The organism is Asticcacaulis sp. P2_B1, from assembly GCF_056404915.1.
Window position 1 is genome coordinate 740,121 of sequence record NZ_JBFUDD010000002.1, and the last position, 56,954, is coordinate 797,074.

Below are 56,954 nucleotides of genomic sequence, written 5' to 3' on the forward strand. Positions count from 1 at the left end.
CGCCATGGTCATGCCGTCGGCATAACGCAGACGCTGGAAACGATAAACCAGGGTCCCCGGCGACAGGCCCAGGGAAAGGGATTCTTCCGGCGTCACGCCGCCGCCAGAGCGCGCCAGCCATTCCGAGTGCGGCACGCGTCCGCGCGATACCATGTCTTCGGAAAAGGACGACAGCTTGGAGAAGCTTTTTTCGACGCGGTTGGCGACAAAGGTGCCGGCGCCGCGGCGCCGCGTAATCAGGCCCTCACTGACGAGACCGTCGACGGCCTTGCGCACGGTCAGACGCGACACGCCGAACTCCTCAGCCAAGTCGCGTTCTGGCGGAATGGCGGCTTCGGGATTGATGACGCGGCTGACGATAGCGTCGCGCAACACCTTCTGCAATTGCATGTACAGAGGCGCGGGGTCGTCGCTGACAAGGCGACCGACGGTTTCAATAAATGACATAGGCGGTACCCCGGCTGTTGTGACCCTGGCCTTCAACGGATCGCGCCGGTATTCCGGTCGCGATCCAGACACTGTGCGGACCGGCACGCCGCGACGAATCTAGTCGTCACGGTCCTTCGAGTCATATTCCATTGGTATGGTTGCGTCAATGAACTTACGACTGGGCCGACCCCGCCAGACGCGCAAAAGTGCCGGCTTCTTAGGCGGGTATTGTCGGGATGACGTAAATTTATAACTTAAGAATCAGCCAATTAAGTTTCATTTGCAATTGCATCGCAAGACAAGATCTATGACATGGCCGCCAAGATATCCTATAGAGTTGTATAATTGGTATTGTCCAAATGCCAAAAAAGCCGACAAACCTCCAATTTGACGTCAAAATCCGCCCTCCTGGCCTAATCGGCCAGGCCTGCCTGCACCGCCTTGATCAGGGCACCGTCGGCGGCGTCCTGCGAAATTTCCCACACCATGACGCCTCCGGCCTTCTTTTTGGCCATTTGGGCCTTTTGCGTCAGGATCGCCGGACCGTTATAGGTGACATAACTGCATGTCGCGCAGATCTGGCCCATGGTGTCGCCGGCCGCCGCCGCTTCGGCGCCGAACTGCGCCACCAGGTCGCGATAGGTATAGGACGCCTGATAGCTGCCGTAACCATAGCCGTAAAACGGCACACCGAGGATGAGCTTGTCCTTCGCCACCCCGCGGCCCAACCAGAAATCGACCTCGGCGCGCGCCTTGGCATAGCTGCTGTGTGCGTTGCCGGGGGTGGTGTCATCATAGGACATGACGCCAACATAGTCGAAATAGGGCAGCGCCTTCAACGGCACCGTGCCGCCGACATAGGAAGCCGTGGCGACGGTCAGCAAACGCCCCTTGGCCTTCATCGCCTTGGACAGGGCCGCCACCAGCGGGACATAAGCGTTATCGTTCAACAGTTGGGTCAGGGTCGCACTTTCGATATCGACGTCGACACCGTCGAAACCGTAGGCATCGACCACCGCCGCCAGGGATTTGACCAGGGCGTCGCGCTTGCCCGCGGCGGCCAGTTCGGACCAATTTCCGGCGCACGACGGCAGGATGCCACCGGCGATCGACAACAGGACCTTTTGACCGCCGGCATGGGCCTTGGTCATGGCGGTATGCAGGCTGACGGCCGTGACATTGGCGCCGACCGTGTCGGGCATGCAGGCCAGATGATCGCCAACCTGCCAGGCGCCCGAGGCGTCGGGATTGGCGAAGGCGATCATCAGGTGGCTATAGGGACTGAGGTCGACACGGTTCAGGGTCGTCTCCAGCCCCTTCTCGCTCGGGACATAACCGATAACCACGGGCGCCGCGGCCAGCGGCAGGGCCGCACCCAGGCCGAGGGCGGCTGTCACCGTCAGGATTTTCAAGCTTGTCATCGTCCGTCCCCTGTGCGGAAATTGGTATTGCATCGGCATGGATCAATAGCGGCGCTATTGCCACATATCTTGCTCTATGCGTTTGACTTACTGCATTGCAGCAGCAGCGTCCATTTTATAATTGGTCTCACATTGGTGTCAAAAATTGCGAAATAGACCCTTCGGACGCATTGACAGATCGCCTGGCTTGCGACACCTTGCGGTCAAGGCTCATATCAAGCGAGGAAACCATGTCGAAACGCCTGCGTCACCACCTGCTGGGCGCCGCTGCCTGCCTGTTTCTCGCCACCCCGGCTTTGGCGCAAGCGCCCGCGCAGGCCGCGCTCGACAGCTTCGCCCATCACCTCGGCTACAGTTTCGCCATCCTCGATAACAAATCACCCGGCGGCATGGTGGCCGAGATCGACCTCACCATGCCCCAAACCGTCCCGGCCGCCGGCTGGTCCGTCTATTTCGGTAGCGTGATGCCCATCAAGAGCATTGACAGCGACAGCTTTGACATCACTCATATCAATGGCGACCTTTATCGCCTGACGCCCAAGCCCGGCGTCGCGATCGCGCCGGACAGGACCTATCCGATCACCGTCCACGGCGAAGGCGCCTTTTTCAGTGAATTCCACATTTCACCCAATGCCTATGTCGCGGCGGAAGGTCTCACAGCGCGTACGATAGACGCCACCCGGCCGGCCATCGATCCGGTCAGCGGCCAGGAATACCTGCCCTTCCACAAGCCCATGACCGACGAAGCCAAGCTGGGCAGCAACGACCAGAATGCCTGGCTGACGCCGGAACGCCTGTTCGCGCAAAACGCTCAAAGGCTGGCGACGGCCGATGCCTCCGACATCATCATCCTGCCGACGCCGCAAATGGCCAAGCGCCTGGACGGGGCAGCCCTGAACCTGCGCGGCGGCATCAAGGTCAGCGTCACCGGCGCCACCATGGTCGACATCCAGTCGGCTTTGGACGAACTGAAGCCGACCGTCGGCCGTTTCGACCGCGGCGTGCCCGTGACCATAGAGGTCAGCGGCCAGGGCGCCGCCGAGTCCTATCATGTGACCGCTCAGGACGGCGCCATCCATATCACCGCCGCCGACAGCGCCGGCGCGTCCTATGCCCTGGCCTCCCTGGCCCAGCAGGCGGCGTTCGAGCACGGCCGGCTCAAGCCGATCGAGATCAGCGATGCGCCGCGCTTTACGTTCCGCGGCCTCCATCTCGACCTGGCGCGCAATTTCGAAAGCAAGGCCCATATCCTGGCCGTTATCGACAATATGGAAGCCTATAAGCTCAACCGTCTGCACCTGCATCTCGGTGACGACGAAGGCTGGCGCCTGGCCATCGACGGCCTGCCGGAGCTGACCGATATCGGCTCCAAGCGCTGCCACGACCTCGCCGAAGACCGCTGCCTGCTACCGCAACTGGGCGCCGGCCCCGACGGCAATACCGCTCATCCCGGCAGCGAAGGCGGCGTCAACGGCTTCCTGACGCGGGCCGACTATATCGACATTCTAAGGGCCGCCAAGGCGCACCATGTCGAGGTCATCCCCTCCTTCGACATGCCGGGTCACAGCCGCGCCGCCGTCCGTTCGATGGAAGCACGCGCCCGCCGCCTGATCGCCGAAGGCAAGCCCGAGGCAGCCGCCGAGTACCGCCTGCAGGATCCGGCCGACACCACGGTTTACGACAGCATCCAACACTATAACGACAATACGCTCAATATCTGCCTGCCCTCGACCTATCACTTCATCGACAAGGTCATCGACAGCATCAAGGCGATGCACGACGAGGCCGGTCTGCCGTTGAAAATCTACCATATCGGCACGGACGAAACGGCCGGCGCCTGGACCGGCTCGCCGGCCTGCCAGAAACTGATGGCCGACCAGCACATGACCATCGAGCAGCTCGGCACCAGCTTCATCACCCAGGTGGCGCAGATGCTCGACAAGAAGGGTATCGAGCCCGCCGGCTGGAGCGACGGCATGGGCTCGGCCGACCCGGCGCAGATGCCGAAAGTCGTGCAGTCGAACAGCTGGGGCGGCCTGTTTACCGGCGGCATAGCGGCGGCCTATACCCAGGCCAATTACGGCTGGGGCATCGTCATGTCGACACCGGAGACGCTCTATTTCGATATGCCCTATGCCGCCGACCCAAAGGAACGCGGCTATGACTGGGCGTCGCGCAACACCGATTTGTTCAAGGTATTCAGCTTCATGCCGGAAAATTTGCCGGCCAACGCCTCCATCATGAAAAATCATGACGGCGAAGGCGCGACCATAACCGATTCCGTGCCGCTGACCGGCAAGGGCCATATCACCGGCATGCAGGGCCAATTGTGGAGCGAAGGCGTGCGTAGCGACCGTATCGCCGACTATATGCTCTATCCGCGGGTTTTGGCCTTGGCCGAACGCGCCTGGCATACCGCCGACTGGGAGCCGGCCTATAAACCCGGCCAGTCCTATAGTTTCGGCGACGGCCAGGTTGATTCCGCCAAGCTGCTGGCCGACTGGCAGACCTTCAATACCCACCTGACGCCGCAACTGGCGGAGCTCGATCGCGAAGGCCTGACCTATCGCTTGCCGGTGCCGGGCGCCCGCATCACCGGCGGCGTGCTGGAAGCCAACGTGTCCTACGCCAATCTGACGATTCAGTACCGCACCCAGGGCGGCCATTGGACACGTTACACGGCGCCGGTCGACGTCAAGGGCAGGGTCGACCTGCGCACCGTCTCGCCGAACGGCAAGCGCTTCGGCCGTACGGTTTCGGTCTCAGCAACGGACAAGCCTTAACCACCAAAAGGTGTGATGCGCTTATATTCAATGTGTAATGCGCCATAGCATCCTTACACATGGAAGCGTCATAATACCGCTCACCTGAGGAATGGCATTATGACAACCCTTTACGGTATAGAGGCGCGCGCCAAGGTTTGGGCGTTGATACGAGAGACGAAGGTCGCCCTGATGACGACCTTCGACGCCCAATCGCGTATGTTTCACGCCCGGCCGATGATGGCGCAACAGGCGGAGAGTAACGGCACTCTGTGGTTCTTCGCCCAGGCCAATTCGCGCAAGATTTCCGAAATCCGCGCCAATTCGCACACCCTGCTGACCTATGCCGATCCCAAGGCCCATACCTGGGTGTCGATTTCGGGCCTGGCGACCGTGGAAAACAATCGCACCAAGATGGACGAGCTGTGGACCGACATCGTCCAGGCGTGGTTCCCCGTCGGCAAGGACGATCCGAACCTGGTATTGATCCGTTTCGAAGCCGAGGACGCCGAGTTCTGGGATGCGCCCGGCTTCCACATCGCCAAAAGCTTCAGCTATATCAAAGCCTTCATGACCGGCGAACGCGCTCGTTCGAGTGACCCGGGGCGTGTCCACATGGTCAGTTGAGCCACGACAACCTCCCTTGCAGGCGCAAAAAAAAGGCGGCCCGGGCAAATCCGGACCGCCAGTCAGGGACACACACTCAGGAAGTGTCTTAGAAACGGTAGGCCACGCCCAGGGACACCACGGATGGATCGAGCTTGACGTGCGATTTGAGTGCACCGTTATTGATTCTGGCATCGGTGTTGTAGAACACCTTCTTGTAATCGAGATTGAGCGCCCAATGACCTTTCAGGGCGATATCGACGCCGCCTTGAACGGCGGTACCCAGGCCGTCCTTCAGCCGGACCTTGAAGCCGTTTTTATCCTTGCCACCATACCAGGCCATGTAGTTCACCCCGGCACCAATATAGGGACTGACCCGGCCGGTGGGGTTGAAGTGATATTGCAGGGTGACAACCGGCGGCAGGACCCAGGTGTCATGAACCTGGACATTGGTTGTGCCACCGACGGCGGAAATAGTGTGTTTTGAGGTGCCGAGAATGGCTTCGACCGCGACATGGTCGGTGAAGAAATAGCTGAAACCAAGCGTCGGTACGGTGTCGTTATTGACGCTGACATGCAGGCCTGAAGCGGCGCCGGCGGCAGTGACGATATCGCCCCTTTCGGAGGGCGCGACGGTCGTGACGCGCGCGACGACGGTGAACTGGCCAGCATGTTTGGCGACGAAATCCGTTGGAGCTGCATCCTGGGCATGGACGGYGCCCGCCAAGGTCAAGGCCGTCAAAGCCCCCATATTTACTAAGGTTTTATAGGTGTGGGTCATGATCACGCTTTCCTTTGCCGTGTCGTTACAAAAATCTGTTGGTAGGGTTTTACGTGAAATCACGCAGCCTGTGACCTGCGCATCCTGCCGCGCGTCAGGCTGTCGCACAGCAGTCGGTCCATCCTAAGCGTTTGATCCGGATCAAAGCTTCCGGCGCGGAAAGCTGTCCATCATGGCCGTCATGGAATTCTGTCGGACGGGCGGAACACCCACATCCACCACATCACATAAGGAGAGTCTTTGTGACAAAGACGATGAAAGCCGCCGTGGTCCGCAAATTCGGCACGGCCCTGACCATAGAAGACATGGCCATTCCCGTTCCCGGCTTTGGCGAGGTGCTCGTCAAGGTCATGGCCTGCGGTGTCTGCCATACCGACCTGCACGCCGCCCATGGCGATTGGCCGGTCAAGCCGCAACCACCCTTCGTCCCCGGTCATGAAGTCGCCGGCGTGATCGCCGGCATGGGGCCAGGCGTAACCGGCCTGAAGGAAGGGGATGCCGTCGGTGTCGCCTGGCTGCACGACGCCTGCGGACATTGCGAATACTGCGAAACCGGCTGGGAAACCCTGTGCGAGCAACAGCACAATACCGGTTACAGCTGCAATGGTGGGTTCGCCGAATATGTCATCGCCGCCGCACCTTTCGTGGCGCGCCTGCCGTCCAATGTCGGCTTTGCCGAAATCGCCCCGATCCTGTGCGCCGGTGTCACCACCTATAAGGGCCTGAAGGAGACAGAGGCCCGCCCCGGCGAATGGGTCGCTATTTCAGGCGTTGGCGGATTAGGCCATGTCGCTATTCAATACGCCAAGGCCATGGGCCTCTATGTCGCCGCCATCGATATCGCTCCTGACAAGCTCGACCTGGCGCGCGCCGTCGGCGCCGACCTGGCTGTGGACGGCAGGTCACCGGATGCCGTCGCGGAGATCATGAAGGCCACCGGCGGCGGCGCCCATGGCGTCCTGGTCACGGCGGTCTCGCCGCCCGCCTTTTCCCAGGCCTTGAGCGTGGTGCGCCGCAAGGGCACTGTCAGCCTGATCGGCCTGCCGCCCGGTGATTTCCCGACACCGATCTTCGATGTCGTGCTGAAGCGCATCACTGTGCGCGGCTCGATCGTCGGAACCCGGCGCGATCTCGATGAAGCGATAGCCTTCGCCGCCGCCGGCAAGGTCAAGGCCGATATTAAAAAGGCGCCGCTGGAAGACATCAACACCATCTTCTCCGACCTGGCGGCCGGCAAGATCGAAGGCCGGATGGTGCTCGATTTTTCCTGAGGACAATCCGAACGACCTGCTTCCTACCCAGCGCGATGACTCATCGCGCTGGGTAATGGCATCAATAGCTTGTATCGACCCAGCGAGGCCCATCACATCCTGCCGCCAGGGCTTCAGAAAGCCGAGAGCCGATCTCATGGTCATCGTCCTTCAAGAAAAGCACATCATCTACGACAGGGCGATCGCCTTCGTGAACCACTACCGCCACGACATACCAAATGAGCGGCTCTTCCAGTGCGCTCCTCCATGTCAATTTCACATGTACGCGCGTGGAGCCATCGCTCTCCAATTCGGTTTTCTCAATAGAAAAAGCCTTAGGCGTCGCCTCCTCGCTACTGCCTGAAAAAAGCCCATCCTCAATCCAGATTGATGGTGGTTTCAGATCTGGGTCTGGGTTCTGCCTGGTCCAATCCGCGAAGCAGGCGCGTGTTTGATCGAACCGATGATGCAATGTCTTGCTGATATATGGCGCGACGACCGTCATGTCTTCGCCGTAAGGTATCCCGAACGGATGACGTGCCACAACCTGACTGTAAAGAGCGTGCACCAGAGCGTCAGGCTGGTTCGGCAAGGCAGAAGGTGCATCTTGCGCGGCACAGTGACTCGACGCCAAAACTGTCACCAACGGCAGGAGACATATACGATAAAAGCTCTTCATATCTTACCTCTGGGGCCGATAATTGCCGCGCTGACCCGATCTGAGAATGTTTCCATTCGTTCCTTGCCCATGTGGGTTCCCGGGTATTGATCTCCGTCTGTAGGATAGTGCCTGCTCGGGTCAAAAGTTGCAATCGTCGGGCCGATTGAAATGAGCCGTTATGAGGTGTCGAAAGTCGCAAAGAAAGAATGTGAATAGCGGTAGAAAGGTAAGTGACCGGCGCCGGCGGTATTAAGCCACTTTCGAGTAGCGGTTGCCGCCTTCGACATCGCGGGCATAGACGTCGAAGACACAGGCCACCGAACGCACCAGCATCTTAAGCGGCGACACAAAGGTGATGCGGCGTCCGTCGATCTCCACCAGGCCGGCTTCGACAAACTCTGCCAATCCGGCCATATCGGCATCGAAATAGTCTTCGCCCAGGCCATGGCTGCGCGCTATGGCACCGGCGTCGGCCGTAAAATAACACATCAGTTCGCTGATCAGGACCTTGCGCACCAGGTCGTCGCCGCGATAGGCCCACCCGCGCTTTGTCGGCAACTCACCGCGGGCAAGCGTGGCCTGATAGGTTGTGCTCTGCGGGATATTCTGCGCCAGGCCCTGGTCCAGCTCGCTGATCGATGAGGCGCCAAACGCGATCAGACGGTCGTTCGGCTGGTCGGTATAGCCCATGAAGTTACGGCGCAAGGTATGGCCGGCCAGGGCGCGCGCCAAACCGTCATCCGGTTTGGCGAAGTGATCGATGCCGATGGCGACATAGCCCTGGGCCTGGAGCACGGCATTGATCAACAGATATTGCGCGGCCTTGTCGGCGACCGATGGCAAGGCGGCCGTATCGATCAGGGTCTGGTGTTTCTTGACCCAGGGCACGTGGGCATAGGAAAAGGCGCTGATACGGTCGGCACCCAGTCGGCGCACATCGTCCAGCGTCGCCTGGATGCTGTCGCAGGTCTGGAACGGCAGGCCATAGATCAGGTCGATGCCGATGGCGTCGAGACCCTGACGGCGCAGCAGGGCGACGCGGTCGGCGATCATGGCGATGGGCTGGATGCGGTTGATCGCCTGCTGAACCTGGGGCTGGGTGTCCTGGACACCCAGACTGACACGATTGAAGCCATGCACCGCATAGGCCTCGGCCTTTTCCACGGTTATGCGGCGCGGATCCAGCTCGATGGAAATCTCGGCGCCGGGCTGGATGGCAAATTGCGTGTGCACCGCGGCCATTAAACGCTCGAGCGTCTGCGGCGTCATGATGCCCGGAGAGCCACCACCGAAATGGATACCGTGAACCTTCGGGCGGAAGCCCAGATGGGTGCCGATCAGGGCAATCTCGGCAATCAGTTGGTCGACATAGGATTCAACGGGATCGTAACGCCGGGTAATGTGGGTATTGCAACCGCAGAACCAGCACATCTCTTCGCAAAACGGCACGTGGAGATAGAGGCCGACACTGTCCTGCGGCCGCAGTGTCGCCAGCCAGCCGGCATAGGTGTCGGCCGGGAGATCGCCGAAATGGTGCGCCGAAGGATAGCTAGTATAACGCGGCGCCTCCTTGCCGAGCCAGTGCAGGCTATCGTGCATCTGCCACGATCCCTGTTGCGGCATCATTCCCATTTGTGTCTCCATAGTGTGACCGTGACGATTTTATACCATGTCTTCCGTCGGCTGCGCCGGCGTGCCGTGTGGCCGATCGTCGCGCGCCGGGGACGAACCTCGGGGAAAACACTCCGAAGCATGCTCACTGGGGATCCCTTCAGCATTGATCAAAGTCAAACGGCGCCACCATGGATTTCAATCCTGGGTTTGACCCGCTTTAAGGCGTCCCGTGCGCAGATGTCGTAGTGTCATTGTCGCAAAGGAGGCCGCATGACACATCAGGCAAGGCAATATTCGGATGAGCCCGGCTGGCCCGGGCAAGACGCCGGCCGTTTGATGTCGGGTCTGGCGACCGAGGCCTTGATCGGTCATCTGGTCGCGCGTTACCACAACGCCTTGCGCCTCCTGTTTCCGAGAGTCATCGCGACAGCCCGCACCATCGAGCGTCTGCACAGCGATCATCCGGATTGCCCGCACGGCCTCGCCAATTTCCTCAAGATCTTGTCGGACGAACTCTCCGACCATTTCGACAAGGAGCAGGACGATCTGTTCCCCTCCATGCTGCACAGTCCGCAGCACAATCTGCGCTTTCCGATCGACCGCCGCCGGGCGGAACACGAAGATTTCTCGGATCAGCTTGATACGCTGCGCCGGCTGACCAACGCTTTCACGGCGCCCGATCATGGCGGCAGTGAATGGCGCTTGCTCTACGACACCTGCCGCCAGTTGGATAACAACCTGCGCCTCCACATTCACTTCGAGAACGATGTACTGTTTCCGCGCTTTGAGACGGCCGCGCGATGAGCAACCTCATGCATTCGCTCAGCGCCCTGGGTACCACTGTGGCGGGGACCCCGCGCAGGCTCAACATAGCCGTGCTCAGCGTCACGGACGCCGCCGCTGTCGATTATGACAAGCCTGGTAGCGAGTTGGCGGACCTGATTTTGGCTAGCGGTCATGAATTGGCCGATCACGCCTGCGTCCACGATAACGACGCGGCGATCTGCCACCAGGTCCAGGCCTGGATCGATGGTGGCAAGATCGACGTCATTCTTACGGCGGACATCTCGACCTTTTCCGCCGGTAAGGGCCCGCCAGACGTCATTCTCGTCTCCGAAGGGGACGGAATCGAACGGTCGAGCGACGCCTTGTATCACCCGGTTATCGGCTGCATCGGCGTCATTAATCTGCTCACGCCCTTGCACCTTACACCCTTGCGTCAGGCGGGTTGATCTCTTCAGGTTCTCCGGGATTCCCGTCCGCGCGCGCCGCCCTGTGTCATAGCAGGGCGGCGTTTTACTTTTCCGACTTCAATCTCAGGCCGTTGAGCACCACGATCAGCGACGATCCCGACATGGCCAGGGCGGCGACCAGCGGCGTCACCAGGCCGAGGACGGCGGCCGGAATTGCGATGGCGTTATAGGCCAGGGACAGGGCGAAATTTTGCCGCACCAGCCTTCGTGTCCGCACAGAGATATTGTAGGCTGTCAGGACCGGCATCAGGCCCTCGCCGCGATAGACCAGGCCGGCGGCGTTTTGGGTGATGTCGATCGCGCTGGCCGGCGACATCGATACCCAGGCGGCGCTCAGGGCCGCGGCGTCGTTCAGGCCGTCACCGACCATCAGCACCTTCCGGCCTTCGGCACGCATGGCTTCAAGCACCTCGACCTTTTCGACCGGCCCCAAACCGGAACGAACGAAGGCGATATCGAGTTGTCCCGCCTGGCGTTCGGCCACCGCGGGCCGGTCGCCGGACAACATACAGACGCGCAGGCCGCGTTGGTGCAGGGCCGCCACGACTTCGGCCCCATCGCCACGAACCGCGTCTTCGAAAACCAGCCGGATAGCCGGGCCTTCGCCGCGCCGGAACCACAGGTCCATCTCATCGCCGCCGCTGTCCGGAATGCCGACCCAGGCGGCCTTCCCCAGACGCACGGTCTCGCCGTCACATAGGGTCGACAGCCCATGACCCGGATGGTCCTCGACCGACAAGGCCGGCAGGGCCCCGGCATGGCCTTCACGGGCCACGGCCTGGGACAGGGGGTGGCGGCTATGCATGGCCATGGCGACGGCCAGGATGCGGTTGTCGCCGGTCAGAACATGGCTGTTACACCAGCGCGGACGGCCTTCGGTGAGGGTGCCCGTCTTGTCGAACACGACGGTATCGATTCCGGCTAAGGCTTCGAGCGCACCGCCCGATTTCAGAAGGATACCGCGGGCAAACAATCGCGCCGAGGCAACGACATGAACGACCGGCACCGCCAGCCCCAGGGCGCACGGACAGGTGATGATCAGCACGGCCATGGCTTTCAGCAAGGCGTCTTCCCAAACGATGCCGCCATGAAAATGACCATAGACCAGCCAGCCGATGAAGGTCGACAGGGCCAGGGTGTGAACTACCGGCGCATAGAGCCGCGCCACGCGATCGGCGAAACGGACATAGGCACTCTGCGACTGTCCGGCCCTTTCCATCAGGCTGACAATCTCGGACAACAGGCTGTTGTCCGCCGTCGCCGTGATCGCCACCTGGATTGGCGCTGTCTGGTTGATCATGCCGGCATAGACGCGATCGCCCGGTGCGACGATGCGCGGCAGGGTTTCGCCGGTGACCAGTTGCGTATCGATCTCGGACGTACCGGCGGTCACCACCCCGTCGGCGGCGATCTTTTCTCCCGCCGCCGCGATCAGGATCTGGCCGGGCGCCAGGTCGCGAATGCGGACCGATGTCGTCACTCCGTCCCGCAGGACCTGAGCCGTGCCGTCCAGCATGGCCAGCAGGCCTTCGGCCGCCTCGCGCGCCTTGCCGCGCGCCTTCAGATCGAGAAAACGGCCGATCAGCAGGAAGAACAGCAGCATGACCGAAGCGTCGAAATAGACATAGTGACCGTGGCGCACGGTCTCGAACAGCGAAAGCCCGTTGGCCAGGACGACCGCGAGCGAGATCGGCACGTCCATATTGGTGCGGCCGTGGCGCAGCGCATTCCAGGCCGAGTAAAAAAAGGGCCGGCCGCAATAGATGGTCGCCGGCAGCGCGATCAGCGCCATGACCCAGTGCATCAGGTCACGCGTCGCGCCTTCCAATGAGCCCGCCGGCGAAAACCACAGGGCCTGGGAAAACAACATGATATTGCCGGTGGCGAAACCGGCGACGGCCAGGCACGACAATAAGGATCGTTCGGCGGCCTTTGCCGCACGCAGCCGGCTGTCGTGATCGAACGGCGCGACATGAAAGCCCAGCGCTTCGACCTCCTGGGCGAAATCGTTGGCCGCCTCTTTCGGCAGGGTGCGCGGCCAGCTGATACGCAGTCTCTGGGTCGAGAAATTGACGCGCGCCTCGACCCCGTCGTGGGCCTGCAGGCTTTGCTCAATGGAGAAGGCGCAGGCGGCGCAGGTCATGCCGTCGACCTGCATATAGAGCGACAGGCGATCCTTTTCCTCACGGGCAAAACAGCTGAAATCGACGGCCGCGCTCATAGCTCGACCTTTCCGGGCTTCACCTCGGCCGCGTCGTCTTCGTCGGGCTGGAGAATCCGGCTGGCATGGCCTTCCAGATCCTCGAACTGGCCGGCATTGAGTGCCCACATGAAGCCGGCCAGGCTGGCCAGGCCGAGGACAAAGGCCAGAGGAATAAGGAAAAGAAGGATTTCCATAGCGGTCTACTCGACCGTGACGGTGCTGAGGGATTGGTACTCGTCCGTGCCAAACGCCGCGGTGACGTGAACCGTCCATTGTCCGGTGTCGGGCAGGGCCGCGGCCGCCGAATAGACGCCCTTGCCATCGGCTTGCAGATCGAAACTGCGATCCAGTGCGTGGTTGTCGGGATGGACGAACCATGCCCTGGCCCGGGCCTGGGTGATGGGTTTGTGTTGGCGATCCTGCAAGGCAAGGGTCACCCGGCCGTGGCTGTAAGCGATCGTCGATGTCCAGCCAAGCGCCTGCTGGGCCGCCGACTTGGCCAGGGTGTCATTATAGGCCAGGCCCTTTTCGTAGGCTTCCGACGTCACTTCCGACGGCGGGTGCGCGTAGGCGATGAAGACGAAGCCGATCAGCGCCGACATGAAGGTCAGGTAAAAGGCCGCAATGATCCACGGCACGAAACGGCCGCGGTGACGATCGATGGCGGCCTGATCGGCGTCAAGGTTTGAGGAAGTAACTGACATGGTGAGCTGTCTTTTGTGCAGCAGGATCCTGGCTTGTCGCAGAATCCTGGAGTTGGAAGGTGACGGGCAGGCGCGCAGGACCGCCGGCGGCGGCGGTCATTTGGACACGGAATTCGCCGACGCTGTTGGCCGGAACGCTGAGGGTGCGGACCGGTGCGTCGCCGGCCGCCAGCAAGGCGACATTTTTGGGCTGAAGGCCGGAAACGGTGAAAACATAGCTGCGGTCGAAGTGCGTCTTGTTGAGCACTTTCAGCTGATAATTGTTGCGGATGTCGCCGTTCGACAGCCGGACATAGAGCGGGGAGCGGCTGTGGATGACACTGAGTTCGGTCTCCGTGCGCAACAGGACAGCACCCAGCATCAGCGACCCGACAAAGGACAGGATCATGGCGTAGGCGACGGTCCGGGGACGAATCCACTTCATCTTGCCGCGCGTGCCGGGTACGCCCGAAGCGATCTGGGCCATGCGGGCCTGCTGGTTGTTTTCGGTATCGTAATGGATCAGCCCGCGCGGCAACATGATCTTTTCCATGACATCGTTGCAGGCATCGATGCACAGGCCGCAAGAAATACAGTCGGATTGCAGGCCGTCGCGGATGTCGATGCCCATCGGACAGACGACGACGCAGGCGCTGCAATCGATACAGTGACCGCGGCCTTCCCAACTGGTGCCCTGCTTGTGTTTGCCGCGCGGCTCGCCGCGTTCGGCGGCATAGGAGATGATCAGGGTATCCTTGTCGAACATGGCTGATTGAAAGCGGGCATAGGGACAAACATAGGCGCAGATGTTTTCGCGCGCGAAGCCTGCCATGAAATAGGTCGACAGGGTCAGGGCGATAATCCACACCACGACGAGGGTGCCGGCCGTGCCGTGAATGAGGTCGTCGAGCAGCGATGGCGCATCATTGAAATAGAAGACCCAGGCGCCGCCGGTGACCAGACCGATGACCAGCCAGACAGCATGGGTCAGGCCCTTCTTCCACACCTTCTCGAGGTTCCACGGCGCCTCGTCGAGCCGCTTTCGGGCGTTGCGATCGCCCTGAGTGAAACGCTCGACCCAGATGAACAGGTCGGTCCAGACAGTTTGCGGACAGGCATAGCCACACCACACGCGGCCCAGCAAAGAGGTGGCGAAGAACAGGCCGATGGCGGCCAGGATCAGAACGCCGACCAGCAAATAGACTTCCTGCGGCCAGATTTCGATGCCGAAGAAATAGCCGCGCTGACCGACCAGGTCGATGAAGATGGCCTGATCCGTCACGTGGGGGCCACGGTCGTAACGCAACCACGGCGCCCCGTAATAGATACCCAGCAGGACGATCATGGCCAGCCATTTCAGGTTGCGGAAAAGGCCCGCAACCCGGCGTGGATAGATCTTCTCCGCCTTTTCGAACAACTGGGGCACGCGGCTACTGTCCCCCACCGAGGCTGTGGACATAGACGGCGACCATGCGCTGGTTATCCTCGCTGAGACGATATTTCCAGGTCGGCATAACGCCGGCGCGGGCATGGGTAATGGTATCGATGACCGTCGCCTTGTCACCGCCGTAGAGCCAGATGGCGTCGTTCAGTTTCGGCGCGCCGAGATCCGTACTGCCTTCGCCCGCCGCACCGTGACAGGAGGCGCAGTTGGTGGCGAACAGGGCCGCGCCCCGCGTCCAGGCGGCGCTCGGATTGGCTGGCTCGCCGTGCGACATCTGCAGGACATAGGTCGCGACATCGTCGATTTCGTCCGACTTCAACAGGCCATTGCCGAAGGCGGGCATCAAGGTGGCGTGGGTGTCCGCGTCGGTCGAACGCGAACCGACCTGGATGGTGTGATAGATGGTGTCGAGCGAACCGCCGAACAGCCAATCGTCGTCGTTCAGGTTGGGATAGCCGCCGCCCGATTTGGTGTAGAGCCGACCCTCGCCACCGCCGCCGTGACAGGCGGCGCAGTTCTCCTTGAACACCACGGCACCGCCGGCGCGGGCGAATTCATACTCCGCCGGGTCGGTCTTGAGTTGATCGAAGCTCATGGTGTGGAACTTGGCGAGATAGGCGCCCTGACGGGCGTCGATTTCCTTCTGTTCGGCTTTCAGCTTGGTATATTGCGTCCAGCCGAACGCACCCTTGGTGTGACCGCCAAGCGTCGGCCAGGCGGGATAGACGACCCAGTAACCGACGGCGAAGACGATGGTGACCAGCCAGACGATCAGCCACCAGCGGGGCGCCGGGTTGTCGAGTTCCTTCAGGCCGTCCCATTCGTGACCGGTGGTTTCGATGCCACTGACGGCGTCGACGTCGCCAGAGCCCTTGCCAGCGCCTTTAGTGTCTTTTTTCTTAGTCATTGTCCTTGTCCTCTTCGAGGGGGATTTGCCCGTAGGCGATCATGCGGCTGCGGTTGGATGGCCACAGCGCCCAGACACAGATGGCGAGGAAGCTGACCGTGAAGGCGACCAGCACGATCAAGCCGACTTCGGTTTGGCCGATATTCATTTCGCACCCGCCCCGGCCTTGGCCGCCGTTTCGCGATGGAGCTCATAATCGGGGTCGTAGGTGGCGAAGTCGACCTGGGTGCCCAATTGCTGGAGATAGGCGACCAGGGCGTCCATCTCGCTGGGCGTTCCCGGTTCGCCGCCGAAGGCTTGGGGGATCACCTTGGGGCCATAGCGCTTTTGCAGCCCGCTGGCATCTTCATCGGGCAGGGTCTGGATCTGGACGTCGATCGTGGCATTGGCGATATCGTCGTCGCTATAGGGCACGCCCAGGGTTTTCAGGGCTGAGAGTTTTTGCGCCAGGTCGGTCGTATTGAGTGCCTTGCGCGCCAGGAAGTCGTAGCGCGGCATGATCGATTCCGGCACGACGTTGCGCGGATCGCTGAGGTGCTCGACATGCCAGGCGTTGGAATATTTGCCGCCGACACGCGCCAGGTCGGGGCCGGTACGCTCCGACCCCCAGACGAAGGGGTGGTCGTACATGCTTTCGGCCGCCAGCGAATAATGGCCGTAGCGCTGGACTTCATCACGCAACGGACGGATCTGTTGCGAGTGACAGACATTGCAGCCTTCGCGGATATAGATGTCCTGGCCCGACAGTTCGAGCGGCGTCAACGGGCGCACGCCCTTGACCGGCTCGATCGTGGTCTGCATGCGGAACAAAGGCACGATCTCGACAATACCGCCGACCGACACGGCGATCACCGCGAAGACCAGCAGCAGGATGGAGTTGCGCTCAAGTTTCTTGTGACTTTCCAACATTTCGCTCTCCTATTCCGCCGCGGCCAGGACCGGCATCTCAGCGGGTTTCGGCGCCGCGTCCGGCAGTTTGATGGTGCGCCAGATGTTGTAGACCATGATCAGCGCACCGATCAGGAACAGGGCGCCGCCGACGGCGCGGAAGATGTAGTAGGGGTGCATAGCCTGGACGACTTCGACAAAGGAGTAGGTCAGGAAACCCATCTTGTCGTAGGCGCGCCACATCAGGCCCTGCATGATGCCGGCGACCCACATCGAGGTGATGTAGACGACGATGCCGACGGTAGAGACCCACAGATGCAGGCTGATCAGCTTGGTCGAGAACATGCCGGCCTTCTTCCACAGGTGCGGCACCAGGTAATAGATGGCGCCGAACGAGATGTAGGCGACCCAGCCGAGCGCCCCGGCGTGAACGTGGCCGACGGTCCAGTTGGTGTAGTGCGACAGGGAGTTGACCGTCTTGATCGACATCAACGGCCCTTCGAAGGTCGACATGCCGTAAAAACTCAAGGCGATGATCATGAACTGCAGGATCGGATCGTCGCGCAATTTGTGCCAGGCGCCCGACAGGGTCATCATGCCGTTGATCATCCCGCCCCATGACGGCATCCACAACATGATCGAGAAGGTCATGCCGAGAGTCTGCGCCCAGTCGGGCAGCGAGGTGTAGAGGAGGTGATGGGGACCCGCCCAGATATAGATGAAGATCAGCGACCAGAAGTGGATGATCGACAGGCGGTACGAATAGACCGGGCGCCCGGCCTGCTTGGGGATGTAATAGTACATCATGCCGAGGAAACCGGCGGTCAGGAAGAAGCCGACGGCATTATGGCCGTACCACCACTGGATCAGGGCCGACTGGACGCCGCCCCACACCGAATAACTTTTGACGTCGACCAGGGACACCGGCAGGGACACGCCGTTGACCAGGTGCAGGATGGCGATGGTGACGATGAAGCTGAGGAAAAACCAGTTGGCGACATAGATGTGCTTTTCCTTGCGCATCGTCAGGGTCATCAGGAAGTTGATGAGGTAGACGACCCAGACAATGGTCAGCCACAGGTCGGCATACCACTCCGGCTCGGCATATTCCTTGCCCTGGGTGACACCGAACAGATAGCCCAACCCCGCCATCAGGATAAAGGCCTGATAGCCCCAGAAGTGGAACCACGCCATCTTCACGCTGAACAGCTTGGTATGACAGGTGCGCTGGACGACATGGTAGGACGTGGCGAACAGGATATTGCCGCCGAACGCGAAAATGACCGCCGAGGTATGCAGCGGGCGCAACCGGCCGAAGTTGAGATAGGGCTCGAGATTCAGCGCCGGAAACGCCAGTTGTAAAGCCAGCAACAGACCGACGGCAAAGCCGGCGATCGCCCAGAACATCGACGCGATGGTGAAATACTTGATCACCTCTTCGTCGTAGCGCGGGGCGGCCGCCGTAACGGGCCGCGGTATGTCTGCCGCGACGGCGGACAGGGTCGTATCCATTCTTATACCTCCGAAAATCTTGTCATCCGAGCGCCAGGCCCAGTAGCAGCACGCCATTGACGCCCAGAGCCGCCACGGTCAGCCAGTCCTGGAGACGTGGCAGGCCGCGCAGCAGCCGGTCGCTTAAAAGTCCGAAACCCATCAGGCCGGGCGCCGTGCCCAGGCCGAACAGCGCCATGCCAAGGCCGCCGATCAGGGGCGAACCGGTCGTCGCCACGGCCATCAGACCGGCCATCACCATGCCGCACGGCAGGAGCCCGAGCGACAGACCGAGGCCGTAGCGCTGCCAGGCGTTGCGGGCCTTGCCCAGGCGCGCCGGCAAGCCGCAGGTCACTTTCGGAGCCAGGGCGAACGGTAGGCTCAGGCCGAAGCGCGCCATCAGACGTCCGGCGAGGGTGGTCAGAAAAATCATGGCGACCAGGGCCAGCATCAGCTTGCGAATGACGGTAAAGCCCGGCCAGTCGGTGAGAAAATGAAAGCCGAAACCCGCCACGACGCCCAACGCCACATAGGTGGTTATACGGCCGAGGTGGTAGGGCAGCAGCAGGCGCCGCAGGATGCCCGGCCCGGTCACGCTGCCCTGTTGTCCCAGTACGAAAACCCCGCACATGGTCACGCAATGGGTGACGCCGCCCGTCAATCCGGCAAGAAAAAGCACCAGCAACAACGGTAAAGAACCGATAGCTATCGTGCCGCATTGCTCTAACCAACTGCTGCCAACCATGTATACGACGTAATCTATCCATAAAGCCGCTTTACAATTCCATTTTAGAAAATGGAGTGTGCAATACTGTCGCACGCCGAAAGCATGGGCCTTCTAGCGTGTGGAAAGAACATCAATGGTCAAAGTTGTACTTGATTTAGATCAATTTCGGGCCCGAAGAATGTTGGCAACGGGCCGATTGGGCGATTTTGGCGACACTTTGCCGCATGAATACAGGCCGTTATCTGGTACTTTATTTGTGCCTGAAAGCATGTTTTGGAGGGCTTAAGTCCTTAACTTTCTTGTGGTTTTAGGCGTTTCGACCGGGCATTTACGTTATGACCGACATGGACCCATCGCTTCCTTACCGGACCCGAGACCATAGTCTCCGCTCACGAAAGGAGACTATTCCATGGAAACTCTGCACGGCGAAGACGCCCGCAACAAAATCTGGTCGCTGATCAAGGACACACGGGTCGCCATGATGGCGACGTGGGATCAGGACACGCACGAAGCCCATTCACGGCCGATGATGGCTTTGCAAACCGACGAATTCGACGGTACGCTATGGTTCTTCACCGGTAAGGATTCGCGCAAAGCCGATGAGGTCAGTGAGAGCCATGAGGCCTTGCTGTCGTACTCGGACCCGAAGTCGATGAATTTCGTCTCGGTATCGGGCAAGGCGACCCTGACCGACGACCGCGCCAAGATCGACGAGCTGTGGAACGACATGGCCAAGGTCTGGTTCCCCGAAGGCAAGGACGATCCGAACCTGACCCTGCTGCGCTTCGATGCCGAACGCGCCGAGTTCTGGGAGGCGCCCAATGCCCTAGTCCGCGGCGTCAGCTACATCAAGGCGCTGGTCACCGGCAGCACACCCGATATCGGCAAGTCCGGTACCGCGCAAATGCAACACTGATCCCTGCCTTACTTCACGCCGGAATTCTGGCGAGGAATTTTTGTCATCCGGGCAGGCGGCGAGCGACACGTGTATGCTTATACACGTTAGCGAAGCCAACGCACCCGGGGGCAAAAAGACCCGTCAGAATCAGTGGCGGAAGACGCGCACGCTGGTAAACACCATCGCCAGGCCGGCGGCGTCGGCGGCGTCGATGACCGCCTTGTCGCCGATGGAACCGCCCGGCTGGATCACAGCCGTGGCGCCCGCGGCCGCCGCTTCCAGCAGACCGTCGGGGAACGGGAAAAACGCTTCCGAGGCGCAGGCCGAACCCTTGGCCAGCGACTCCGTCAGGCCCAGGCCCTCGGCGGCTTCCTTGGCGCGCAGCGCCGCGATGCGCGCCGAATCGCGGCGGTTCATCTGGCCGGCGCCGATACCGGCGGTGCGGCCGTCCTTGGCGTAGACGATGGCGTTCGACTTGACGTGCTTGGCGACCGTGAAGGCGAACAGCATGTCTTCGATTTCCGTCGGGGTCGGCTGGCGCTTCGTGACCACCTTGAGGTCGGCAGCGGTGATACGTGACGTATCGCGCGACTGCACCAACATGCCGCCGGCCACCGAGCGGAAGACCTGACCGCCGGAGAGCGGGTCGGGCAGCGAACCGGTCACCAGCAGGCGCAGGTTTTTCTTGGCGGCGAAGACCTCGGCGACGTCATCGTCGACCGAAGGCGCGACCACGACTTCGGTGAAGATCTCGACGATCTTTTCCGCCGTGGTGCGGTCGAGGCGGCGGTTAAGGGCGACGATGCCACCGAAGGCCGACACCGGATCGCATTCCAAAGCGCGGCGATAGGCTTCGATCAGGTCACCACCGACGGCAACGCCACACGGATTGGCGTGCTTGACGATAACGCAGGCCGGGGCGTCGAATTCGCTGACCAGCTCGATCGCCGCATCGGTATCGGCGACATTGTTATAGCTCAGTTCTTTGCCTTGCAGCTGCTTGGCGGTGGCGACGCCGGGACGGTCCTCGCCGGTCTTGTAGAAGGCCGCCGACTGGTGCGGGTTTTCGCCGTAGCGCATGGTCTGCAAGCGGGTGGCGCCGATGGTCTTGCGCGCCGGATAGGCGTCGCCCAGTTGCCCGGCGAACCAGGTCGAGACGGCGGCGTCGTAAGAGGCGGTGCGGGCAAAGGCCTTGGCTGCCAGGGATTTGCGCAGGGCCATCGAGGTGGCGCCGGCCTCGGCAATGGCCGCCAGGACCTCGTCCATGCCGGCCTTGTCGACGCAGATGCTGACATAGGGGTGGTTCTTGGCCGAGGAGCGGATCATGGCCGGCCCGCCAATGTCGATATTTTCGATGGCCGCTTCGAAGGCGCCACCGGCGGCGACCGTCGATTCGAACGGATAGAGATCGATCCACACGATATCGATCGGCGTGATATCGTGGTCCTTCAGCGCCTGGGCGTGTTCGGGAGCGTCGCGATAGGCCAGCAGGGCGCCGTGGACCTTGGGGTGCAGGGTCTTGACCCGGCCGTCCATCATTTCGGGGAAGCCGGTGATGTCGGCGACGTCCTTGACCGGGATGCCGGCCTTTTCGATGGCGGCGCGCGTCCCGCCGGTCGACAGCAGCTCGACCCCGGCCTGGTGCAACGCCGTGGCGGCTTCGATCAGGCCCGCCTTATCGGACAGCGAGATCAGGGCGCGTTTCGGGATGACGAGATCGGCGGCGGGCGGAAAATCGGGCGCGGCGGGCATAAAGCTATCCATGTGTTGGGAGGAGTCGGCTGCGTTTACACCACGGGTCGCCATAAGAAAACCCCGCCGCAGGGTTTGCGGCGGGGTTATTTTGAGTGGCGCGTCACGACTTAGTAACGACGGCCATATTGGTTGCTATTGCTGTAGGCATAACCATTGCCATAGCGGCTGTCGGAATAGCGATGGGTCGTGCGGCCCGAACGATAGTCGTAATGACCATATTGCTCTTGCGCGGCGGCTTCGATCTTGTTGCAGGTCGCCTTGCCGTGGTTGTGGCCGATCTTGTTGCCGAAGAAGCCACCCAGGACAGCGCCGGCAACCGTGCCCAGGCCCTTGTTGTGGGTGTTGGCGACCGAACCGCCGATGGCGCCGCCGGCGATAGCGCCCAGGATCATGCCGGTCTTGGCGTCGTTCGACTTTTCAGTCTCACAGACATAGGACGATTGCGCCGAAGCGGTGGTCGGGACGATGGTGGCACCCAGCAACATGCCGGTGGTGGCGACAGCAGCGATGGTGGTTTTGATAACGTTTTTCATAACTTCAATCCTTCATGTTTTGCCGGCTTTAAGGAACATCCCGTTGCCGATCATGAGGACAGTTATAACCCCCTGAACCTGAACGGGATTTGAGCACCGCGTTCATGCTCGTTCAGACTGCACTTTTTTTCGCGGGACCGTTTTCGCATAAAAAAAGCCCTGTAAAAACAGGGCTTCTCTCAAATATTGTGGGCGAGAATTTACTCACGAACGTACTTGTAAACGACCTTTTCATAGCGGCCGTTCGACATTTTGCGGTAGTGGGTTTCTTCACGATAGGCGATGGCCTTCATGCATTCCTTCTTGCCGTGGTTCTTGCCGACCTTGGAGCCGACGACACCGCCGACAACAGCGCCCACGACCGTACCCAGGCCCTTGTTGTGGGTATTGGCCAGCGAACCGCCGATGGCGCCGCCGGCGACCGCGCCGATGACCGTACCGGTCTTGCTGTCGCGCTTCTGGATATATTTGCATTCCACCGAATAGGCTCCGGCAACCGACGGTACGACAACCGAAGTAGCGATCAGGCCCAAACCGGCGAGGGCGAGGGCGGTATTACGAGCTATATGCGACATGACTAAATTCCTTATTTTGTACTTCGTGTGCTGGCGCGCACTCTATTGCACGGGAAATAAGGATACAGTTTGGCTTTGTTGCGGCAGAATAAATTACCGGAACGCAATTTTATGATTCCGCCGGGGACAATTTCCACCGCACCCGCGTCGGCGCATCCAGCCGGCATACTCCGCGCAGGGCAATCACCGTCGCCTTGCGCGCCACACCCTTTTCGAACACCGCCCCGGCTTCCAAGGCGACCTCCTTGGCGTCGTGACGTAACCACCATCCCCGCCCGCCGGGCCCGCGCAGCAGGACACTCTTCTTGTCGCGCGCCATCGAGGCCTGGACCTCGGGATGCAACAGGAAGCGCACGGTGAACGGCGCCGCCACCGGCAGGGCCTGAGCCTGGGCGCCCTGACGCGCCTCCATCGGCGTCAGCCGTTCCTCGCCGCGCAGTTCGTCACGCAGGGCGTCGACATAGAGCCGGCGTTCATGCTTGAGACCGAACTTCGGCCGCCAGCCTTCGTGCTCCATCTCGAGCAGGGTGCCGGATTCCTCGGCATCGACGCGGCGGTTGCGCACGCGATAACGCAGGCCTTCCAGGGTAAAGTTGAGCAATTCGCCAAAACGGCCGGTAACGGGGCTCAAGATCGCCGTCTCGCCGATAGTCAGGCTGTTGGCGGCGCCGACGATGCGGAATTCCTGGCGATCCGATTGCGCCGGCGACCAGCCAGGCAGCACGATCAGCTTGTCGCGGCCGCCCGAGACTTCGAACGCCATGGGATGATCGCAGGCCGCCGAGCCGAAGGCGCCGGCCTTGGCCTCGCCGGTATCGACAAAGACGCTCAAAGAACGGCCGAGCAGGCGCTGGAAACGGCCCTGTTCCAACACATTGGGCAGGCTGACCGGCGTGGCGCGGTTGTCGTCATGGACCAGGGCCGGCTCGATATGCTCGGCGGCGATCGATTCCGCGCCCTGAAAGGCGCACAGGCTGCCGTCCGGATGCGACAGGGTGCGCACGAAGCGCGTCAGGCGGTCGATATGCTGCTGGATATAGTCGGGTACCGGCAGACTGCGCTGCGCCAGGCCATCCTCGATCAGCAAGAGATCGTACAGCAGGTCCAGGCCCTGTTCGACACTGCGCGAGGCGTGCGAACCGTCGGCCAGGACGGCGCGCTTCAGCGCCTTGGGCAACAGTTTCAAACCCGTGCGGCGGAAACCGTCGCCGACGCGGCCGGACAGGACGCAGCCGAGCGTCATCAGGGCCACGGCCTTATTGGCCTGCCAGGCCATGTTCTGGTTCAGCCGCAGCAGATGTCGCCCCTGTTCGGCCAGGGATTGCGACAGAACGATGACCTCATCCGGCGTCGCCACGGCCGACAGACGACGGGCAAACAGCGACAGATTGATCAGCCGGCGCGGCAGGACCTCTTCRCCCCAGGTAAACGGCGTCCAGCTGCGGAAGGTCTTGTGCCATAGCAAAAACAGCCGCATCGCCTCGCGTGCACCGTCATCGCCCTGGGTCATCAGCGAGCCCAGCCAGGCAAAGCGGTGCAGTTCGACAGCGAAGGCCCGCGTCGGCGACGGCCGATTCCATGGATCGCCGCTGCCCTGGACGCTGATGCGGCCGCCGGCCATCGAGAAACGCCCGGCCAGGATGGCCTTACCCATCAATGGAAAGGCCGGCCGGCTTTCGTGGGGCGCCGCTAGGAAACCGTCGGGTGTGCGGCCTTTCAGGGTAAAGCGATAACCCGGCATGCCGAAGACCTCGGCGCCGATCTGTTTGCGCAGCCATACGCCCACCACCTTGGCCCACGGCGTCTTGACCGTCGACAATTCGGCAATAGGACTGGACGACTCGTAAGCCAGCATCAGCTTTATGCGCCCTCGCCCTTCAGGGCCTTGATATTGGCGGCATAGGCAGAGGGCCCACCCTTGAATACCGCGGTGCCGGCGACGAGGGCCGTGGCGCCGGCGGCGACGCAAGCCGCGGCATTCTGCGCGTTGACACCACCGTCGACCTGCAAAATGGCCGGATGGCCCGCGGCGTCGAGGCGCTTGCGCACGGCTTCGATCTTGCGCAATTGACTGTCGATAAAGCTTTGCCCGCCGAAGCCTGGATTGACGCTCATGATCAGGATCAGGTCGACATCGTCCATGACCCAGTCGAGGATCTCCAGCGGCGTCGCCGGGTTGAAGACGACACCGGCCTTGGCGCCCAGCTGGCGAATATATTTGAGCGTGCGGTGTAGGTGAGCGCCGGCTTCCGGATGGACGCTGATCAGGTCGGCGCCGGCATTGCGGAAGGCTTCGAGGAAGGAATCGACCGGCGAGATCATCAGGTGGCAGTCGAACGGCAGGTGGGTGTGCGGGCGCAACGCCTTCACCACGTCCGGCCCGATGGTGATATTGGGCACGAAATGGCCGTCCATGACGTCGATATGCACCCAGTCGGCGCCGGCCTCGGTGATCGCCTTGACCTCGGCGCCCAGGGACGCAAAGTCGGAGGCCAGGATGGACGGACAGATGAGCGGAGCGTTTTGAGTCATGTAGATTCGCCGGGAGAGGGAGTTATGTGCTTAAGGCGGTTGGAAAATCAGGTCAATCAGCTTGCCGGGTCAGATGCGCGACAAAAAAGCCGTCCTGACCGCCCGGCCGTTGATGCGGCAAGAGGCGCAGCCAACCTTCCGGGCGCAGGGTCTCGGGCACCAGGCCGAGCGCTGTGATGGCGTCCGATTCCGGCTTTTTGACGACGAAATCCTTATGCCGGCGCAGGAAGGCGATGATCTGGCTCTCACCCTCTTCACGTTCCAGAGAGCAGACGCAATAGACCAGGTCGCCACCCGGTTTGACGCGATCGGCAGCGGAATCGAGCAGGCGGTGCTGGACGTCGGCCAGCTTGGCGATATCCGCAGGCTTGGTCGCCCACAGCACATCAGGCTGACGGCGGAAGGTGCCGGTCGAGGTGCAAGGCGCATCCAACAGGACAACGTCGAACTGGCGGGTGTCTTCGAAGCTTTCGGCCTCGCCCATGGCCAGTTCGGCTTCATAATGCGTGCGTTGCAGGTTTTCCTCGACGCGTTTCAGGCGATTCTTGGAACGATCTAGCGCCACCACGCTCGCGCCCTTGCCAAGCAATTGCAAAGTCTTGCCGCCCGGCGCGGCGCACAGATCGATGGCGGTCTTTCCGGTCAGGTCGCCCAAGAGATTGACGGCGATCGAGGCCGAGGCATCCTGCACCCACCACACGCCGTCGTCATAGCCGGCCCATTCGGTCAGGTTGCCGCGCAGGCCCGAGCGCATGGACAGGCCACCAAGCGGCGTGCCTTGCAGGGCTTCCTGATGTTTCGCCATGTCGTCGGCGGTCTTGAAACTGAGATCGGTCGCCGGTTCTTCGGTCAGCATCATGGCGATGCCCTCGGCGTTATTCTGACCATAGGCCTGCACCCAGCGCTGGAACAGCCAGTCGGGCGCCAGGCGCGAAGCCACCGGCGGCTTCAGGCCACCTTCACGAATGACACCGCGCAGGATGGCATTGATCAGGCCCTTGAATGGACGGGTATTGGAAGCGCGCTCGGCCAGCTTGACCGTGGTCGAGACGGCCGCAAAGTCCGGCACCTGCATGAAGCCGATCTGGACCAGGCCGATGCGCAACAGGTCGCACACTGCGGCCGACGGCGCCTTTTGCGTCTTCTTTTCGATGATATAGTCGAGCTGCCCCAGCCGCCGCAGGACCAGTAGGGCCATGGCGCGGGCGAAACTGCGTTCGCCTTCGGACAGCGCCAGAAACTCACCGCGCGTCACCGCCTCGTCGAAACCGGTACGCTTGGTCAAAGCGGCGTCGATCAGGGCCATGGCGGCGATGCGGGCATTCATGCCGATATCGCCGTCGTCGTCGGTATTCACCGTCGGCGGGTCGTGCCTGACGATATTCTGCGCCGGCTTCGGCTTCAGGGCATATTTGCCAGTCGGGCGCTTGACCAGCTTACGCTGGAAGGACGGTTTTTTCGGCGGGGCGGACGGGGCCATGGGGCAGGCCTTTCATAAGATGCTGGGTAAGGGGCACCTCATAGGCGTAAAGGGCCTGCGCGTAAACGCTTTTTCCGTTAACGTACCGTGGGCAGTCCTGTGGCCGTCGTGCCGGCGCCCGAGTCACGGCGCTTCATCTCCATGGCCAGAGCGATCAAGGCGTTGACGCGGTTCTCCGTCGCCGGGTGGGTCGAGAACAGATTGTCCATGCCCCGGCCGCTCAACGGGTTGATGATGAACATGTGAGCGGTCGCCGGATTGCGTTCGGCGCCGTAATTGATGCGGCCCTGGCTATAGGCTTCGATCTTTTTCAAAGCGCCGGCCAGGGCTTCCGGATCGCCCGATATCTCGCTGCCCATCCGGTCGGCTTCGTATTCGCGGGCGCGCGAAATAGCCATCTGCACGATCATGGCGGCGAACGGCGCCAAAATCGCCATCAGAATGACAACCAGGAAGTTGTTTCCGCCCTCTTCGTCGTCGCGCGACCCGCCGCCGAACCACATCGCCATATTGGCCAGGCTGGAAATGGCGCCGGCCAGGGTGGCCGTGATGGTCATGGTCAGGGTGTCGTGGTTCTTGACGTGGCCCAGCTCGTGCGCCATGACGCTGCGGATCTCCTCGCGGCTCAGCATCTGCAACAGTCCGGTCGTCGCGGCCACGGCCGCGTGCTGCGGATTGCGGCCGGTGGCGAAGGCATTGGGCTGGTCGCTGTCGATGACATAGACCGCCGGCATGGGCAGGCCGGCGCGGCGGCTCAGCATCTCGATATCGCTGTAATAGTTGCGCAGCAAGGCATTGCCGGAGTCTGGCCCAACTTCCTGCGCCTGATACATACGCAAGACCGCCTTGTCGGAATTATAATAGGCGAAAACATTCATCGCGACGGCGATGCCCAGTGCGATCAGCATGCCCGTCGGCCCGCCCAGCATCATGCCGATCACGCCGAACAGAGCGGTCAGGCCGGCCAGCAGCAACCAGGTCTTCAACGGGTTCATCTTACTTAAGCTCCTTGAGGAAACATCAAACAGAGCCTAGATATGGAAACCCCGTCCTTTGCCCGCAAGGCGATTACACAAATGTCATCTTCCAGTGATCTCAGCAGCCTGGAACCGAAAAAGGTTCTGACCCCCGCCGCCCAGCGCGCCCTGGCCGAAGCCGCCGAACGCCGTAATCTGGCGGAAGCCGAAGCCGCCAAAACCATCGAGGAAGGCGGCCCGCCGGGCCCGGAGCCGACACGCTACGGCGATTGGGAACGCAAGGGCATCGCCGTCGACTTTTAGCCACCAGGGTGCAAGCACCCTGGACCCGATACTGACGCTCTCGGACGCCGGTTCACGCTAACAAACGCATGTTACGCGTTGTGCAGGGCGGCCAAAATGCTTTGCGTCGCGGCGACGGGATCGGCGGCGCGGGTGATCGGCCGGCCGACCACAACATGAGAAGCGCCGTTCAGAATAGCGTCCTGAGGCGTGGCAATGCGTTGCTGGTCGTTGATGTCGGCGCCGACCGGCCGCACGCCCGGCGTCACGATCAGGAATTCCGCCGGCACGCGCGCCCGGATCATCTCGGCTTCCAGCGGGCTGGCCACCACCCCGTCCATGCCGCATTCGACCGCCTGATCGACCCGGCGCAGGATCAGGTCGCTGAGCTGCATTCCATAGCCCATGGCATCGAGATCGTCCTGGGTCAGGCTGGTCATCACTGTCACGCCAATAATCTTGCAGTTCTCGCGCACACGGCCGGCGATCGCCGCCTTCATTACCTGCGGCTCGGCATGCACGGTCAGCAAGTCGCAGGCGCCGTTCGACACCGCTTTCGCTGCGCCTTCCACCTGGGCGCCGATATCGTGCAGCTTCCAGTCCTGGAAGACCGACTTGCCGGCCGCCGATAGCTCTTCGCAGAGAGCCAACCCGCCCTGGGCCAAAAGCGTCAGGCCGATCTTGTAGAAGGACACGCTGTCACCGAGTGTCGCGATCAACCGCCGCGCCGAATCGACATCGGGCTCATCCAGGGCGACGATCACACGCGGGTCGGCAGGCAGCAGATGGCTCATGGTCGGTCGTCGCTTTCTTCTGTTATGGGCAGGCGTGATTTGCTATGAGGGCGCGCGGCCCCCTGAAATCCCTGATTTGAATGCTGAGACCGTCTCATGAGCCTGGTTGAGTTCTACGTCAACTTCTTCATCACGCTTTTTGCCTTGATCGACCCGATCGGCAATGTGCCGATCTTCGCGGCAGCGACCCAAAGCCAATCGCCGACGGCCCGGCGCTTGCTCAGCATCTATATCGCCATCTTCACCGCCATCATCCTGACGCTGTTCTTCTTCGCTGGCCTCAATATCCTGAAATTCTTCGGTATTTCGATGGATGCCTTCCGTATCGCCGGCGGCCTCTTGCTGTTCCTGATGGGCCTCGACATGGCGCGCGGCGATTTCCTCGAGACCTTCAGCCACGCCGAAGAGGTCAAGTCGGGCGGCGATCCCGCCACCGGCGTGCAACCGCTCGGTCACCGCGAAAGCGCCAAGAAGTCGTTCGAAAAGCTGGTCGTGCCGTTCGCCTTTCCGCTGATGGTCGGGCCGGGCACCATCTCGACCGTCATCATCCAGGCAGACATAGCGCAGAAACTGGGCCTGTCCGGCCTGGCGCTCGGCGTCGCCGCCATCTTCACCACCGCCGCCGCGGTTCTGGTGACGCTTCTCTTGTCCAACACGATTTCGCGCGTCTTCGGCCGGGTCGGCATGGTTGTGGTGGTCCGGGTCCTGGGCCTGATCCTGTGCGCGCTCAGTGTCCAAATCATTATTTCCTCGGTCAGCGAGATCACCCACAATCTCATCCTGCCCAGCGCCGCGCATCCCTATACCACAACGACGCACCATCGCTGAACGGATCCGGAGCGCGGCGCGACCACTGCGGAATTCTGCTTTAAGAAATATTAATGATATATTAACACCAACCTCTTAGGGTTGTGGTGCTAACTATGCCAAACGCTTGCCCCTTTCGAAGCTGGCGAGCGAAACTAAAAATACGCCCGTCACCTATAGGCCTGCCGGCCAAGACCTTTGTGATGACCACGGCAGGGGAAGAAAAATAAGGGAGGTGTGGATGGGAAATTTCGCTACGTCCGAACCGCGGCTGAACGACGCCGGTTGCAACGCCATACCGGCCAATTGTTACGCGCTACGACCCGCACGCGTTCTGTTGGTGGACGATTCGCGTAGCGACATCCTGCTGGCGCAGCACTATCTTCTCGGCCAGGTCGGTGTCGGCTGCGAACTCAGCGTCGCGCGGTCAAGCCGTGAGGGCCTGAAGATTCTTATCGAGGCGGACGAAGCCCATCGGAAAATCGACCTCATCCTGCTCGATATCAACATGCCCGGCGACGGCGGCTTCGTCCTGCTGGAGGACATCCGCAACCATCCGCGCCTGCGGGCGACCCCCGTTGTCATGTGCACCGGCTCCGCCTATGAGGCCGACCGCGTTCAATCAAGGCTTCTCGGGGCCGTCGGATATATCCTGAAGCCGCCCTCGCTCGATCGCCTGCGCAAGGTTCTGGACCTGCTGCCGACCCTCGATCTTTACGACGAAACGGACACCACACGGCTCATGGCGATAGAAGGTTCGCATTAAGGCCAAAGCCGTCAGCGGTTAATTTGGCTGACAAATTGAACGCAGGATGCGCTTTAATTCGCGACATTCGAGGGTTTGGCAAGCGTCGTGTAAAACGTGCTGCCCTCCCCCTCCTTTGAGGTCACGGTGATGTCGCCGCTGTGGTTTTCGGCAATCTTCTTGCAAATCGACAGGCCCAGTCCGGTGCCGGTGATGTTTTCCCAAACATGCAGGCGGCGGAAGGGTTGGAAAATCTGCGCCCTATATTTCTCGTCAATGCCCAGCCCATTGTCCTTGACCGTCAGGCACCACCTGTCCGGCTGGTCGATGACGCCGATATGCACGCGGGGGATATTGCCCGGGGGCTGGTACTTGATGGCATTGGTGATCAGGTTCTGCAGAAGACGGATCAATTGTACCGGGCTGCCGTAAAACGTCGGCAAGGCGTCGAAAGTGATTTCCGCCTTTTGCTCGCGGATCAGCTCGCGTAAATTGTCGAGCGCGCTGCTGAGGACCAGGGCGCCGTCGAAAAAGACAAGGTTGCCGCCGCTATCTTCCGTTCGCGTATAGGTCAACAGATCGGCAACCATATCGTGCATGCGCGCGCTGGAATTGAGGACGACGCAGAGATATTCCTTGCCGGCGTCGTCCAGGAGCTCGCCATATTCGTCCGACAGAATCTTGCTGAAGCTGACGACCGTGCGGATCGGCTCCTGCAGATCGTGTGAAGCCACATAGGCGAAGCGTTCCAGCTCCGTATTGGTGTTCGCCAGTTTTCGCACCAGCAGCTCGCGGTCATGCGCCATGGCGCTGTGCTTGATCGCGGCCACGATGGTTTCATGCAGCAGTTCGGGCGTGATCTCCGACTTGACCAGATAATGCTGGGCGCCCGACTTGATGGATTGCACGGCGATGTTTTCATTACCCTGACCCGTCATCATGATGATCGGCAGATAAGGAAATTGCGGAACCAGTTGCCGCAGCAGATCCAGTCCGTTTCGCCCCGGCAGGGAATAGTCGAGCAAGACGCAGTCCGGCCGTACCGTCGCCAGGCATTCCAGCATGGAATCGCCGCCGGCGGCTTCCAGGTACCGGTATTCTACGTCTTCGATCTTTTTCAGGGCACGGACATAGCGTTCGCGATCATCGGGACTGTCGTCGACAAGCAGCACGATCGGCGAATCGGCGACAGACGGCACGGCACTGGCCCGTGTTTGGTTGGCATGTGTCATGACGGTCTGTCATTTCCCTTGTCATGATTGGGCAGTATCGCCACACCGAACCAATAGTCTTTCATCGTCCGGATGGCTTCGGTCAAGCCCTCGAAACTGACCGGCTTCTGGATATAGGTGCTGGCGCCGAGGTTATAGCACTGTTCGACATCCTTGGCATCGGACGACGTCGTCAGGACGACGACCGGAATCGGTTTGAGAGTGGCATCGCCTTTTATGTGGCTGAGGACCTGACGGCCGTCGATACCCGGCATGTTGAGATCGAGCAGGATGAGGTCGGGCTTCGGCGCACTGCCTTCCACGGCATAAGGTCCTTCACTATTCAGGTAATCCAGGGCCTCGCGGCCGGACTTGCACCACCGCACCGGATTCAGGAAATGGTTTTTCTTGAAGCTGCGGATCGTCGCTTCGTAGTCGTCCTCATTGTCTTCCACGAGCAAAATGACGGGTATGGCCGGCATGTCTAGGATCCTCCCGAAGCTTGCAGGGTAAAGTAAAAGGTGGTGCCGTTCGATGGTTCGGAGTCGAGCCATATCCGTCCGCCATGGCGTTCGACGATCTTCTTGACGAAGGTCAGTCCGACGCCGGTGCCCCGGGCGGTATCATCTTCTTCATTCAAGCGTTTGAAGATACGAAAGATGTCGTCATAAAAACGCGGCTCGATGCCGATTCCGTTATCCTTGACATAAAAAACCGGATGCTGGGGCTGCGAATCGTTCACGCCGATCTCGATGCGCTTTTGCGGCTTGTCGTTATATTTGACGGCATTGGTAATGAGGTTGCGAAACACCTCGGTGACCCGCGGCACATCGCAGGTGATAACCGGCAACGGTTTCGGTACGACGATGAGCGCGTTTTGCTCTTGCAGGGTAATGTCCATCATCAGCTCGATGTCACGGATCATGGCGTTGAGATCGGTTCTTTGGATGGCCAGGTCCTGGCGGCCGAGCCGCGAGAAATACAGCAGATCGTCGACCAGGGCTTCCATGCGCCGGCACAGATAGACCATGCGGTTCAGTCGGCGCCTGCCGCCGTCCTCTATGCTGTGGCCATAATCCTCCTGCAAAAACATGGCGTTGTTGCTCAAACCGCGGATCGGCTCTTTCAGGTCGTGCGAGGCGATATAGGCGAAGTCGTCCAGCTCCTGGTTGCTGCGTTTGAGCTTTTCGACATAGGTGTGAATCGCCGCCTCCGCGTCCTTGCGCTCGGATATGTCGCGAATGGTGCCGACGAACATGCGCTCGCCGTCCGCCCACATTTCGTTGACCCCCAACTCCATCGGAAAGACGCTGCCGTTCTTGCGCCGCGCCGCGACCTCGCGCCCGATGCCGATCACTTTTTTCTCGCCGGTCGTCTGGTAATGGCTGAGATAGCCGTCATGCCCGCCATGATAGGGCTCGGGCATCAGCATCTTGACGTTCTGGCCGATGACCTCGTCAGGCTGGTAGCCGAAAATCCGCACCGAGGAGGGATTGAAGCTGCGGACGATACCCCGGCTGTCGATCGTCACCAGGCCGTCCAGCACGGTGTTCATGACGGCCTGGAGGCGGGCGGCTTCGGCGCGCAGATTGTCTTCCGCCGCCTTGCGTTGCGTGATATCGCGCGTCACCTTGACGAAACCGGTCAGGTCGCCCCGCTCGTTGCGCACGGGATCGATCACGATACCGGCCCAGAACAGGCTGCCGTCCTTACGCACCCTCCGGCATTCTTCTTCGAACTTGCCCTCGGCGCGGGCCTTGTCCAGGGCCTGTTGCGGAGCGCCAAGATCGATGTCCGCCTGGGTGTAAAAAACCGAAAAATTCTGCCCGACGATCTCCTCGGCCGTATAACCCTTGAGCTTCTGCGACCCCAGGTTCCAGGTGGTGATCCGGCCTTCGGGATCGAGGTGGACAATGGCGTAGTCCGCGACCCCCTCCATCAACATGCGGTGCAAGGATTCCACCTCCACCAACGCTTTGGTCTTGTCCAATATTTGCGTCTCGGCCGCCTTGCGCGTGCTGATGTCGCGGATCGTGCCGACGAACAGGCGGTTTTCACCGATGCGCATTTCATTGACGCCAAGTTCCATCGGGAAAACGCTGCCGTCTCTGCGCCGGCCCGACACCTCGCGGCCGATACCGATGACCTTCTTTTCGCCGGTCGTCAAAAAGTGGTGCAAATAGCCGTCGTGCCCGCCGTGATAGGGTTCGGGCATAAGGATTTTGACGTTTTGGCCGATCACCTCTTCGGCGCCGTAACCGAAAATCTCCACGGCCGCTTGATTGAAGCTCTGGATGGTCCCGCAGCTGTCGATAATGATCATGCCGTCGAGCACGGTCTGAAGAACGATTTGCAGCAGCGAGTCGTCTCGCGTCAGATCGTTGAAAATCGCGGAATCCATGGCGTTTCTGACTTGAACCGTATGACGGGGACTGGGTACGCCTGTACTTTAAGCAACACTGTATCCTGCCCTGAATGGTTGTGAAAGGACAATCAATAGCTGTTGAGAAATTAAAGCAGCGGCCTGCTTCCACCCGTGATATCGAATCACCGTCTTGCCAAAAGGCTTAGCGATGAATCTTCTGCAATTGGCCGGAAGCAAACTCCATCACCCAATCGTCCGGCAACACTTTCAACAGCGATGCGATCGCCTTGTTCGGCGCCCCCGGCACGCAGGTCGCGCGGTTGGCCTCAGCGGCGACAAAGCCTTCGCGCGCCACTTCGTCGGCGCCCATCCACGCCCACTCCGGGATGGCCTGACTCAGTTTCGAGCGCGTGCCGACGACATCGTGAAATTCCGAATAGGTCCAGCCGGGGCACAGGGCGCTGACATGGACGCCATGGTCGCGGACTTCGAGATGCAGGCCCTGTGAAAAACGCGTCAGATAGGTCTTGATCGGGCCGTACAACGTGTCCCCCGGCGAGGCCGGCAGAAAACCGGCGACCGAGGCGACATTGACGATACGGCCGAACTTCTGTTCCTTCATCGTCGGCAAAAAGCGATGAATCAGTTCGGTCGGCGCCAGCATCATCACCTGCATGAAGGCGCGGTGCTGCTCCCAGGTGCTGCCGAGGAAGCCGCCGGGCTGGCCGTAACCGGCATTATTGACCAGGCCGTCGACCGTCCGGCCCAGGGCGAGGATACCGGATTGTAGGGCTTCCGGCGCTGAGGGATCGCTGAGATCCGCGGCAATGGCATGGGCTTCGACGCCGAAACGCAGGCGGATTTCCTCGACCAGCTTATCCAGCCGGTCCTGGCGCCGCGCTGTCACCACGACGTCCCAGCCGTGCGACGCATAGGCCCGCGCAAAGGCCAGGCCAATCCCCGAGGAAGCTCCGGTAATCAGGACGAGACGGCGTGTCAAAGCATTGACCTCTAACTAAAAAATCACGTCAGAGCGAAACACGACCGCACGCAAAATTGCAAGCAGATTAAGCCACGGCCTCGACCGGCAGGTCATGCGTATGTTTCAACAAGTCCGCCACGGTGATCATCGACAGGCTCTGCGATGCCGCCGCATTGGCCAGCGCCATGGCCTCATTGACCGCCTTGGGTATGGCCTGGCTGATCGGACAGCCCTTGGCGCCGACCGGTGCGCTGCCCAAATGGGCGCAGCCATTGACCGCGCGCAATACCTCATCCAACCGGATATGTTCCGGCCTTTTCAGCAACCACGCACCGCCCGCCACACCCGAGCACGTCGCCAGCAAGCCGGCCTTGGCCAGTTGCGTCGTCATACGGCGGATGACCACCGGATTGGTCGGGATCGAGGCCGCCAGCACGGAGCTGGACACCGCCTGTTCTCGCGAATAGGCGTTGCGGTGGGCCAGGTAGGCCAGCGTGTGCGCGGCAACGGGAAATCTTTGACTGTCGGACATTGGACTATGAGATTACGATATTTCGGATAGCCACACTAGCGGAATTGTGCACCCGCTCAACCAACCCATTGAATGTGTCCTTAAATAGGCGTAAGAGCGCCACGTTCAAGCGAGGGACATCAAGAGACTGTGTGTCATCGGCCCTCAGGAGAGTATGAATGATTGGGGACAACCCTGCTGAGCCTACGGCCTCCCCGCCGGACTCAGCCGTATCCGGCAGCGCACCGGAGCAAGCAAGCGCCGCTTCCACAGACCATTTCGCCAAGCCTGACAAGGCCAACAAGGCGCCGCACCATCCGACCGATTCGGTCGACAGTCATGGTCACGGCTCCGAAGGCTTCTGGGCCCTGGCCATCGGTTCGATCGGCGTCGTCTTCGGCGATATCGGTACCAGCCCGTTGTACGCCATGCGCGAAGCCCTGTTCCACACCCGCGAAGGCACCAGCGCCGACCTCGCCGTCAAGGGCGTGATCTCGCTTGTCTTCTGGGCGCTGATCATGGTCGTGACGGTGAAATATGTCATCTTCCTGATGAAGGCCGACAATAAGGGTGAAGGCGGCACGCTCGCCCTGATGGCCCTGACGCAAAAGGCCCTCGGCAAATATTCGCCGACCGTGTTTTTCCTCGGCATCTGCGGCGCCGCCCTGTTTTACGGCGACGGCATCATCACCCCGGCCGTTTCGGTCCTCGGCGCCGTCGAAGGCCTGAAGGACGCGCCTGGATTCGGCGGCAAGGTGCACCATCTCATCGTGCCCATATCGGCCATCATCCTGATCGCCCTGTTCATGGTGCAATCGAAAGGCACGGCCAAGGTCGCGCGTTTTTTTGGCCCGCTCACGGTTTTGTGGTTCCTCACCCTGGGCGGGCTCGGTCTCCTGCATATCTTCGACAGGCCTGAAATCCTGGTGTCGCTGATGCCGCAATACGGCATCACCTTCCTGTTCGCCAATGGCTTGATGGGTTTCGTCATCCTGGGCAGCGTCTTTTTGGCCGTTACCGGCGCCGAGGCCCTCTATGCCGACATGGGTCACTTCGGCAAGAAACCGATCCAGCGTGCGTGGCTGTTCTTCGTCCTGCCGTGCCTGACGCTCAACTATCTCGGCCAAGGCGCCCTGACTCTGGCCGACCCGTCGGCGCGGGAGAACCCGTTCTGGCGGATGGTGCCGGAATACGCTTATTGGCCGGTCTTCTTCCTGGCCACCATGGCCACCGTCATCGCCAGCCAGGCCGTCATCACCGGCGCCTTCTCGATCACCCAGCAGGCCGTTCAGCTGGGCCTCCTGCCGCGCATCGACATCAAACGGACCTCCGAGACTCAGGCCGGTCAGATCTTCGTACCGCAGATCAACACCATGCTGATGGTCGGCGTCCTCATCCTGCTCTTCGCCTTCCGCTCGACCGATCGCCTGACCTCGATGTACGGCATCGCCGTCACCGGCGCCATGCTGGTCGACACCCTGCTCGCCTATGTCTTCCTGCGCCACGTGTGGAAATGGAAGCGCTGGCAGGCCTGGGCGCTCGTCGTGCCGTTGGGCTGCCTCGACCTCGTCTTCTTCACCTCGAACCTGCTCAAGATCCCGCAAGGCGCCTGGCTACCCCTCATGCTGGCCGGCGTGCTGATCATGATCATGCTGACCTGGGCGACCGGTTCGCGCACCCTGTCCGACAAGTCGAAACGCGACAGCGTCGCCCTGCTCGACCTGGTCGACATGCTGAAAAAGCGGCCGCCGCACCGCGTCGCCGGCACGGCCATCTTTCTAACCTCGGACGCTGAATCGGCGCCGGTGGCCCTGATGCACAACCTCAAGCACAACAAGGTTTTGCATGAGAAGAACATTATCCTGACGGTCAAGACGGTCGGTACACCGCGCGTCTCCGAAGACAGCCGCGTCTCGATCGAAGTCCTCAATGACGACTTCAAAAAGGTCACCCTGCTCTACGGCTTTATGGAAAGCCCGAACCTGCCCCGTGCCCTGGGTCTCTGCCGCAAGCTCGGTCTCAAGTTCGACATCATGGCGACCAGCTTCTTCGTCGGCAAACGCAGCGTCGTGCCCTCGGCCAATTCCGGCATGCCGCTGTGGCAGGACAAGCTGTTTATCTTCCTGATGAAAAACGCCGCCAATCCGACCGAGTTCTTCCATATCCCGCCGGGACGTGTGGTGGAACTGGGCACGCAAGTCACCGTTTAATCTCAAGAAGCCGTCGGGAAACCGGCGGCTTTTTTGTCGGGCATAGGTGCGTTCGACGGGCTTTACGCGATTGTCACTTGCATCCTTATCCCTGAAACCTTAAAGCGCGCGTGATTGTTTTAACCTAAGGTCACACGCTCCATGTCCGCAGCTACCGATAAGCCCGTCAAGAAAGTCGTCCTCGCCTATTCCGGCGGCCTCGACACCTCGATCATCCTGAAGTGGCTGCAGACCGAGTACAATGCCGAAGTCGTCACCTTCACCGCCGACCTGGGTCAGGGCGAAGAACTGGAGCCGGCGCGCAAGAAGGCCGAACTCCTCGGCATCAAGCCGGAAAACATCTATATCGAAGACCTGCGCGAAGAGTTCGTCCGCGACTACGTCTTCCCGATGTTCCGCGCCAACACCGTCTATGAAGGCCAATACCTGCTCGGCACCTCGATCGCCCGCCCGCTGATCGCCAAGAAGCAGATCGAAATCGCCCGCAAGGTCGGCGCCGACGCCGTCTGCCACGGCGCCACCGGCAAGGGCAACGACCAGGTCCGTTTCGAGCTCGGCTATTACGGCCTCGAGCCCGATATCCGCGTCATCGCCCCGTGGCGCGAATGGGAGTTCGCCTCGCGCGAAGCCCTGCTGGCCTTTGCCGAACAGCATCAAATCCCCATCGCCAAGGACAAGCGCGGCGATGCCCCGTTCAGCGTCGACGCCAACCTGCTGCACTCGTCATCCGAAGGCAAGGTGTTGGAAGACCCAGCCGTCGAGGCACCTGAATTCGTCTATCAGCGCACGATTTCGCCCGAGGCTGCGCCGGACACGCCGGCCGTCTTCACCATCGATTTCGAACGCGGCGATCCGGTCGCGATCAATGGCGAGGCCCTGTCGCCGGCTGCTTTGCTGACCAAGTTGAACCAATTGGGTCACGACAATGGCGTCGGCCGTTTAGACCTGGTCGAGAACCGTTTCGTCGGTATGAAGTCGCGTGGCGTTTATGAAACACCGGGCGGCACCATCCTTTTGGCGGCGCACCGCGGTATCGAGTCGATCACGCTCGATCGCGGCGCCATGCATTTGAAGGATGAGCTGATGCCGAAATATGCGTCGATCATCTATAACGGTTTCTGGTTCTCGCCCGAGCGCAACATGTTGCAGGCGGCGATCGATTACAGCCAGGAAAAGGTCACCGGCCGGGTCACGGTCAAGCTCTACAAGGGCAATACCACGGTTATCGGCCGTGAGAGCCCCTATTCGTTGTACGACCAGGACCTGGTGACGTTCGAAGAGGGCAAGGTTGCTTATGATCATCGCGATGCCGCCGGGTTTATCAAGCTGAATGCGCTGAGGTTGCGGGTGGCGGCGAAAAGGGATCAACGCGGCTAACTTACGGGGTTTGGGGCCTGCGGCCCCAAGCCTTCCCTGTTCTTTCCTGACCCTGGCCCAGAGGGCCGAGGGGTCAGGAAAGAAGAAGCAAAGATGTGGGGTCTCGGACCCCACGCCCCATAGTTTGCCACATTGACTCTTTGCAGCGCCCGCCACTAACTGCGCGGCATGACGAACAGTTTCAACATCCTGATCAACAAACGATCGGGCACCGTCCTCAATATGGGCGAGCCGGCCATCGAAGCGGCCATCACCCACAGCCAAATCCCGGTCAAAGAACAGATCTTCGCCGAACCCGAAGACATGCAAGCCGAGCTGGAACGCCTCACCGCCCGCCCGGAATACCTGCTGATCGGCGGCGGCGACGGCACCATCCGCGAATCCGCGCAATATCTCGCCACGCACAAAAAAGCCTTCGGTATCCTGCCATTCGGCACCATGAACCTGCTGGCCACCGACCTCGGCCTGACCTCCCTGCAACAGGCCCTCACCGCCTATGCCGAAGGCGTCACCGAGACCACCATGGACGCCGGTTACGTCAATGGCGAGATCTTCCTGTGCTGCGCCTCTATCGGCACCATGCCCAAGGCCTCGGTCTTCCGCGAACAAAACCGCGGCGAAAACGTCTTCCTCCTCTTCCCCAAGATGTTCCTCTTCGTCTTCAACAATCTCGATAAAAACAAGAAACAGCGCGTCGTCCTCAAAGTCGGCAACGAGATGCTGAAATTCCACACCGCCGCCCTGGTCGTCGCCGACAACCGCTTCGCCGACAGCGACAAACTGACCGACAGCAATTTCAAACGCAGCGATCTCAACGGCGGCGAACTGGCCGCCTATATCGCCACCACCAAAACCCGCAGCTCCCACCTGCGCTTCATGGCGCGCCTGGTCTTCGGTCATTGGCTCAAAGACCCCGATCTGACCGAAATCACCGGCAAGGCCATGACCTTGTGGACCAAACGCAAGTATGAGCTGGTCTCGATCGACGGCGAAGTCCAGAAGATGCACACCCCGCTCGATTTCAAACTCAAGACCAAATTCATCCACCTTCTCGTTCCGAAGGCCGCGGCATGACCGCACCCGTCCCCTTTCGCCCAGATTGGCGCGCGATTGCAGCCCTTGGCGTCCTTCTGGTCTTCGCCGCCTGGCGCTTCCTCGACATCATCGAGGACATGCACACGGAAGCCACCCTGATGACGGCCGATCGCGCCACCTACCTGGCCTTCCAACACGCGCGCTCACCCTGGCTCGACCAGATCATGATCACCCTGACCGAAATGGGCGATACCCTCGTCGTCACGGCGGTCGGCGTGGTCGTCGCCGGCTGGCTGGCCTGGAAACGCGCCTGGCGCACATGTGTTTTCTGGCTGTTGGCAGCGGGCGGCGGCTCCGCGATCAACACCGCCATCAAGGTTGCCCTGCATCGCGCCCGGCCCGGTGACATGCACTATGCCGGCTGGAGCGCCTATTCCTTCCCCAGCGGCCACAGCACGACCAATGCCGTCCTCTACGGCTTCCTCGCCATCATCGTCATGCGGCTCGTCAAGCCGGCCTGGCGTTTGGCCGTGGCCGCCGGTGCACTGGCCTTTGTTGCCGCCATCGCTGTCTCCCGCCTCTATCTCGGCGCACACTGGCTATCCGATGTTATCGGCGGACTAACTTTCGGATGTTTGTGGCTGGCCCTGCTGGGCCTCGCCTATCTCTATCGCCAGACCGAACCCCTGGACGCCGGCAAACTGCTGGGCGTGGCCGGTGGCGCCCTGGTCCTGGCCGCCAGTGTCAATATCGCCCTTCATCATCAGGTCGACGTCGCGCGTTATGCCGTCAATAACTGTCTGAAAGACCCCGCCGGGATGTGCGCCAAATGAAGATCATCCATATTTCAGACCTGCATTTCGGCTGCACCTCGAAGCCGGTGACCGACGCCCTGCTGCGCCACCTGAACGATGACGCCCCCGACCTGGTCATAGCCAGCGGGGACATCACCCAGTCGGCCACCATCGCCGAATTCGAAGAGGCGCGAACCTTTTTCGAAAGCCTGACCGTCCCTTATTTTGTTATTCCCGGCAATCATGACCTGCCCGGCATGGACCTGACGCGTTTCATAGACCCGTTCGGCCGCTACAAACACCATATCGCCGCGGACATGGAGCCAGCCCTGCGTACCGCCTGCGTCGACATCAAGGGCATCAATTCGGCGCGCGTGATCATGCCGCACTGGAACTGGGCCAATGGTGGTGTCAGCCCCCATCAACGCCATGAGATCGAGCGGTTTTTTGCCCCTTCGACGACACGGTGGCGCATGCTGGTCCTGCACCATCCCCTGGTCAGCGCCAAGGAGCTACCGCTCGACGTCAAGGTCTATGGCCGCTCGAAAGCGCTCGAAACCATAGCCGAGCAACGTATCGACATCGTCCTCGCCGGTCATCAACATCACGCCCTGGTCGAGCCCCTGTCGGTCGACGACCACACTACCCTGTTCGTCAATGCCTCGACCACCCTGTCGCAACGCATCCGCCGCCAACCCAACGGTTTCAATATCCTGACCTTCAACAATGACAGCGTCCGCATCGACATGCTGCGCTTCGCTCATGATAAATTCGAAACCTTTTCCGCCTTTACCCACACCAAGACTGCCAATTCCGTTTAAGCCATGTTAGGTGCAGGACATGGTCCTGCCCGTCGATCCCGCCAAATATTATGCCTTTGTCGTCGCCATGTTTTTCATGGCGATTTCGCCGGGCCCGGCCAATCTGTTCTTCATCCGCACCGGCCTCTCGGGCAGCAAATTGCGCGTCCTGGCCGGCGTCGTCGGCACCAATTCGGCCTCCGTCGTCTGGTTCGTCGCTTCGGCACTCGGCCTCCAGGTCCTGATGCAGGCCTTCCCGGTCGTCTTTCAGATCATCGCCTTCCTGGGCGGGCTCTATGTCGGCTGGCTCGGTTTCAAGACCTTCCACGCCGCGCTCAACATCAAGAACGAAACGCTCGATGCCGGTTTCACGGCGCCGCTGGAGCAGAAATCCAACTGGGTCACCCTGCGCGAAGGCTTCATGGTCCAGCTGCTCAACCCGAAAATGGTGCTGTTCCTGACAGCGGTCCTGACGCCCTTTGTCGATATCCACCGCCCGATGGTGCCACAGATGGTCGTCTTCTCGGCAACCACCATCGGCATGGACGTGATCACCATGACGTCCTATGGCCTCGGTGCCGTCAGCCTGTCCCGTATCCTCAGCGAGCCGAAAAACAAACAGAAGTTCGATCTCGGCGCCGGCGGTATCCTGATGATCATTGCCTGCCTGATCGTCGCCCACGCCGTGCTGGATTATTTGCACCGGCCGTGAACCGGATCCTCGCCGCGCGTGATTAAGGTCACAAGGACAGAGCTTTAACCATGCGCGACCATCTGCCGCATAATGCTGTGCGAACTCGCGGCGTTTGAGCGTAAATAAGCCACATTGACCTTTAACTGTGTTAACGGAATAATGACTGCAAAATGTCTGCATTTTGGGGAGAGTAAAATGAGAATCCTGTCTACCGCTCTGATCGCCGCCGCCAGCCTGACCCTGCTGTCGGCCTGCGCCACGCCTACCCCTTATCAACCCGCCGACCTGACGCGCAGTACGCCGGGCCGCTCGGCGCCGGGCTATGCCGAAACGCGCCTGGAAGAGAACCGTTACCGGCTGGGCTTTGCCGGCAACGACTTGACCTCGCGCGAAACCGTTGAAAATTACATGCTTTACCGCGCCGCCGAACTGACGCTCGACGCCGGTTACGACTGGTTCGAAATCGTCAACCGCGGCACGGATGAAAAGACCCGTACCGTTGGCCCAATGCGCGACCCTTTCATGAGCGGTTTGTCATGGCGTTTCTACCGCGGCAGCCGCTGGAGCGCCTGGGGCGCCTGGGGCGACCCGTGGGGCGGTGATTTCGACACCGTGCAATATACGCGCTACGAAGCCACGGCTGAAATCGTCATGCACAAGGGCGAGAAGCCGGATAGCCCGAACGCCTATGACGCCCGCACCTTGCGTGGCAATCTCGACTCCCGCATCGTTCGCCCGGCCGAGCGTCCCGTCGAACGGCAATAGTCGCAAAAACCTGTCAAACAAAAAGGCCTGGTGGTTAAAACCGCCAGGCCTTTTTGTTACTTCCGCGCCTTCGGCTTGATCACCTTGGGCATTTTCAGCCGTCGCCGGTTGGTGTGGTCATCGACGACCTCGACCGGCTTGCCGGTATTGTCGGGCTTCTCGCCTTTGAAATAGAACTTCTGCCAGCCCGCCTTCACTGCCTCCGGATCGCGCGCGTTCAGACTCTTGTTGAACTCGTCGCGGGTCGTCGCCCAGGCGTGGAATTGCTTCTTCAGCTCCGGATCGCTTTCCAGCGACTTGATCACCGGCTGGATCTCGTCCTGAGCCTTGTGCTGCACGACCTGAATGAAACAGAACGGCTCGCCCTTCTTGAAGCTGACCATACCCGGCCGGGTCATGCGCCAGTTCATGGTGAAGGGGAACGGCAGCCAGTCGGTTTCAACCAGGCCGGTCAGCGGCGCGATACCGTCCTTGACCGTATTAGGCGGGCCGCCGGCCAGCACGGCATAGCCCGGCGGCGTGCGGAACATGTAGCCGGTATGGAAGGTCAGCACGCCATGCGTAAAGTGCGACTGCGCAATGTGATCCAGCTTATAGTCCGGATCGGAATCGCAGCTGATCATCAGGTCATCCTTGCCTGAGCCACCGTTCCAGATGACGGTGAAATCGATCGGGCAGAGGATTTCCCACCCCGTCGTATTGGCCATGACCAGCGGCAGGCAACGATAGGGAAAGCGCGATTGAAAACTGTCCATCCAGTCGCGGTCGGGCCGCCCCGGCACGATTTCCGGCGGATAGGTCGTCATCACGAAGCACTCTAGTTCCATTTGGCTAAGTCCGTATTTGTGTTAAATCGGGCTCATGACCGAGCCTCATTATACACCTGAAAAACTGCTTTTAGCCTTAGCCGATCTTGGCCTGAAAACAAGCACCCTGTACCACGAAGCGGTCTTTCGCGTCGGCGAGGGCGACGACATAAAGTCGCAACTGCCGGGCGCCCATACCAAGAACCTGTTCCTGAAAGACGACAAGGGCCAGCTTTGGCTGATCAGCGCTGAACAGTCGACGACGATCAATCTCAAGACCTTGCCGAAGGTCATCGGCTCCGGCCGATTGTCCTTCGGTTCCGAAGAACGGCTTTACAATGCCTTGGGCGTCCGCCCGGGTTCGGTAACGGCACTTGGCCTGATCAACGATCCGGAACACAAGGTCCGCTTCATCCTCGACAAAGCCCTGGCCGATGCCGACATCGTCAACTTCCATCCCCTGACCAATACCGCCACCACCGCCCTGTTCCAGGCCGATTTCCGCGCCTTTATCGCCTCGCTGGGTCGGACGTTAAAAATCATCGACTTCAGCATACTTGTTTGAAGTTAAAGGTTTTTATCCACAGATAAGCCAGATAAGCACAGATTTCAGGATCATCACAAACGGTGGAGACCGGCACTTGGAAGCAGATCAACGCGATGCACAGACCTACGCCATAATTGGAGCGGCCATGGAGGTGCATAACCGTCTGAGCTTTGGTTTTTTGGAGCCGGTTTATCAGGAAGCCCTGGGTATTGAACTGGAGAGGGCCGGCATCCCCTTTCGGCGCGAATGCGCCCTTCCCATTCCCTATCGTGAAGGGTTTTTGAAATGCCAATATCGCGCGGACCTGATTTGCTTCGATGAAATTCTCGTCGAACTCAAGGCGCTTCGGCGCATGTCCGGCATGGAGGAAGCCCAGGTCCTGAACTATTTGCGCGCTGCGCGCATTCCAAAAGGCCTTTTGCTCAATTTCGGCGGTGCAAAACTCGAATACAAGAGATTCAGACTCTAAGCCCGTGCAACCCATGACCATCTGGTCTTATCTGGCTTATCTGTGGATCAAAACCTTCCCTTCTTCCGCTTGACTCCACACGCACGGAAGCCCATCTCAACCGCACGGATTTCCAAAGGTAAAGCCATGCCCAGCACGCCCAGCACCGACCCCAATATCATCGACGGTTCCGAAGCCACCTTCATGGCCGACGTCATCGAGGCCTCGCAGCACACCCCGGTCATCGTCGATTTCTGGGCGACCTGGTGTGGACCGTGCCGCCAGCTGACCCCGGCCCTCGAAAAGGTCATCAAGGAGGCCAAGGGCAAGGTCAAGCTGGTCAAGATCGATGTCGACAAGAACCAGGGCATTGCCGCCCAACTGCGCATCCAGTCGATTCCGACCGTCTACGCCTTTGTCGACGGTCGCCCGGTCGACGGCTTCATGGGCGCCAGGTCGGAAGGCGAAGTACGCACCTTTGTCGAGAAGCTCGGCATCAGCGATTCCGGCCCGACCGTCGAGGAAACCCTGGCCCTGGCCCAACAATCGATCGACGACGGCGACGTCACCAGCGCGCTCGAAGCCTACAGCTTCGTCCTCGAGCAGGATCCCGAAAACACCAAGGCCATTGCCGGCATCGCCCGCACCTATCTCAAGGTCCAGCAGCCGGAGCAGGCCAAGCAGGTCCTCGACATGGCCCCGGCCGACACCAAGGACGCCGACATCCTGGGCCTGCGTGCCGCGCTCGAACTGGCGGAAGGGGCGCCAACCGACATAGCCGGGCTGCGTGCCAAGCTGACCGCCAACCCGCGCGATTTCGACGCCATGTACGACCTCGGCCGCGCCCTGGCCGCCACGGGAGAGACCGCCGAAGCCATCAACCAACTGCTCGAGATCGTCAAATACGAGCCCGACTGGAACGGCCAGGCCGCCCGCACCTATCTGTTCAAGATCTTCACCGCGCTCGGCAACACGTCCGAACTGACCAAGGCCGGCCGCCGCCGCCTGTCCTCCATGCTTTTCAGCTAAGGCCCCTGCCATGAACGACGTCACCGAAAACACCAAGCCCGAGCTAGAGGTCGATCCGCGCCTTTTGGAGGCTCTCGTTTGCCCGGTCACGCGCCGCCCCTTGACCTATGACAAGGCGGCCCAGGAATTGATCAGCCCCACTGCGGGCCTGGCCTATCCGATCCGTTCGGGCGTGCCGATCATGCTGGCCGATCAGGCGCGTAAGTTCGACCCCATCAAGGGTTAAAGAATCTTGTAGGGCAAGCGGCGGTTCAACCAGATCACCGCCGGAGCCACGATGACGCAGACGACAATGGCCACGGGTGCGTCGCGCCATGTTGCGCTGAACCCGACAGCCGCGAGCGCGATCAACAGCCACGGATGCAACAGATAGATAAAGATCGACAAAGGACTGAGATAACCCGATGTCGTCTTCAAAGGCGATTTCAGGGCAAGCCAACATAGGCCCAGAGCCGCCACCGGCGCCGTTATCAGCAAATCGAACGTGCCTGCTATGTGATGGCTGAGATTGATAAACGCTTCCGCCGTCACCAACGCAATCCCAACCCCAACCACGATCCACGCGGTGCCTAGCGAGACCTTGCCCAGCCAATCCTGGCGCGCCACGATGAGGCCCAGCGCCATATATGGGAAGGCGAAGAAGACGAAATTGCGGTAAAGCGGCGTCAGAAAATGCAGCCGCTCGATTTCGGCTTTGAACAGCCATTCGTAATTGACCGTATACTGAACAAGTGCTCCGGCAACGAAAAGCACCAGCGCCAAAACAGCCAAAATCTTCGGCCAGCGGCCGTGCACGACATAGAGCAAACACCCGCCCATGGCTGCGGCGATCAGGTACCACAGGTGATTAAACCCGGTCGCCAGCAGGACACCGAACTGATTGAACGGGTGCCACGGCGGGGCAAATTGCGGCAGGTAGATCAACGACCACAGACCGTACAGGATGAGAATGCGCTTCAGCCACCGCCCAAACGCCGATGCGTCATCGAGCGCCGGCGCCAGATAATAGCCGTTGAGGATAAAAAACGCTGGCACGGCGACACGGAACAAACCGTCAGTCAGCAGGCTGCTGAACCAGGGACTTTCGTTTTTGAGAAAATGGCTGTGAATCCCGACGACCATGCAGGCCAACCCGATCTTCAGGCTGTCGACCGCCAAATTACGTTCCGTCACAGGCTGAACCCGTTCAATCCGCCGCTCAGGGGATGGCTGACCCCTTTCCACACAAAGGTCCCGGTCAACTTGGCCGGCAGGCGCAGCGACGCCTTCAAACCCTTGTCGGTGACCGCATAATCGACGCTCACCGCGCCCGACGGCGTCATCACCACTGCGTGCAGCGAGGTCAGGCTCCCGATATGCGGCTCGATTTTCACCGTCGCATATCCCGGTGACGCAGGCTCGACCCCGGCAACAATGGCCAACAGATCCGTGGTCGGATGTCCGCTCCATGCATGCGTATCCGACCGCCGTTCGAAGCGGTCCTCCGGCCAGGTCGTGAAATGCAGCGGTAGCAGGTCGCGCCAGGTCTGCAACAGGCCGAGATAGCGATCGCTCAATCCGGCATGTTCATAGGCGCGCACTAGGTACCACGAGAAATAATAGCTGGCAGGAATGAGGCCGTCCGGCGCGTCGATACCCTTGCCGGTGATCTTGCCCAAAATCGCCTGGGCCTGATCGGCTGGCGCCGCATCATACAGCACCGCCAGGGCATTAGTGTGCTGCGAAAACAGCGTCTTCGACGGATCGTCGGCGAACAGGCCTCTTCCGGCATCCCAGCATTGCGCGCGAATCCCGGCCTTGACCACCTCGGCCTGGGTCGCATCGTCGTCGCCCAGCTTGGCGTCGCCTAAAGCGTGTTCCAGATCGGCCGCCTGCTCCAAAGCACCGAGATAAATGAGCGTCGTCAGGCACGACTCGCCGTTGCCGTCGAAGCTCGGGAAAGCATCGCGATCCTTGCCGACCCAATCGACGAAGTTCCATGTCGGGTTCTTGCCCAGCAAACCGTCGGCATGAACATAGGGCTTGAACCAGGCCAGGACCTCGCGCGCCCGCGGCAGGTTGCGCGTCACCACCGCCGTGTCGGGCTGGTTCATCCACCAATCGTGCAATTGGCCGATCCACAGCAGCGAGAACGGCGCGATCGGGTTATGCCCGCGGCTCGGCCACGCCCCTTCGGTCAACCCGCCCTCCGTCTTCGACCAACCGAAAGCGTCGATGGCATTGACCGCCAATCGCGTATCGCCGGACACGGCATAGGAGATCAGCATCTGGATGCGCGTATCGCCGACATATTGCAGCTGTTCCCAATAGGACGAGTCCATATAGGTTTCGTGAGCATCGATGCGCGCCGTCCGCCATCCGATCTGCCAGATCTGGTTCAGCTGGGCATCGTTCGACAAAAACGCACCCGTAGCCACGAACGGATAGCCGGTCTCGAAGGTCTTCAGCCCCTCCAACCGCAGGGGCGCATCGCCCGTCGTCACATCGAGCTGCAAAAACCGCCAGGTCCGCCAATGCAAGGGCGCAAAGGTCCGGTCCGAACCGTCGGCGATAAAGGTATCGGTCAGGCCGCGGATATGGCGGTCGCCGACCTCGTCGCGCACGCCCTTCTTGCCATCGGCGCCATACAACGCCTCAGCATAGGTCATCTTGATGACGGCATCCTTGCCACCGGAAACACTGAGCTGCGGATAGGCCGACACCATCATCGGCCGGCGGATCAGCAGCTGGATATGGCTGTGCGGCGGCACGGTCTGCCCCGCCGCCGGAAAAGCGCCCATCCCCCGCACCGTCCGGCCGTTTTCGACGCGCTGAAACGTCATGGCCGGCAAGGGATCGGCCGACAACAGCCATTTCGACGCATCCGCCACCGGCGCCGCAGCAACCCAGGCGGCCACCGGCACACGCGCATCGATCGTTTCCGGCGCTCCGGCGACATAATAACCCAGCCAGTCCGGCGTATCGATCTGCGCCATGCCCGACGTCGCCATGTGACCTGGATCAAGCGCCGCCTGCCAATCCGGCCCGCTGTTCAACCCGCCCAGAGCGTCGTCCTCGGCCTTGAGATAGAATCCCGTCGTCACCGACTGTTGCGCCAACGGTCCGGTCTGCAGTTTCAGATCATCGACGCCCGGCTCGACGAAGTTCCACACCACCGCCGTTACCGCATTCGCACCGCTCTTCAGAAACGGTGCGATATCGACCGTCTCATAGCGCCAATGCGCCAGATCGCTGGTCGCCGGCCCCGCCGCGGCACGCTGGCCGTTGACATAGAGGATGAAACGATTGTCGGCGCTGACCTCGACCAGGGCCGCTTTCGGCTTGTCCGCCAATTCGATATCACGCTTGAACTGAACGACGACAGGCGCCGCCGCCTGGGGATGCGTGATCCACTTCGCCTCGCCGGCGTGTGCGCCGAATGCCATGGCCGCCATAAAAAACAGGACGGCCAGGAACCTCACACCAACTCACCGCGCAGCAGCTTCGGCAGGTTGCCTGTCGCCGCGCCGGCGTCTTCCATGACGAACTTGCGCAGGGCCGGCACGCGGTTGAACAATCCCATGCCGACATCGCGTGCTGCCCGCAACACCGGATTGTCATTCGAAAACAGGTGCACGAACCCGTCCATCACCACCGACGTCGTGACATTGTCGAAGCGCCGCCATTGCGCATAACGCTCCAACACGATCTCCGTACCGATGTCCTCGCCCTGGCGCACCGCCTCGATCAGCACTTCGGCCAGGGCCGCCACATCCTTCAGCCCCAGATTCAAACCCTGACCGGCGATCGGGTGGATACCGTGGGCCGCGTCGCCCAACAAAGCCAACCGCCCCTTGTACATCTCTTCGGCCAGGCCGAGACCCAGTGGATAGATGAATTTCGGCCCGACCAAACTGATCTCACCCAAAAATTCGCCGAACCTTGCCAGCAAATGATCGTGGAACAGCTCGTCGCGCACTTGCATCAAGGCCTTGGCCTTGGCATGGGTTTCCGACCACACGATACAGGCGCGATTGTCGTTCAGCGGCAAGATGGCGAACGGCCCCGTCGGCAGGAAATGTTCATAGGCGACATGGTTGTGCGGACGCTCCATCTGCACCGTCGCCACCACCGCCGTTTGGGCATAGTCCCACTGGATATGCTTGATGCCGGCCTTGTCCCGCAAGGACGACCGCCGCCCCTCGGCCGAGACGACCAGAGACGCCCGCAGCGTCTCGCCGCTTTGCAAATCGACCTCGGCGAAACTGCCGGTCTCGCGGTTATCGATCACCGCATCCGGCGAAAACAGGGCGATATCCCGCGCCGTGACGGCCGCGTACAGCGCCTGACGGGCATGGCGGTTTTCGACCATATAGCCAAGCGGCTCATTCCCCGTGCGGTCGGAGATCTCTTCGGCGGCGAAATGCAGGAAAAACGGCAGCGGCTTTTTCGACGCCGCCCCGGGCAAATGCCCGTCGGTAACGAAAATTTCGTCCATCCGGCACGATTTTGGCTCCAGCACATCGCCGACCCCCAGGGCCTTCCATTGCCGGAAACAGGCATAGGCGATCGCCGAAGCCCGGCCGTCGAACGAGGCGTCCAGCATGTCGTCAAACGGCTGCTTTTCGATCAAGGCAACCTCAAGCCCACCGGACTTGAGCGCCAGGGCCAGGGTCATGCCGGCCATGCCGGCGCCGACAATAATCACGTCGAAGTGTTTCATGAGGGCATCATAGCGGGAAGCAAAAAAAGGGCAATGTGCACAAGTGACGCAAGGGCCGACCCAAAGGCGCGGCACCCATAACAAAAATGAAAAAAGCAAACATCGTAAACAGGTCTTAACCATTAACATGGCATCTGGTGCCTGATCCGCCAATTACACACGACCGCGCAGAACCGCACATGACCAGTATTACCCTGACCGTTTGGAACGCCTTCGAAACCCACATGAGCGCCATATGGCGTTCACCCGTCATGGCCCGCATGCGCGGCGCCTTTACGGCGCTGATCGGTATTTCCAGCGTCGTCGCCCTCGCCACCTACCACGCCTCCGACCCCAGCCTGAACAGCGTCACCCATGACGACGTCAAAAACGCCCTCGGCGGTTTCGGCGCCATGGTCTCCGACCTCGGCATCCAATCGATCGGCCTGGCCGCCTGGCCCGCCGCCGCCCTCATGGTCTATTTCGGTCTCCTGCGCACCTTCCACCACGACCCCGACCAGAGCCGCCAAAAACTGCGCCTCCACAGCCTGTGGGCCCTGCTCTTCGTCCTGTCCCTAAGCGCCGCCGTCGGACCGATCATGACCTCGACCGACCCCGTGCTCGCCCAAAGCGTCGGCGGCTTCTGGGGCAGCGGCTTCAACAACCTTTTGAAATCCCTCTTCGATTTCATGCGCCTGCCCGGCGGCGCCATTATCGCCAGCGTCATCTTCACCGGCCTGGCCATGCTCGGCTTCCACCACACCTTCAACCTGAAACTCGAAACCTACGGCCATATCGCCGGCAAGCTGGGCAATGCGCTGGGCGGCCTCGGCCTGAATCGCATGGTCGCGGGCCTCGGCCAGAACCCCGAGACCCAAATTTCCGGCAAAACCCCGCGCGCCCCCAAGGCCAAAATGCCAAAGCCCTTCGTCGACGAAGAAATCTTCGACGATGAAGATGACGCCACACCCGAACCCGCCGTCAAGGCCCCCCTGCCGCGTGTCAACCTGTCACCCGCCGTAGCCGCCCCTCCCGTCGACGACACCCCCGTCTTCGACATCAAACCGCCCAAGCCCTCCGCCCGCGCCGAAGCCGAGAAACAACCCGTCTTCGACTTCCTGCGCCCCGGCAATTTCCGCCTGCCCGAGCTCAGCATCCTCGCCAAGCCCAAGCCACGCAACCATACCTATGACGAAGACGGCCTGCGCCAGAATGCCCGTATGCTCGAAAGCGTCCTGGCCGAATTCGGCGTCCGCGGCGTCATCGACCAGATCCGCCCCGGCCCCGTCGTCACCCTCTACGAACTGGCCCCCGCCGCCGGCGTCAAGGGCGCCCGCGTCGTCGCCCTCGCCGACGACATCGCCCGCAACATGTCCGCCCGCTCCTGCCGTGTCTCGATCGTCCAGGGCCGCAACGCCATCGGTATCGAACTGCCGAACCAGAAGCGCGAGACCGTCTATCTCCGCGACCTGCTGGCCTCCAAGGAATTCGAGCACGCCGGCCATATCCTGCCCATGGCGCTGGGCGAAACCATCGGCGGCGAACCCTACATCACCGACCTCGCGAAAATGCCCCACCTCCTGATCGCCGGCACCACCGGCTCGGGTAAGTCGGTCGGCGTCAACGCCATGATCCTCTCCATCCTCTATCGCCTCGATCCCGAACAGTGCAAGTTCATCATGATCGACCCGAAGATGCTGGAACTCAGCGTCTATGACGGCATCCCGCACCTGCTGGCCCCCGTCGTCACCGACCCGAAAAAGGCCGTCGTCGCCCTGAAATGGACCGTCAAGGAGATGGAAGACCGCTATCGCCGCATGTCCAAGATCGGCGTCCGCAACATCGCCTCCTTCAACGAACGCGCCCGCGCCACCGCCGCCGAAGGCAAGAACTTCGTCCGTAAGGTCCAGACCGGCTTCGACGAAACCGGCCAACCCGTCTACGAACTCGACGAAATGGTGCCCGAGCCCATGCCCTATATCGTCGTCATCATCGACGAAGTCGCCGACCTGATGATGGTCGCGGGCAAGGACATCGAAGGCGCCGTGCAACGCCTGGCCCAGATGGCCCGCGCCGCCGGCATCCACCTCATCATGGCCACCCAGCGCCCCTCGGTCGACGTCATCACCGGCACCATCAAGGCCAACTTCCCGACCCGCATCTCCTTCCAGGTCACCTCCAAGATCGACTCGCGCACCATCCTCGGTGAACAGGGCGCCGAACAGCTGCTGGGCCAGGGCGACATGCTCTACATGGCCGGCGGCGGTCGCATCACCCGCCTGCACGGCCCCTTCGTCGGCGACAACGAAGTCGAAGCCGTCGCGCAATATCTCCGCGACCAGGGCCAACCGCAATATCTCGACGACGTCACCTACAGCGCCGAAGAAGAAGGCGGCTCCGACGGCGGCATGGGCGAAGGCTCGGGCTCCGGCGACGACCTCTACGACAAGGCGGTCTATTTCGTCACCTTCGACCGCAAGGCCTCGACCTCCTACATCCAACGCAAGCTTCAGATCGGCTATAACCGCGCCGCCTCGCTGATGGAAAAGATGGAACAGGAAGGCGTCGTCGGCCCCGCCAACCACGTCGGCAAACGCGACATCCTAGTCGGCCCCCCTCCCGGCCACTAGGGGCAAGCCCCTAGGACCGAAACTGACGCTCATAAACGCCGGTTCACGCTAAGCTCTGACGGTGGCCGCGGCGTTCAATAATCTTCTTATACTCCCCCGCTGGCGGGGGAGGTGGCAACCCGCCTTCGGGCTGACGGTGGGGGGCCTTGCTTCCTTAAGTCCAGTCGTCGTCACGACAACACCCGATTGAACCCTCCCCAGTCCTCGCCTATGATCGCGATAAAGCTTTCAGCGCACACACGGGGACACCATGACCAAGTCGCAGCTTTTCTGGCTGGCCTCAGCCGCCATCGTCCTGACCACTGGCGCCCTCGCCGCAGAAACCATACCCTGGAACTGGGCCACGGCCGACGACGAATACGCCTCGGACCCGGGCTTTAGCGAAAGCAAGGCCATCTGCAAACGGCTCGGCTCACCCATCATCCCCGCCGCAGACCGCCCCAACCCGCAGGAATCCCTGCAACTGAAGGATTGCGACTCCGAAGCCCTCTACTATGGCGAAAAATCACCACCTGACTATGTCAAAGCCCGCCAATGTGCCATCCTCGAAGCGCAAAACGGCTCCGACGAAGCCTTCTTTTCCGGCAACACCATCCTGATGGAAATCTACGCCAACGGTTACGGCACAGCCCGCAATCTCGACCTGGCCACGGCGCTTGCCTGTTCGGTCGAAGGCGCCCCGATGGAAAACGACGGCCGCGTCACCCACCTCCAAGAGCTCAAAACCAAACCCGGCCCGTTCGACTTTTGCGACGACACCACCAGCGGCCTTGCCGAAGGCATGTGCGCCGCCCGTGACGGCGTGAAGGCGGATTACGAGCGCGACCAAAAAATCACCGCCGTAGCGCAGCAATTCCCCACCGCCGCCCAGGCACCGTTCACCGCCATGAAGACGGCCTTCGACGCTTTCGCCACGGGCCATGCCGAAAACGAAACCGATCTCTCCGGCACGGGTCGCGGCGCCTTCGTCGTCGAAGCCGAAGCCGCTGAACGCGACCAATTCCTCAAGGACCTGACCCGCCTGGCCACCGGACAATGGGTGAACGCCACGCCAGCCGAAGCGACCGCCGCCGATGCCGCGCTCAATCAAAGTTATAAAACAGCCCTCAAGGCCTGCGCCGCCACCGACAGCAATTTCAGCACGGTCAAACCCGAAGACGTCCGCGGCGCCCAACGCACCTGGCTGACCTACCGCGACGCCTATGTCCGCTTCGCCCAGGTCGCGGCGCCGAAAATCACACAAAGCGCCATCCTGGCCCGCCTGACAAAACTGCGTACAGCAGAACTCGATAATCTGCCGTGTAAGGAATAGACCGGCCTAGGACCACCTCACCATCACGCCCTTCGGGCGCGGCCCCCCCTGGCAAGCGGGGAGGATACATTTAGAATTTAAAATCAATGGTTTCTGTTCCTCCCCGCTTGCCGGGGAGGGGGACCGCACGACGAAAGCGCAGCTTTCTAGATGCGGTGGTGGGGCATCTTGCGTCTCAAGAACTCAAACCCGCTCCAACCTTATCCACGGATCACGATCCGGCACCGTCGTCACCCGGAACACCTCCATCAGCGCCCAGACGGCCCCCGTTCGCTTCGCATTCGTAGAAGCAAGAAAGCACAAACCCTTACCTCGCCGAACATACACATTCGCAGCGACAGGACCGAAGTGCCCCTAGCGCGCAGGTGATGGGGTTTCTCGCTTTCTTGACCTGTCCGTCCGCTCAATTTTCCAGGTAAATACGGCTGTAATTGGCGAATGGACTCTCCGCCAACCTGGGTTCGATAGCTGCCTTAGCCAGCTTGAAGCCGACGACATAGCAGCAAACCTCCATCGTGCCCTGTCCCGATGACCCGCCGTCGCAATGACCCAGGCCCAACTGTCCCAACAGATCATCCAAAAACTCTTCGAGAGCGTGTCGGGTATCGAGTTCGCCGCTGTCGGCGAAGCCTTCCACTACCGGATATTCGACGATAAGGCGCTTTTGCTTTGATGCCGGCTGCGGACGATACCCCCTCGCCCGCGCGTCGGTCTTCAGCTTGGCGACGAGCTTCCTGGCCTGCGCCACTGTGTCAAAGGGATGGAAGCGATTGTCACCTCCGACGCCACACTCACCTTCGTATTCGACGATCTCATTCTCCCTTGGGAAGGCCTCATAGAAATACAACACCTCGCCATCCCGCCGAAAAAGACGTGGAATTACCGGCAACTTATCTGCCTGGGGCAAATAGCCCTGGACGATATCTTCCCTTGCCTCGACCGGCGCAATCCGCTCGGGCGGTGACGCGAGGGTCTCAACCGTCGCCCGCTCCGCCAGGTCGATCAGCCAGCTCCGCTCCGCGTCCGACAGACGGGTCTTGGCGATACGTGAAATGGCCATTTTAACCGCGCTGGCGTAATCCTGGGTGCGAAGGGCCCAATCACCCGGAATCCAGTCAGGATAATGCAGTCGCCTGGAAATGTAATAGGTCCGTCTGGCCTTGGCATAGCTGCCACGGCCTTGGTCCGGCGGCAGGAGATGGTAATGTGGCATAATGCTCACGAAGATACAAAGCTTGTCTATCTGCTCCAGCGACAGCTCGGCTTCGACCAACCGCACGAAGTTAGCGCCAAAAGAGTCATCCATCTGCTGGACAGCGTCCTGACTGGACGCCATGGAACAAATACAACGTACCTCAGCATACATGGCTGATTTTCCTATCCGGTATACGGGTGGGACGCTTTACCCCGCGGTTCGCCCTGCCGCCCCATGCGCGTAACGACATCCCACTCATCTGGCTTATCTGGCTTATCTGTGGATCAACCCTTTTAAGTGTCAGCGACCGCATAGCGTCCATCCGCGCGCTGAAAAATCACCTCTTAAAATCTGCGCCAATCTGCGGACAAACCCTTAACAAGCCCAACCGCCCGCACCGCCGCCCATCCTAAACTCTCTCCAACCGCATCCACGGATCCCTATCCGGCACCGTCGTCACTCGGAACACCGGCAGCACCGGCCTATTCTCCTCCGGCACCAGACGATAGTTCGCCAATAAACTCGCCAGGATGATCTGCGCCTCGGCCATGGCGAAACTGGCGCCGATACAAATCCGCGGCCCCGCGCCGAACGGCAGATAGGCCGGCAACCGCGTCCACGGCGACACCTGGCCTTTAAACCGATCGGGCCAGAACTCCGTCGGCCGTTCCCAGAACTTGCGGTGACGATGCAGGATATAGGGGCTGATCCACACCTCGGTGCCGGCCGTGATCTTTTCCTCGCCGATGACATCGTCGGCAATCGCCTTGCGCACGATATAGGCCGCCGGCGGATAGAGCCGCAGCGCCTCAAGCAGAGTCTGGCGCAACCGTGGCCAATGACTGAGATCCTCCATCGTCGTCACCTGGTCCGGCCGGAACGCCTGGACCTCCGCCCGGATGCGCCCCTGCTCCGCCTGATCCAAGCCCAGCAAATAACTGGCCCAGAACAACAGCCGCGACGTCGTCTCGAACCCGGCCGCCAACATGGTCGAACACTGGTCGCGGATCTCGGCATCCGTCAGCCCCTCGCCCGTATCCGGATCGCGCGCGCTCAACAACAGA

At 61.0% G+C, this 56,954-nt stretch carries 55 protein-coding genes (2 of these 55 cut by a window edge); 22 read left to right on the forward strand and 33 right to left on the reverse strand.

Annotated elements, in window-relative coordinates; translation table 11 throughout:
• Together AC1DX3_RS07730 and AC1DX3_RS07735 are read right to left on the reverse strand one after the other, a co-directional pair.
• On the reverse strand, positions 1-447 hold the 5' portion of the coding sequence (locus tag AC1DX3_RS07730) for a GntR family transcriptional regulator (protein WP_476988673.1). It extends 291 nt beyond the left edge of the window; 447 of the gene's 738 nt are visible here — the first part of the coding sequence; its start codon is at positions 445-447; the stop codon falls past the left edge of the window.
• 395 nt (positions 448-842) lie between these two features.
• Positions 843-1,850, reverse strand: a complete 1,008-nt coding sequence (locus AC1DX3_RS07735) for a glycosyl hydrolase family 18 protein (RefSeq protein WP_476988674.1) — start codon at positions 1,848-1,850, stop codon at positions 843-845.
• 230 nt (positions 1,851-2,080) lie between these two features.
• Between AC1DX3_RS07735 and AC1DX3_RS07740 the strand changes: the two genes are divergently transcribed.
• On the forward strand, positions 2,081-4,633 hold the full coding sequence (locus AC1DX3_RS07740) for a family 20 glycosylhydrolase (RefSeq protein ID WP_476988675.1): 2,553 nt from the start codon (positions 2,081-2,083) through the stop codon (positions 4,631-4,633).
• A gap of 99 nt (positions 4,634-4,732) precedes the next feature.
• Positions 4,733-5,239: a pyridoxamine 5'-phosphate oxidase family protein gene (locus AC1DX3_RS07745; RefSeq protein ID WP_476988676.1), complete on the forward strand. Its 507-nt coding sequence runs from the start codon at positions 4,733-4,735 to the stop codon at positions 5,237-5,239.
• A gap of 88 nt (positions 5,240-5,327) precedes the next feature.
• Here AC1DX3_RS07745 and AC1DX3_RS07750 read toward each other — a convergent pair whose 3' ends face one another.
• On the reverse strand, positions 5,328-5,999 hold the full coding sequence (locus AC1DX3_RS07750; RefSeq protein ID WP_476988677.1) for an OmpW/AlkL family protein: 672 nt from the start codon (positions 5,997-5,999) through the stop codon (positions 5,328-5,330).
• Positions 6,000-6,241: 242 nt separating this feature from the next.
• Between AC1DX3_RS07750 and adhP the strand changes: the two genes are divergently transcribed.
• Entirely contained in the window at positions 6,242-7,270 is a 1,029-nt protein-coding gene (adhP, locus tag AC1DX3_RS07755; protein ID WP_476988678.1) for an alcohol dehydrogenase AdhP, read from the forward strand.
• A 61-nt stretch (positions 7,271-7,331) separates the two neighbouring features.
• Here adhP and AC1DX3_RS07760 read toward each other — a convergent pair whose 3' ends face one another.
• Both AC1DX3_RS07760 and hemN read right to left on the reverse strand, forming a co-directional pair.
• Positions 7,332-7,928, reverse strand: a complete 597-nt coding sequence (locus tag AC1DX3_RS07760) for a hypothetical protein (protein ID WP_476988679.1) — start codon at positions 7,926-7,928, stop codon at positions 7,332-7,334.
• Positions 7,929-8,159: 231 nt separating this feature from the next.
• On the reverse strand, positions 8,160-9,542 hold the full coding sequence (gene hemN, locus AC1DX3_RS07765; RefSeq protein ID WP_476988680.1) for an oxygen-independent coproporphyrinogen III oxidase: 1,383 nt from the start codon (positions 9,540-9,542) through the stop codon (positions 8,160-8,162).
• Between the two features lie 252 nt (positions 9,543-9,794).
• Between hemN and AC1DX3_RS07770 the strand changes: the two genes are divergently transcribed.
• Together AC1DX3_RS07770 and AC1DX3_RS07775 are read left to right on the forward strand one after the other, a co-directional pair.
• Positions 9,795-10,328 carry a hemerythrin domain-containing protein gene (locus AC1DX3_RS07770; RefSeq protein ID WP_476988681.1) on the forward strand — a complete coding sequence of 178 codons (534 nt, stop codon included), beginning with the start codon at positions 9,795-9,797 and terminating at the stop codon, positions 10,326-10,328.
• A gap of 8 nt (positions 10,329-10,336) precedes the next feature.
• A complete protein-coding gene (locus AC1DX3_RS07775) occupies positions 10,337-10,756 on the forward strand; it encodes a hypothetical protein (protein ID WP_476988682.1) in 420 nt (139 codons plus the stop codon).
• Positions 10,757-10,820: 64 nt separating this feature from the next.
• On the opposite strand, the gene AC1DX3_RS07780 is transcribed toward AC1DX3_RS07775, so the two are convergent.
• Genes AC1DX3_RS07780 through AC1DX3_RS07820 form a run of 9 tightly spaced genes read right to left on the reverse strand, consistent with a single transcriptional unit; the run spans position 10,821 to position 19,072 of the window.
• Positions 10,821-12,998 (reverse strand): heavy metal translocating P-type ATPase, encoded by a 2,178-nt coding sequence (locus tag AC1DX3_RS07780; protein ID WP_476988683.1) that lies wholly within the window; start codon positions 12,996-12,998, stop codon positions 10,821-10,823.
• Positions 12,995-13,174: a cbb3-type cytochrome oxidase assembly protein CcoS gene (gene ccoS / locus AC1DX3_RS07785; RefSeq protein WP_476988684.1), complete on the reverse strand. Its 180-nt coding sequence runs from the start codon at positions 13,172-13,174 to the stop codon at positions 12,995-12,997. The genes AC1DX3_RS07780 and ccoS overlap by 4 nt, the downstream gene beginning before the upstream one ends.
• A 6-nt stretch (positions 13,175-13,180) precedes the next feature.
• Complete coding sequence (locus tag AC1DX3_RS07790) at positions 13,181-13,684, reverse strand: FixH family protein (RefSeq protein WP_476988685.1); 504 nt, start codon at positions 13,682-13,684, stop codon at positions 13,181-13,183.
• Positions 13,659-15,122 (reverse strand): cytochrome c oxidase accessory protein CcoG, encoded by a 1,464-nt coding sequence (gene ccoG, locus AC1DX3_RS07795; protein WP_476988686.1) that lies wholly within the window; start codon positions 15,120-15,122, stop codon positions 13,659-13,661. The genes AC1DX3_RS07790 and ccoG overlap by 26 nt, the downstream gene beginning before the upstream one ends.
• Positions 15,094-16,014: a cytochrome-c oxidase, cbb3-type subunit III gene (ccoP, locus tag AC1DX3_RS07800; protein ID WP_476988687.1), complete on the reverse strand. Its 921-nt coding sequence runs from the start codon at positions 16,012-16,014 to the stop codon at positions 15,094-15,096. The genes ccoG and ccoP overlap by 29 nt, the downstream gene beginning before the upstream one ends.
• Complete coding sequence (locus AC1DX3_RS07805) at positions 16,007-16,162, reverse strand: cbb3-type cytochrome c oxidase subunit 3 (protein WP_476988688.1); 156 nt, start codon at positions 16,160-16,162, stop codon at positions 16,007-16,009. Before AC1DX3_RS07805 ends, ccoP begins: the two co-directional genes overlap by 8 nt.
• Positions 16,159-16,923, reverse strand: a complete 765-nt coding sequence (ccoO, locus tag AC1DX3_RS07810) for a cytochrome-c oxidase, cbb3-type subunit II (RefSeq protein WP_476988689.1) — start codon at positions 16,921-16,923, stop codon at positions 16,159-16,161. Before ccoO ends, AC1DX3_RS07805 begins: the two co-directional genes overlap by 4 nt.
• Before the next feature lie 9 nt (positions 16,924-16,932).
• Positions 16,933-18,414 carry a cytochrome-c oxidase, cbb3-type subunit I gene (gene ccoN, locus AC1DX3_RS07815; protein WP_476988690.1) on the reverse strand — a complete coding sequence of 494 codons (1,482 nt, stop codon included), beginning with the start codon at positions 18,412-18,414 and terminating at the stop codon, positions 16,933-16,935.
• A 22-nt stretch (positions 18,415-18,436) separates the two neighbouring features.
• Positions 18,437-19,072, reverse strand: coding sequence for a sulfite exporter TauE/SafE family protein (locus AC1DX3_RS07820; protein WP_476988691.1), 636 nt, complete (start codon positions 19,070-19,072; stop codon positions 18,437-18,439).
• Between the two features lie 457 nt (positions 19,073-19,529).
• On the opposite strand from AC1DX3_RS07820, the gene AC1DX3_RS07825 reads away from it, so the two are divergent.
• Positions 19,530-20,036 (forward strand): pyridoxamine 5'-phosphate oxidase family protein, encoded by a 507-nt coding sequence (locus tag AC1DX3_RS07825; protein WP_476988692.1) that lies wholly within the window; start codon positions 19,530-19,532, stop codon positions 20,034-20,036.
• 129 nt (positions 20,037-20,165) lie between these two features.
• Here the strand turns inward: AC1DX3_RS07825 and purH are convergent, their stop codons facing one another.
• The 7 genes from purH to htpX form a co-directional block, all read right to left on the reverse strand.
• Entirely contained in the window at positions 20,166-21,770 is a 1,605-nt protein-coding gene (purH, locus tag AC1DX3_RS07830; protein WP_476988693.1) for a bifunctional phosphoribosylaminoimidazolecarboxamide formyltransferase/IMP cyclohydrolase, read from the reverse strand.
• A gap of 110 nt (positions 21,771-21,880) precedes the next feature.
• Entirely contained in the window at positions 21,881-22,306 is a 426-nt protein-coding gene (locus tag AC1DX3_RS07835; protein ID WP_476988694.1) for a glycine zipper 2TM domain-containing protein, read from the reverse strand.
• A 200-nt stretch (positions 22,307-22,506) separates the two neighbouring features.
• The gene (locus AC1DX3_RS07840; RefSeq protein ID WP_476988695.1) at positions 22,507-22,881 is read right to left on the reverse strand and encodes a glycine zipper 2TM domain-containing protein; all 375 of its coding nucleotides are present in this window, start codon (positions 22,879-22,881) and stop codon (positions 22,507-22,509) included.
• Between the two features lie 109 nt (positions 22,882-22,990).
• On the reverse strand, positions 22,991-24,736 hold the full coding sequence (locus AC1DX3_RS07845; protein WP_476988696.1) for a heparinase II/III family protein: 1,746 nt from the start codon (positions 24,734-24,736) through the stop codon (positions 22,991-22,993).
• Positions 24,737-24,741: 5 nt separating this feature from the next.
• On the reverse strand, positions 24,742-25,413 hold the full coding sequence (gene rpe / locus AC1DX3_RS07850; RefSeq protein ID WP_476988697.1) for a ribulose-phosphate 3-epimerase: 672 nt from the start codon (positions 25,411-25,413) through the stop codon (positions 24,742-24,744).
• 52 nt (positions 25,414-25,465) lie between these two features.
• The gene (locus AC1DX3_RS07855) at positions 25,466-26,893 is read right to left on the reverse strand and encodes an RsmB/NOP family class I SAM-dependent RNA methyltransferase (protein WP_476988698.1); all 1,428 of its coding nucleotides are present in this window, start codon (positions 26,891-26,893) and stop codon (positions 25,466-25,468) included.
• A 77-nt stretch (positions 26,894-26,970) separates the two neighbouring features.
• A complete protein-coding gene (gene htpX / locus AC1DX3_RS07860; protein ID WP_476988699.1) occupies positions 26,971-27,888 on the reverse strand; it encodes a zinc metalloprotease HtpX in 918 nt (305 codons plus the stop codon).
• Between the two features lie 81 nt (positions 27,889-27,969).
• Between htpX and AC1DX3_RS07865 the strand changes: the two genes are divergently transcribed.
• Positions 27,970-28,173 carry a DUF1674 domain-containing protein gene (locus AC1DX3_RS07865; RefSeq protein WP_476988700.1) on the forward strand — a complete coding sequence of 68 codons (204 nt, stop codon included), beginning with the start codon at positions 27,970-27,972 and terminating at the stop codon, positions 28,171-28,173.
• A gap of 71 nt (positions 28,174-28,244) precedes the next feature.
• On the opposite strand, the gene pyrF is transcribed toward AC1DX3_RS07865, so the two are convergent.
• On the reverse strand, positions 28,245-28,934 hold the full coding sequence (gene pyrF / locus AC1DX3_RS07870) for an orotidine-5'-phosphate decarboxylase (protein WP_476988960.1): 690 nt from the start codon (positions 28,932-28,934) through the stop codon (positions 28,245-28,247).
• A 108-nt stretch (positions 28,935-29,042) separates the two neighbouring features.
• On the opposite strand from pyrF, the gene AC1DX3_RS07875 reads away from it, so the two are divergent.
• Positions 29,043-29,774 carry a MarC family protein gene (locus tag AC1DX3_RS07875; RefSeq protein WP_476988701.1) on the forward strand — a complete coding sequence of 244 codons (732 nt, stop codon included), beginning with the start codon at positions 29,043-29,045 and terminating at the stop codon, positions 29,772-29,774.
• A gap of 220 nt (positions 29,775-29,994) precedes the next feature.
• Positions 29,995-30,519, forward strand: a complete 525-nt coding sequence (locus tag AC1DX3_RS07880; protein ID WP_476988702.1) for a response regulator — start codon at positions 29,995-29,997, stop codon at positions 30,517-30,519.
• Between the two features lie 53 nt (positions 30,520-30,572).
• Here AC1DX3_RS07880 and AC1DX3_RS07885 read toward each other — a convergent pair whose 3' ends face one another.
• The 5 genes from AC1DX3_RS07885 to AC1DX3_RS07905 all read right to left on the reverse strand — a co-directional run bounded on the left by AC1DX3_RS07885 (position 30,573) and on the right by AC1DX3_RS07905 (position 35,588).
• Positions 30,573-31,730, reverse strand: coding sequence for a sensor histidine kinase (locus tag AC1DX3_RS07885; RefSeq protein WP_476988703.1), 1,158 nt, complete (start codon positions 31,728-31,730; stop codon positions 30,573-30,575).
• Positions 31,727-32,191 (reverse strand): response regulator, encoded by a 465-nt coding sequence (locus tag AC1DX3_RS07890; protein WP_476988704.1) that lies wholly within the window; start codon positions 32,189-32,191, stop codon positions 31,727-31,729. The genes AC1DX3_RS07885 and AC1DX3_RS07890 overlap by 4 nt, the downstream gene beginning before the upstream one ends.
• 2 nt (positions 32,192-32,193) lie before the next feature.
• A complete protein-coding gene (locus AC1DX3_RS07895; RefSeq protein WP_476988705.1) occupies positions 32,194-34,110 on the reverse strand; it encodes a PAS domain-containing sensor histidine kinase in 1,917 nt (638 codons plus the stop codon).
• Positions 34,111-34,276: 166 nt separating this feature from the next.
• A complete protein-coding gene (locus tag AC1DX3_RS07900) occupies positions 34,277-35,074 on the reverse strand; it encodes an SDR family NAD(P)-dependent oxidoreductase (protein WP_476988706.1) in 798 nt (265 codons plus the stop codon).
• Positions 35,075-35,141: 67 nt separating this feature from the next.
• On the reverse strand, positions 35,142-35,588 hold the full coding sequence (locus AC1DX3_RS07905; RefSeq protein WP_476988707.1) for an Rrf2 family transcriptional regulator: 447 nt from the start codon (positions 35,586-35,588) through the stop codon (positions 35,142-35,144).
• A 158-nt stretch (positions 35,589-35,746) separates the two neighbouring features.
• Between AC1DX3_RS07905 and AC1DX3_RS07910 the strand changes: the two genes are divergently transcribed.
• The 7 genes from AC1DX3_RS07910 to AC1DX3_RS07940 all read left to right on the forward strand — a co-directional run bounded on the left by AC1DX3_RS07910 (position 35,747) and on the right by AC1DX3_RS07940 (position 43,242).
• Complete coding sequence (locus AC1DX3_RS07910) at positions 35,747-37,777, forward strand: potassium transporter Kup (protein ID WP_476988708.1); 2,031 nt, start codon at positions 35,747-35,749, stop codon at positions 37,775-37,777.
• Positions 37,778-37,918: 141 nt separating this feature from the next.
• The gene (locus AC1DX3_RS07915; protein WP_476988709.1) at positions 37,919-39,154 is read left to right on the forward strand and encodes an argininosuccinate synthase; all 1,236 of its coding nucleotides are present in this window, start codon (positions 37,919-37,921) and stop codon (positions 39,152-39,154) included.
• Positions 39,155-39,322: 168 nt separating this feature from the next.
• Entirely contained in the window at positions 39,323-40,228 is a 906-nt protein-coding gene (locus AC1DX3_RS07920; RefSeq protein ID WP_476988710.1) for a diacylglycerol/lipid kinase family protein, read from the forward strand.
• Entirely contained in the window at positions 40,225-41,022 is a 798-nt protein-coding gene (locus AC1DX3_RS07925) for a phosphatase PAP2 family protein (protein WP_476988711.1), read from the forward strand. Before AC1DX3_RS07920 ends, AC1DX3_RS07925 begins: the two co-directional genes overlap by 4 nt.
• Positions 41,019-41,804 carry a metallophosphoesterase family protein gene (locus tag AC1DX3_RS07930; protein ID WP_476988712.1) on the forward strand — a complete coding sequence of 262 codons (786 nt, stop codon included), beginning with the start codon at positions 41,019-41,021 and terminating at the stop codon, positions 41,802-41,804. Before AC1DX3_RS07925 ends, AC1DX3_RS07930 begins: the two co-directional genes overlap by 4 nt.
• Positions 41,805-41,823: 19 nt before the next feature.
• The gene (locus tag AC1DX3_RS07935; RefSeq protein ID WP_476988713.1) at positions 41,824-42,495 is read left to right on the forward strand and encodes a LysE family translocator; all 672 of its coding nucleotides are present in this window, start codon (positions 41,824-41,826) and stop codon (positions 42,493-42,495) included.
• Positions 42,496-42,672: 177 nt separating this feature from the next.
• A complete protein-coding gene (locus tag AC1DX3_RS07940) occupies positions 42,673-43,242 on the forward strand; it encodes a CC0125/CC1285 family lipoprotein (RefSeq protein WP_476988714.1) in 570 nt (189 codons plus the stop codon).
• Between the two features lie 56 nt (positions 43,243-43,298).
• Here AC1DX3_RS07940 and AC1DX3_RS07945 read toward each other — a convergent pair whose 3' ends face one another.
• Positions 43,299-44,069 (reverse strand): DUF6065 family protein, encoded by a 771-nt coding sequence (locus tag AC1DX3_RS07945; protein WP_476988715.1) that lies wholly within the window; start codon positions 44,067-44,069, stop codon positions 43,299-43,301.
• A gap of 34 nt (positions 44,070-44,103) precedes the next feature.
• On the opposite strand from AC1DX3_RS07945, the gene AC1DX3_RS07950 reads away from it, so the two are divergent.
• From AC1DX3_RS07950 to AC1DX3_RS07965, 4 genes are all read left to right on the forward strand, one after another.
• On the forward strand, positions 44,104-44,613 hold the full coding sequence (locus AC1DX3_RS07950; protein ID WP_476988716.1) for a prolyl-tRNA synthetase associated domain-containing protein: 510 nt from the start codon (positions 44,104-44,106) through the stop codon (positions 44,611-44,613).
• A gap of 76 nt (positions 44,614-44,689) precedes the next feature.
• On the forward strand, positions 44,690-45,064 hold the full coding sequence (locus tag AC1DX3_RS07955) for a GxxExxY protein (RefSeq protein WP_476988717.1): 375 nt from the start codon (positions 44,690-44,692) through the stop codon (positions 45,062-45,064).
• A gap of 126 nt (positions 45,065-45,190) precedes the next feature.
• Positions 45,191-46,072, forward strand: coding sequence for a thioredoxin (gene trxA, locus AC1DX3_RS07960; protein ID WP_476988718.1), 882 nt, complete (start codon positions 45,191-45,193; stop codon positions 46,070-46,072).
• A 10-nt stretch (positions 46,073-46,082) separates the two neighbouring features.
• Entirely contained in the window at positions 46,083-46,298 is a 216-nt protein-coding gene (locus tag AC1DX3_RS07965) for a Trm112 family protein (RefSeq protein ID WP_476988719.1), read from the forward strand.
• Here AC1DX3_RS07965 and AC1DX3_RS07970 read toward each other — a convergent pair.
• From AC1DX3_RS07970 to AC1DX3_RS07980, 3 genes are read right to left on the reverse strand one after another with little or no spacing between them, the layout of a single operon-like run.
• A complete protein-coding gene (locus AC1DX3_RS07970; protein ID WP_476988720.1) occupies positions 46,295-47,245 on the reverse strand; it encodes an acyltransferase family protein in 951 nt (316 codons plus the stop codon). The genes AC1DX3_RS07965 and AC1DX3_RS07970 overlap by 4 nt on opposite strands.
• Positions 47,242-49,533 carry an alpha-L-rhamnosidase-related protein gene (locus tag AC1DX3_RS07975; RefSeq protein WP_476988721.1) on the reverse strand — a complete coding sequence of 764 codons (2,292 nt, stop codon included), beginning with the start codon at positions 49,531-49,533 and terminating at the stop codon, positions 47,242-47,244. Before AC1DX3_RS07975 ends, AC1DX3_RS07970 begins: the two co-directional genes overlap by 4 nt.
• Positions 49,530-50,774, reverse strand: coding sequence for a UbiH/UbiF/VisC/COQ6 family ubiquinone biosynthesis hydroxylase (locus AC1DX3_RS07980; RefSeq protein ID WP_476988722.1), 1,245 nt, complete (start codon positions 50,772-50,774; stop codon positions 49,530-49,532). Before AC1DX3_RS07980 ends, AC1DX3_RS07975 begins: the two co-directional genes overlap by 4 nt.
• Positions 50,775-50,953: 179 nt before the next feature.
• Between AC1DX3_RS07980 and AC1DX3_RS07985 the strand changes: the two genes are divergently transcribed.
• Both AC1DX3_RS07985 and AC1DX3_RS07990 read left to right on the forward strand, forming a co-directional pair.
• Positions 50,954-53,383: an FtsK/SpoIIIE family DNA translocase gene (locus tag AC1DX3_RS07985; RefSeq protein ID WP_476988723.1), complete on the forward strand. Its 2,430-nt coding sequence runs from the start codon at positions 50,954-50,956 to the stop codon at positions 53,381-53,383.
• Positions 53,384-53,633: 250 nt separating this feature from the next.
• Positions 53,634-54,695: a lysozyme inhibitor LprI family protein gene (locus tag AC1DX3_RS07990; protein WP_476988724.1), complete on the forward strand. Its 1,062-nt coding sequence runs from the start codon at positions 53,634-53,636 to the stop codon at positions 54,693-54,695.
• Positions 54,696-55,098: 403 nt separating this feature from the next.
• Here AC1DX3_RS07990 and AC1DX3_RS07995 read toward each other — a convergent pair whose 3' ends face one another.
• Positions 55,099-56,061, reverse strand: coding sequence for a hypothetical protein (locus AC1DX3_RS07995; protein WP_476988725.1), 963 nt, complete (start codon positions 56,059-56,061; stop codon positions 55,099-55,101).
• Positions 56,062-56,299: 238 nt separating this feature from the next.
• Positions 56,300-56,954: the 3' end of a cytochrome P450 gene (locus AC1DX3_RS08000; protein ID WP_476988726.1), read on the reverse strand. Its footprint extends 719 nt past the window's final position; the window shows 655 of its 1,374 coding nt (coding positions 720-1,374); the start codon falls outside the window, past its right edge; the stop codon is at positions 56,300-56,302.

Excerpts from the sequence above, each read along its gene's own strand:
- AC1DX3_RS07735 (WP_476988674.1), bottom strand. The coding sequence starts at position 1,850 with ATGACAAGCTTGAAAATCCTGACGGTGACAGCCGCCCTCGGCCTGGGT.
- AC1DX3_RS07740 (WP_476988675.1), top strand. The coding sequence starts at position 2,081 with ATGTCGAAACGCCTGCGTCACCACCTGCTGGGCGCCGCTGCCTGCCTG.
- AC1DX3_RS07745 (WP_476988676.1), top strand. The coding sequence starts at position 4,733 with ATGACAACCCTTTACGGTATAGAGGCGCGCGCCAAGGTTTGGGCGTTG.
- AC1DX3_RS07760 (WP_476988679.1), bottom strand. The coding sequence starts at position 7,928 with ATGAAGAGCTTTTATCGTATATGTCTCCTGCCGTTGGTGACAGTTTTG.
- hemN (WP_476988680.1), bottom strand. The coding sequence starts at position 9,542 with ATGGGAATGATGCCGCAACAGGGATCGTGGCAGATGCACGATAGCCTG.
- AC1DX3_RS07770 (WP_476988681.1), top strand. The coding sequence starts at position 9,795 with ATGACACATCAGGCAAGGCAATATTCGGATGAGCCCGGCTGGCCCGGG.
- AC1DX3_RS07775 (WP_476988682.1), top strand. The coding sequence starts at position 10,337 with ATGCATTCGCTCAGCGCCCTGGGTACCACTGTGGCGGGGACCCCGCGC.
- AC1DX3_RS07780 (WP_476988683.1), bottom strand. The coding sequence starts at position 12,998 with ATGAGCGCGGCCGTCGATTTCAGCTGTTTTGCCCGTGAGGAAAAGGAT.
- ccoS (WP_476988684.1), bottom strand. The coding sequence starts at position 13,174 with ATGGAAATCCTTCTTTTCCTTATTCCTCTGGCCTTTGTCCTCGGCCTG.
- AC1DX3_RS07790 (WP_476988685.1), bottom strand. The coding sequence starts at position 13,684 with ATGTCAGTTACTTCCTCAAACCTTGACGCCGATCAGGCCGCCATCGAT.
- ccoG (WP_476988686.1), bottom strand. The coding sequence starts at position 15,122 with ATGTCCACAGCCTCGGTGGGGGACAGTAGCCGCGTGCCCCAGTTGTTC.
- ccoP (WP_476988687.1), bottom strand. The coding sequence starts at position 16,014 with ATGACTAAGAAAAAAGACACTAAAGGCGCTGGCAAGGGCTCTGGCGAC.
- AC1DX3_RS07805 (WP_476988688.1), bottom strand. The coding sequence starts at position 16,162 with ATGAATATCGGCCAAACCGAAGTCGGCTTGATCGTGCTGGTCGCCTTC.
- ccoO (WP_476988689.1), bottom strand. The coding sequence starts at position 16,923 with ATGTTGGAAAGTCACAAGAAACTTGAGCGCAACTCCATCCTGCTGCTG.
- ccoN (WP_476988690.1), bottom strand. The coding sequence starts at position 18,414 with ATGGATACGACCCTGTCCGCCGTCGCGGCAGACATACCGCGGCCCGTT.
- AC1DX3_RS07825 (WP_476988692.1), top strand. The coding sequence starts at position 19,530 with ATGGAAACTCTGCACGGCGAAGACGCCCGCAACAAAATCTGGTCGCTG.
- purH (WP_476988693.1), bottom strand. The coding sequence starts at position 21,770 with ATGCCCGCCGCGCCCGATTTTCCGCCCGCCGCCGATCTCGTCATCCCG.
- AC1DX3_RS07835 (WP_476988694.1), bottom strand. The coding sequence starts at position 22,306 with ATGAAAAACGTTATCAAAACCACCATCGCTGCTGTCGCCACCACCGGC.
- AC1DX3_RS07840 (WP_476988695.1), bottom strand. The coding sequence starts at position 22,881 with ATGTCGCATATAGCTCGTAATACCGCCCTCGCCCTCGCCGGTTTGGGC.
- rpe (WP_476988697.1), bottom strand. The coding sequence starts at position 25,413 with ATGACTCAAAACGCTCCGCTCATCTGTCCGTCCATCCTGGCCTCCGAC.
- AC1DX3_RS07855 (WP_476988698.1), bottom strand. The coding sequence starts at position 26,893 with ATGGCCCCGTCCGCCCCGCCGAAAAAACCGTCCTTCCAGCGTAAGCTG.
- htpX (WP_476988699.1), bottom strand. The coding sequence starts at position 27,888 with ATGAACCCGTTGAAGACCTGGTTGCTGCTGGCCGGCCTGACCGCTCTG.
- AC1DX3_RS07865 (WP_476988700.1), top strand. The coding sequence starts at position 27,970 with ATGTCATCTTCCAGTGATCTCAGCAGCCTGGAACCGAAAAAGGTTCTG.
- AC1DX3_RS07875 (WP_476988701.1), top strand. The coding sequence starts at position 29,043 with ATGAGCCTGGTTGAGTTCTACGTCAACTTCTTCATCACGCTTTTTGCC.
- AC1DX3_RS07880 (WP_476988702.1), top strand. The coding sequence starts at position 29,995 with ATGGGAAATTTCGCTACGTCCGAACCGCGGCTGAACGACGCCGGTTGC.
- AC1DX3_RS07885 (WP_476988703.1), bottom strand. The coding sequence starts at position 31,730 with ATGACACATGCCAACCAAACACGGGCCAGTGCCGTGCCGTCTGTCGCC.
- AC1DX3_RS07890 (WP_476988704.1), bottom strand. The coding sequence starts at position 32,191 with ATGCCGGCCATACCCGTCATTTTGCTCGTGGAAGACAATGAGGACGAC.
- AC1DX3_RS07895 (WP_476988705.1), bottom strand. The coding sequence starts at position 34,110 with ATGGATTCCGCGATTTTCAACGATCTGACGCGAGACGACTCGCTGCTG.
- AC1DX3_RS07905 (WP_476988707.1), bottom strand. The coding sequence starts at position 35,588 with ATGTCCGACAGTCAAAGATTTCCCGTTGCCGCGCACACGCTGGCCTAC.
- AC1DX3_RS07910 (WP_476988708.1), top strand. The coding sequence starts at position 35,747 with ATGATTGGGGACAACCCTGCTGAGCCTACGGCCTCCCCGCCGGACTCA.
- AC1DX3_RS07915 (WP_476988709.1), top strand. The coding sequence starts at position 37,919 with ATGTCCGCAGCTACCGATAAGCCCGTCAAGAAAGTCGTCCTCGCCTAT.
- AC1DX3_RS07920 (WP_476988710.1), top strand. The coding sequence starts at position 39,323 with ATGACGAACAGTTTCAACATCCTGATCAACAAACGATCGGGCACCGTC.
- AC1DX3_RS07925 (WP_476988711.1), top strand. The coding sequence starts at position 40,225 with ATGACCGCACCCGTCCCCTTTCGCCCAGATTGGCGCGCGATTGCAGCC.
- AC1DX3_RS07930 (WP_476988712.1), top strand. The coding sequence starts at position 41,019 with ATGAAGATCATCCATATTTCAGACCTGCATTTCGGCTGCACCTCGAAG.
- AC1DX3_RS07935 (WP_476988713.1), top strand. The coding sequence starts at position 41,824 with ATGGTCCTGCCCGTCGATCCCGCCAAATATTATGCCTTTGTCGTCGCC.
- AC1DX3_RS07940 (WP_476988714.1), top strand. The coding sequence starts at position 42,673 with ATGAGAATCCTGTCTACCGCTCTGATCGCCGCCGCCAGCCTGACCCTG.
- AC1DX3_RS07945 (WP_476988715.1), bottom strand. The coding sequence starts at position 44,069 with ATGGAACTAGAGTGCTTCGTGATGACGACCTATCCGCCGGAAATCGTG.
- AC1DX3_RS07950 (WP_476988716.1), top strand. The coding sequence starts at position 44,104 with ATGACCGAGCCTCATTATACACCTGAAAAACTGCTTTTAGCCTTAGCC.
- trxA (WP_476988718.1), top strand. The coding sequence starts at position 45,191 with ATGCCCAGCACGCCCAGCACCGACCCCAATATCATCGACGGTTCCGAA.
- AC1DX3_RS07965 (WP_476988719.1), top strand. The coding sequence starts at position 46,083 with ATGAACGACGTCACCGAAAACACCAAGCCCGAGCTAGAGGTCGATCCG.
- AC1DX3_RS07980 (WP_476988722.1), bottom strand. The coding sequence starts at position 50,774 with ATGAAACACTTCGACGTGATTATTGTCGGCGCCGGCATGGCCGGCATG.
- AC1DX3_RS07985 (WP_476988723.1), top strand. The coding sequence starts at position 50,954 with ATGACCAGTATTACCCTGACCGTTTGGAACGCCTTCGAAACCCACATG.
- AC1DX3_RS07990 (WP_476988724.1), top strand. The coding sequence starts at position 53,634 with ATGACCAAGTCGCAGCTTTTCTGGCTGGCCTCAGCCGCCATCGTCCTG.
- AC1DX3_RS07995 (WP_476988725.1), bottom strand. The coding sequence starts at position 56,061 with ATGTATGCTGAGGTACGTTGTATTTGTTCCATGGCGTCCAGTCAGGAC.